Annotated in this window: 54 protein-coding genes, 1 pseudogene and 1 riboswitch (1 of these 56 running past the window's edge); of the genes and pseudogenes, 26 read left to right on the top strand and 29 right to left on the bottom strand. The window is 66.0% G+C overall.

What is annotated here, in order from left to right:
• Positions 1-761, bottom strand: the 5' portion of a protein-coding gene (locus EET03_RS00580; RefSeq protein ID WP_075542184.1) for a cytochrome P450. Its footprint begins 565 nt before the window's first position; only the first 761 of its 1,326 coding nucleotides appear in the window; its start codon is at positions 759-761; its stop codon lies beyond the left edge, outside the window.
• A gap of 146 nt (positions 762-907) precedes the next feature.
• Here EET03_RS00580 and EET03_RS00575 point away from each other — a divergent pair, with 146 nt between their 5' ends.
• From EET03_RS00575 to EET03_RS00565, 3 genes are read left to right on the top strand one after another with little or no spacing between them, the layout of a single operon-like run.
• Entirely contained in the window at positions 908-1,513 is a 606-nt protein-coding gene (locus EET03_RS00575) for a TetR/AcrR family transcriptional regulator (protein WP_075542072.1), read from the top strand.
• A 50-nt stretch (positions 1,514-1,563) separates the two neighbouring features.
• A complete protein-coding gene (locus tag EET03_RS00570) occupies positions 1,564-1,776 on the top strand; it encodes a TOBE domain-containing protein (RefSeq protein WP_063470661.1) in 213 nt (70 codons plus the stop codon).
• An 11-nt stretch (positions 1,777-1,787) separates the two neighbouring features.
• Entirely contained in the window at positions 1,788-2,819 is a 1,032-nt protein-coding gene (locus EET03_RS00565; RefSeq protein WP_075542183.1) for a zinc-binding dehydrogenase, read from the top strand.
• Here the strand turns inward: EET03_RS00565 and EET03_RS00560 are convergent.
• Together EET03_RS00560 and EET03_RS00555 are read right to left on the bottom strand one after the other, a co-directional pair.
• Entirely contained in the window at positions 2,809-3,693 is an 885-nt protein-coding gene (locus EET03_RS00560) for an alpha/beta fold hydrolase (protein WP_075542071.1), read from the bottom strand. The genes EET03_RS00565 and EET03_RS00560 overlap by 11 nt on opposite strands.
• 124 nt (positions 3,694-3,817) lie before the next feature.
• Positions 3,818-5,053, bottom strand: a complete 1,236-nt coding sequence (locus EET03_RS00555) for a sulfotransferase family protein (RefSeq protein WP_099193885.1) — start codon at positions 5,051-5,053, stop codon at positions 3,818-3,820.
• Between the two features lie 28 nt (positions 5,054-5,081).
• On the opposite strand from EET03_RS00555, the gene EET03_RS00550 reads away from it, so the two are divergent.
• The 4 genes from EET03_RS00550 (at position 5,082) to EET03_RS00535 (ending at position 7,894) form a co-directional block, all read left to right on the top strand.
• Positions 5,082-5,672, top strand: coding sequence for a TetR/AcrR family transcriptional regulator (locus EET03_RS00550; protein WP_075542069.1), 591 nt, complete (start codon positions 5,082-5,084; stop codon positions 5,670-5,672).
• Positions 5,669-6,781, top strand: a complete 1,113-nt coding sequence (locus EET03_RS00545) for a DUF1214 domain-containing protein (protein ID WP_075542068.1) — start codon at positions 5,669-5,671, stop codon at positions 6,779-6,781. Before EET03_RS00550 ends, EET03_RS00545 begins: the two co-directional genes overlap by 4 nt.
• A gap of 142 nt (positions 6,782-6,923) precedes the next feature.
• Positions 6,924-7,640 carry a hypothetical protein gene (locus tag EET03_RS00540; RefSeq protein ID WP_075542067.1) on the top strand — a complete coding sequence of 239 codons (717 nt, stop codon included), beginning with the start codon at positions 6,924-6,926 and terminating at the stop codon, positions 7,638-7,640.
• Positions 7,637-7,894 carry a hypothetical protein gene (locus tag EET03_RS00535; RefSeq protein ID WP_075542182.1) on the top strand — a complete coding sequence of 86 codons (258 nt, stop codon included), beginning with the start codon at positions 7,637-7,639 and terminating at the stop codon, positions 7,892-7,894. Before EET03_RS00540 ends, EET03_RS00535 begins: the two co-directional genes overlap by 4 nt.
• 2 nt (positions 7,895-7,896) lie before the next feature.
• Here EET03_RS00535 and EET03_RS00530 read toward each other — a convergent pair whose 3' ends face one another.
• The 4 genes from EET03_RS00530 to EET03_RS00515 form a co-directional block, all read right to left on the bottom strand.
• Positions 7,897-8,937, bottom strand: coding sequence for an LLM class flavin-dependent oxidoreductase (locus EET03_RS00530; protein WP_075542066.1), 1,041 nt, complete (start codon positions 8,935-8,937; stop codon positions 7,897-7,899).
• A complete protein-coding gene (locus EET03_RS00525; protein WP_075542065.1) occupies positions 8,937-9,452 on the bottom strand; it encodes an SRPBCC family protein in 516 nt (171 codons plus the stop codon). The genes EET03_RS00530 and EET03_RS00525 overlap by 1 nt, the downstream gene beginning before the upstream one ends.
• 142 nt (positions 9,453-9,594) lie before the next feature.
• Positions 9,595-10,701 carry a fatty acid desaturase family protein gene (locus EET03_RS00520; protein WP_075542064.1) on the bottom strand — a complete coding sequence of 369 codons (1,107 nt, stop codon included), beginning with the start codon at positions 10,699-10,701 and terminating at the stop codon, positions 9,595-9,597.
• Positions 10,702-10,726: 25 nt separating this feature from the next.
• Positions 10,727-11,809 (bottom strand): ferredoxin reductase, encoded by a 1,083-nt coding sequence (locus tag EET03_RS00515; protein ID WP_075542063.1) that lies wholly within the window; start codon positions 11,807-11,809, stop codon positions 10,727-10,729.
• Positions 11,810-11,878: 69 nt separating this feature from the next.
• Here EET03_RS00515 and EET03_RS00510 point away from each other — a divergent pair, with 69 nt between their 5' ends.
• Positions 11,879-12,553, top strand: coding sequence for a TetR family transcriptional regulator (locus EET03_RS00510; protein WP_075542062.1), 675 nt, complete (start codon positions 11,879-11,881; stop codon positions 12,551-12,553).
• Here the strand turns inward: EET03_RS00510 and EET03_RS00505 are convergent.
• From EET03_RS00505 to EET03_RS00495, 3 genes and pseudogenes are all read right to left on the bottom strand, one after another.
• Positions 12,554-13,980: pseudogene (locus EET03_RS00505) on the bottom strand (catalase); the annotation flags it as partial.
• A 182-nt stretch (positions 13,981-14,162) separates the two neighbouring features.
• On the bottom strand, positions 14,163-14,504 hold the full coding sequence (locus tag EET03_RS00500) for a hypothetical protein (protein WP_075542061.1): 342 nt from the start codon (positions 14,502-14,504) through the stop codon (positions 14,163-14,165).
• A gap of 70 nt (positions 14,505-14,574) precedes the next feature.
• Positions 14,575-15,180 carry a GNAT family N-acetyltransferase gene (locus EET03_RS00495; protein ID WP_075542060.1) on the bottom strand — a complete coding sequence of 202 codons (606 nt, stop codon included), beginning with the start codon at positions 15,178-15,180 and terminating at the stop codon, positions 14,575-14,577.
• Positions 15,181-15,372: 192 nt separating this feature from the next.
• Between EET03_RS00495 and EET03_RS00490 the strand changes: the two genes are divergently transcribed.
• From EET03_RS00490 to EET03_RS00480, 3 genes are all read left to right on the top strand, one after another.
• Entirely contained in the window at positions 15,373-16,470 is a 1,098-nt protein-coding gene (locus tag EET03_RS00490; RefSeq protein ID WP_075542059.1) for a F420-dependent hydroxymycolic acid dehydrogenase, read from the top strand.
• 376 nt (positions 16,471-16,846) lie between these two features.
• The gene (locus tag EET03_RS00485; RefSeq protein ID WP_075542058.1) at positions 16,847-17,068 is read left to right on the top strand and encodes a hypothetical protein; all 222 of its coding nucleotides are present in this window, start codon (positions 16,847-16,849) and stop codon (positions 17,066-17,068) included.
• 164 nt (positions 17,069-17,232) lie between these two features.
• Positions 17,233-18,528 (top strand): acyl-CoA dehydrogenase family protein, encoded by a 1,296-nt coding sequence (locus tag EET03_RS00480; RefSeq protein ID WP_208648969.1) that lies wholly within the window; start codon positions 17,233-17,235, stop codon positions 18,526-18,528.
• A 68-nt stretch (positions 18,529-18,596) separates the two neighbouring features.
• On the opposite strand, the gene EET03_RS00475 is transcribed toward EET03_RS00480, so the two are convergent.
• Both EET03_RS00475 and EET03_RS00470 read right to left on the bottom strand, forming a co-directional pair.
• The gene (locus EET03_RS00475) at positions 18,597-19,052 is read right to left on the bottom strand and encodes a MaoC family dehydratase (RefSeq protein ID WP_075542056.1); all 456 of its coding nucleotides are present in this window, start codon (positions 19,050-19,052) and stop codon (positions 18,597-18,599) included.
• Positions 19,053-19,159: 107 nt separating this feature from the next.
• The gene (locus EET03_RS00470; protein WP_075542055.1) at positions 19,160-19,552 is read right to left on the bottom strand and encodes a cyclic nucleotide-binding domain-containing protein; all 393 of its coding nucleotides are present in this window, start codon (positions 19,550-19,552) and stop codon (positions 19,160-19,162) included.
• Positions 19,553-19,949: 397 nt separating this feature from the next.
• Between EET03_RS00470 and ag85C the strand changes: the two genes are divergently transcribed.
• Positions 19,950-20,945 carry a diacylglycerol acyltransferase/mycolyltransferase Ag85C gene (ag85C, locus tag EET03_RS00460; RefSeq protein WP_099193882.1) on the top strand — a complete coding sequence of 332 codons (996 nt, stop codon included), beginning with the start codon at positions 19,950-19,952 and terminating at the stop codon, positions 20,943-20,945.
• Between the two features lie 99 nt (positions 20,946-21,044).
• Here ag85C and EET03_RS00455 read toward each other — a convergent pair whose 3' ends face one another.
• The 5 genes from EET03_RS00455 to EET03_RS00435 form a co-directional block, all read right to left on the bottom strand.
• Entirely contained in the window at positions 21,045-21,731 is a 687-nt protein-coding gene (locus EET03_RS00455) for a YoaK family protein (RefSeq protein ID WP_075542053.1), read from the bottom strand.
• Between the two features lie 93 nt (positions 21,732-21,824).
• Entirely contained in the window at positions 21,825-23,183 is a 1,359-nt protein-coding gene (locus EET03_RS00450; protein WP_099193881.1) for a maltokinase N-terminal cap-like domain-containing protein, read from the bottom strand.
• 51 nt (positions 23,184-23,234) lie between these two features.
• On the bottom strand, positions 23,235-25,031 hold the full coding sequence (gene treS / locus EET03_RS00445) for a maltose alpha-D-glucosyltransferase (RefSeq protein WP_075542051.1): 1,797 nt from the start codon (positions 25,029-25,031) through the stop codon (positions 23,235-23,237).
• A 109-nt stretch (positions 25,032-25,140) separates the two neighbouring features.
• Entirely contained in the window at positions 25,141-26,214 is a 1,074-nt protein-coding gene (locus EET03_RS00440) for a S1C family serine protease (protein WP_063470683.1), read from the bottom strand.
• A 182-nt stretch (positions 26,215-26,396) separates the two neighbouring features.
• A complete protein-coding gene (locus EET03_RS00435; protein WP_075542050.1) occupies positions 26,397-26,846 on the bottom strand; it encodes a nuclear transport factor 2 family protein in 450 nt (149 codons plus the stop codon).
• Between the two features lie 80 nt (positions 26,847-26,926).
• Here EET03_RS00435 and EET03_RS00430 point away from each other — a divergent pair, with 80 nt between their 5' ends.
• The 3 genes from EET03_RS00430 (at position 26,927) to EET03_RS00420 (ending at position 30,239) form a co-directional block, all read left to right on the top strand.
• Complete coding sequence (locus tag EET03_RS00430) at positions 26,927-27,334, top strand: TIGR03668 family PPOX class F420-dependent oxidoreductase (protein WP_063470685.1); 408 nt, start codon at positions 26,927-26,929, stop codon at positions 27,332-27,334.
• A 281-nt stretch (positions 27,335-27,615) separates the two neighbouring features.
• Positions 27,616-29,763, top strand: coding sequence for an elongation factor G-like protein EF-G2 (locus EET03_RS00425; protein WP_075542049.1), 2,148 nt, complete (start codon positions 27,616-27,618; stop codon positions 29,761-29,763).
• An 8-nt stretch (positions 29,764-29,771) separates the two neighbouring features.
• On the top strand, positions 29,772-30,239 hold the full coding sequence (locus EET03_RS00420) for a DUF2231 domain-containing protein (protein ID WP_075542048.1): 468 nt from the start codon (positions 29,772-29,774) through the stop codon (positions 30,237-30,239).
• A 6-nt stretch (positions 30,240-30,245) separates the two neighbouring features.
• On the opposite strand, the gene EET03_RS00415 is transcribed toward EET03_RS00420, so the two are convergent.
• Positions 30,246-31,844: a FadD7 family fatty acid--CoA ligase gene (locus tag EET03_RS00415; RefSeq protein ID WP_075542181.1), complete on the bottom strand. Its 1,599-nt coding sequence runs from the start codon at positions 31,842-31,844 to the stop codon at positions 30,246-30,248.
• A gap of 278 nt (positions 31,845-32,122) precedes the next feature.
• On the opposite strand from EET03_RS00415, the gene oxc reads away from it, so the two are divergent.
• Positions 32,123-33,883 carry an oxalyl-CoA decarboxylase gene (gene oxc, locus EET03_RS00410; protein ID WP_075542047.1) on the top strand — a complete coding sequence of 587 codons (1,761 nt, stop codon included), beginning with the start codon at positions 32,123-32,125 and terminating at the stop codon, positions 33,881-33,883.
• Here oxc and EET03_RS00405 read toward each other — a convergent pair.
• On the bottom strand, positions 33,867-34,799 hold the full coding sequence (locus EET03_RS00405) for a LysR family transcriptional regulator (protein WP_075542046.1): 933 nt from the start codon (positions 34,797-34,799) through the stop codon (positions 33,867-33,869). The genes oxc and EET03_RS00405 overlap by 17 nt on opposite strands.
• A 364-nt stretch (positions 34,800-35,163) precedes the next feature.
• Here EET03_RS00405 and EET03_RS00400 point away from each other — a divergent pair, with 364 nt between their 5' ends.
• A complete protein-coding gene (locus EET03_RS00400) occupies positions 35,164-35,919 on the top strand; it encodes a L,D-transpeptidase (protein WP_075542180.1) in 756 nt (251 codons plus the stop codon).
• A 230-nt stretch (positions 35,920-36,149) separates the two neighbouring features.
• On the opposite strand, the gene EET03_RS00395 is transcribed toward EET03_RS00400, so the two are convergent.
• Both EET03_RS00395 and EET03_RS00390 read right to left on the bottom strand, forming a co-directional pair.
• The gene (locus EET03_RS00395) at positions 36,150-37,925 is read right to left on the bottom strand and encodes an NRAMP family divalent metal transporter (protein WP_075542045.1); all 1,776 of its coding nucleotides are present in this window, start codon (positions 37,923-37,925) and stop codon (positions 36,150-36,152) included.
• Positions 37,926-38,032: 107 nt separating this feature from the next.
• Positions 38,033-38,224, bottom strand: coding sequence for a hypothetical protein (locus EET03_RS00390; RefSeq protein ID WP_075542044.1), 192 nt, complete (start codon positions 38,222-38,224; stop codon positions 38,033-38,035).
• Between the two features lie 272 nt (positions 38,225-38,496).
• A riboswitch (M-box (ykoK) riboswitch) is annotated at positions 38,497-38,669 on the bottom strand.
• Between the two features lie 110 nt (positions 38,670-38,779).
• On the opposite strand from EET03_RS00390, the gene EET03_RS00385 reads away from it, so the two are divergent.
• Genes EET03_RS00385 through EET03_RS00365 form a run of 5 tightly spaced genes read left to right on the top strand, consistent with a single transcriptional unit; the run spans position 38,780 to position 41,812 of the window.
• Positions 38,780-39,097 (top strand): WXG100 family type VII secretion target, encoded by a 318-nt coding sequence (locus tag EET03_RS00385; protein ID WP_075542043.1) that lies wholly within the window; start codon positions 38,780-38,782, stop codon positions 39,095-39,097.
• A 20-nt stretch (positions 39,098-39,117) separates the two neighbouring features.
• Positions 39,118-39,384 carry a WXG100 family type VII secretion target gene (locus EET03_RS00380; RefSeq protein ID WP_244232188.1) on the top strand — a complete coding sequence of 89 codons (267 nt, stop codon included), beginning with the start codon at positions 39,118-39,120 and terminating at the stop codon, positions 39,382-39,384.
• Complete coding sequence (locus EET03_RS00375; RefSeq protein WP_075542179.1) at positions 39,381-40,805, top strand: GH-E family nuclease; 1,425 nt, start codon at positions 39,381-39,383, stop codon at positions 40,803-40,805. The genes EET03_RS00380 and EET03_RS00375 overlap by 4 nt, the downstream gene beginning before the upstream one ends.
• Positions 40,802-41,287 (top strand): ankyrin repeat domain-containing protein, encoded by a 486-nt coding sequence (locus EET03_RS00370; RefSeq protein WP_075542041.1) that lies wholly within the window; start codon positions 40,802-40,804, stop codon positions 41,285-41,287. The genes EET03_RS00375 and EET03_RS00370 overlap by 4 nt, the downstream gene beginning before the upstream one ends.
• A gap of 39 nt (positions 41,288-41,326) precedes the next feature.
• Positions 41,327-41,812, top strand: a complete 486-nt coding sequence (locus EET03_RS00365) for an ankyrin repeat domain-containing protein (RefSeq protein WP_075542040.1) — start codon at positions 41,327-41,329, stop codon at positions 41,810-41,812.
• A 78-nt stretch (positions 41,813-41,890) separates the two neighbouring features.
• Here the strand turns inward: EET03_RS00365 and EET03_RS00360 are convergent, their stop codons facing one another.
• The 7 genes from EET03_RS00360 to EET03_RS00330 form a co-directional block, all read right to left on the bottom strand.
• Complete coding sequence (locus tag EET03_RS00360) at positions 41,891-43,912, bottom strand: acyltransferase family protein (RefSeq protein WP_099193880.1); 2,022 nt, start codon at positions 43,910-43,912, stop codon at positions 41,891-41,893.
• A 194-nt stretch (positions 43,913-44,106) separates the two neighbouring features.
• Positions 44,107-45,276 (bottom strand): CaiB/BaiF CoA transferase family protein, encoded by a 1,170-nt coding sequence (locus tag EET03_RS00355; protein ID WP_075542038.1) that lies wholly within the window; start codon positions 45,274-45,276, stop codon positions 44,107-44,109.
• Entirely contained in the window at positions 45,269-46,198 is a 930-nt protein-coding gene (locus tag EET03_RS00350; RefSeq protein WP_075542037.1) for an SDR family NAD(P)-dependent oxidoreductase, read from the bottom strand. Before EET03_RS00350 ends, EET03_RS00355 begins: the two co-directional genes overlap by 8 nt.
• On the bottom strand, positions 46,198-48,036 hold the full coding sequence (locus tag EET03_RS00345) for a flavin-containing monooxygenase (RefSeq protein ID WP_075542036.1): 1,839 nt from the start codon (positions 48,034-48,036) through the stop codon (positions 46,198-46,200). The genes EET03_RS00350 and EET03_RS00345 overlap by 1 nt, the downstream gene beginning before the upstream one ends.
• Positions 48,033-49,223 (bottom strand): LLM class flavin-dependent oxidoreductase, encoded by a 1,191-nt coding sequence (locus tag EET03_RS00340; RefSeq protein WP_075542035.1) that lies wholly within the window; start codon positions 49,221-49,223, stop codon positions 48,033-48,035. Before EET03_RS00340 ends, EET03_RS00345 begins: the two co-directional genes overlap by 4 nt.
• Positions 49,220-50,590 (bottom strand): aromatic ring-hydroxylating oxygenase subunit alpha, encoded by a 1,371-nt coding sequence (locus EET03_RS00335; protein ID WP_099194295.1) that lies wholly within the window; start codon positions 50,588-50,590, stop codon positions 49,220-49,222. Before EET03_RS00335 ends, EET03_RS00340 begins: the two co-directional genes overlap by 4 nt.
• 17 nt (positions 50,591-50,607) lie before the next feature.
• A complete protein-coding gene (locus EET03_RS00330; protein WP_099193879.1) occupies positions 50,608-51,474 on the bottom strand; it encodes an SDR family NAD(P)-dependent oxidoreductase in 867 nt (288 codons plus the stop codon).
• 144 nt (positions 51,475-51,618) lie between these two features.
• Here EET03_RS00330 and EET03_RS00325 point away from each other — a divergent pair, with 144 nt between their 5' ends.
• Genes EET03_RS00325 through EET03_RS00310 form a run of 4 tightly spaced genes read left to right on the top strand, consistent with a single transcriptional unit; the run spans position 51,619 to position 56,391 of the window.
• Positions 51,619-53,253 carry an SMP-30/gluconolactonase/LRE family protein gene (locus EET03_RS00325; RefSeq protein ID WP_099193878.1) on the top strand — a complete coding sequence of 545 codons (1,635 nt, stop codon included), beginning with the start codon at positions 51,619-51,621 and terminating at the stop codon, positions 53,251-53,253.
• Between the two features lie 12 nt (positions 53,254-53,265).
• Entirely contained in the window at positions 53,266-54,015 is a 750-nt protein-coding gene (locus tag EET03_RS00320; RefSeq protein ID WP_075542032.1) for a GntR family transcriptional regulator, read from the top strand.
• A gap of 2 nt (positions 54,016-54,017) precedes the next feature.
• On the top strand, positions 54,018-55,616 hold the full coding sequence (locus tag EET03_RS00315) for an AMP-binding protein (protein ID WP_075542031.1): 1,599 nt from the start codon (positions 54,018-54,020) through the stop codon (positions 55,614-55,616).
• A 1-nt stretch (position 55,617) separates the two neighbouring features.
• Positions 55,618-56,391, top strand: a complete 774-nt coding sequence (locus EET03_RS00310) for an SDR family NAD(P)-dependent oxidoreductase (protein ID WP_075542030.1) — start codon at positions 55,618-55,620, stop codon at positions 56,389-56,391.
• A 51-nt stretch (positions 56,392-56,442) separates the two neighbouring features.
• On the opposite strand, the gene EET03_RS00305 is transcribed toward EET03_RS00310, so the two are convergent.
• A partial coding sequence (locus EET03_RS00305; RefSeq protein WP_136625620.1) for an HNH endonuclease signature motif containing protein occupies positions 56,443-57,332 on the bottom strand: 890 nt, incomplete at its 5' end.

Below are 57,332 nucleotides of genomic sequence, written 5' to 3'. Positions count from 1 at the left end.
TTGCGGGACATGACCGAACCGTCGTCGTAGGTGCTGCGCAACATCAACGCGAGCACGTCGGTCCGATCGGCGAAGTTCGGGTCGGACCGCTCGCGGTCGATCAGCTTGTCGAGGACGGCGTCGTACTGCCGCCGATACTCGGCCAGCCGGCCCCACGGGCTGTACCGGCCATGGTTGCGTTTCGGTTTCGGCATCGCCGCCAGCCGCGAGCCCAGCGTGACCCAGGGCGGAATCAGCCGGCGCAGCTCGTCGAGTTCGGCCCCGTCGGCCCCGAACACCGCACGCAGGATGGCGTTGAGGGTGATGTGCATCATCGACGGCAGGGTCGCGAAAGGCTCGCCCTGCGGCCATCGAGCCGTCTCGCGCAGCGTCTCTTCTTCGATGATGGCCTCGTATTTCTTGATGCTCTTGCCGTGAAACGGCGGCGCCAATAGACGTCGCCGCCGGCGGTGGTCGTCGCCGTCGAGCGCGAACACCGAACCGGAGCCGAACAGTCGGCTCAGATTGGGCTGGATGTTGCCCAATTCGTCGGGGCTGGTGGTGAACACCTGCCTTGCCAGCTGCGGATCACCGACCACCACGACCCGCCCGTAGATGGGGATGTTCAGGGTGAAGACATTGCCGTAGCGGCGCGCCAGCCGTCGCATCATGCCGCGGCGCGTGACCGCAAAGACCAGGCCTTGGACCAGGCTCGGAATCCGCGGCGCCGGTGGCAACGTGACTTCGGGTTGTGCTGGCGCATCGGTGATTGCGTGGCTCATCGACATGGGCTCCCAACATCTGCCCCGGATGCTCGGTCGTGAACACGGGGATGGTACCGCGGTGTACCGCAGGCTTATCCTAGGCACGGTACTCTTTGGTACCAAGGCTGACAAGGTCCGCACCGATCCGGCAAGGAGGCGCGTTGGTGACAGCAGTTGCCGGCAATGCCGCGCCGGCCGACATCGATCCCTTTCGGCTTCGCCTGTTCGACGGTCTGGCCGCAGCTATCGGTGAACGCGGCTACCGCGCGACCACCGTCGCCGACGTCGTGCGCCACGCGCGCACCTCGAAACGCACCTTCTACGACCAGTTCGCCAGCAAGGAGCAGTGCTTCCTGGAGCTGCTGCGGGCCGACGTCGAGAAGCTCGGCGAGAAGATCTCGGCCGCGGTCGATCCCGACGCCGACTGGCATCAGCAGATTCGCCAGGCGGTCGAGGCCTACGTCGGGCACATCGAGTCCCGGCCGGCCGTCACCTTGAGCTGGATTCGCGAACTCCCCTCGCTGGGCGCCGTCGCGCGGCCCGTCCAGCGCCGCGGATTGCAGCTGCTGTCCACCCTGCTGATCGACCTCAGTGCCAGCCCGGGGTTCCGGCGGGCCGGCCTACCCCCGCTGACCGTGCCGTTGTCGGTCATCCTGCTGGGCGGACTGCGCGAGCTGACCGCGCTTGCCGTCGAGGACGGACGGCCGGTCCGCGACGTCGTCGAACCGGCGATCGATGCATCGATAGCCCTCCTGGGCCCTCGTTCCTGAGCGGGCCGACTACGCTCGTCGCACACCCGGTGATTTTGGAAAGGACTGCGATGCGGCTATCGACCAGGAACCAGCTCGAGGGCACCATCACCGAGGTCGACCTCGGCAGCGTGATGGCGATCGTCAAGGTCAAACTCGACGGCGGCGACCAGATCGTCACCTCGTCGGTCACCAAGGACGCGGCAGTGGAACTCGGCCTCGCGGTCGGCCAGCCCGCAACGGTGTTCATCAAGTCGACCGAGGTCACGATCGGCGTCGAGTGACCGTGGCCACCATGCGTGCGGAACGCTTCTACGCCGACACCAAAAGGGTTGTGCTGGAAGACGTTCCGATACCCGAGCCCGGTCCGGGCGAGGTCCTGGTCAAGGTTGCCTTCTGCGGGATCTGCCATTCGGACCTGAGCCTGATCAACGGAACGTTCCCGGCCCAGACACCGGTGGTGACCCAGGGCCACGAGGCCTCGGGCACCATCGCGAAACTGGGCCCCGACGTGACCGGCTGGGCGGTGGGGGACCGGGTGGTGGTCGCCGCCGGCCGGCCCTGCCAAAGCTGCCCCAATTGCCGCCGCGGCGATGTGGTCAACTGCCTGAGCATCCAGTTGATGGCTTTCGCCTACGACGGCGCGTGGGCCGAATACACCGTGGCGCAGGCCGCCGGCCTGACCCGGGTGCCGGACAACGTTTCGCTGGAGCAGGCCGCGATCCTGGCCGACGCGGTGTCGACGCCGTTCGGCGCCGTCGTGCGAACCGGAAAGGTGGCGATCGGCGAATCGGTCGGGGTCTGGGGTGTCGGCGGGGTGGGCACCCACATCGTCCAGCTCGCGCGGTTGGTCGGCGCCGCACCGGTGATCGCCCTCGACATCAACCCGGCCGTTCTGGAACGTGCGCTCGAACTCGGGGCCGACTACGCGTTCGACACCCGCGACGACGGGTTGACCGACAAGCTCGCCGAGGTCACCGGCGGGCGATTACTGGACGTGGCGTTCGATGCCGTCGGCCTGAAGGTGACGTTCGAACAGGCCCTGGGCTCGCTGACAGCCGGCGGGCGGCTTGTCGGGGTGGGAATGAGCGCGGAGTCGCCGACCATCGGACCGACCGTGCTGTTCGGGGTGACCCGCAAGCAGGTGCTCGGTCACCTCGGTTACCAGAACGTCGACATCGAGACCCTGGCGAAGCTGGTTTCGCTTGGGCGCCTTGATATTTCGCGGTCGATCAGCGAGGTCGTCACGCTCGAAGACCTCCCGGCGGGCATCGAGAAGCTGGAGCGGCAGCAGGGCAACCCGATCCGCATCCTGGTCAAGCCGTAAGGAAGGCGCGTAACCGGTCCAGCACCAGGTCGGGCCGCTGCCCGACGATCCAATGGCCGACACCGTCGACCAGCTCGACCTCGAAATCGCTTGCGCGATCCTCGTATCCGCGCAGCAGGTGGGGCGTGATCACCGGGTCGCCAGTGCCGTGCAACCAGCGCACCGGCACGTCGACCCGCGTGTCGTCGTATTCACCGCGCAGCCAGCGCAGCATTTCCGTCGTCTGGAAGCTGCGGTACCACCGCGAGCCGGCTTCGGCGTGCCCGGGCTGGCGCATGCAGTCGACGTACATCCGGACGTCCTCGTCGGGCACGCTGTATCCGCCACCGACCCACGACGTCAGCATCCGGAAGTAGCGGGCCTTGGGGTCGGCGATCAGCCGGGGCCCGATGACCGGCAGCGACATCGGGATCTGGTACCAGAACCGCCACATGTGCCGCAGCATCCCGAGATCGCGGCGCACCCACGGAGCCGAGGTGTTCAGCCCGAAGAAGCCGGTCACCTTGCCGGGGTGGCGCAGCATCATGATGAAGGCGACCGGGCCGCCCCAGTCATGGGCCACGAGTTTGACCTTCTCGACACCCAGCCGGTCCAGCACCGCGGCCAGATCGTCGGCCATCTCGCTCTTGAGGTACCGGGAGCGCGGCGCCGAGCTCCAGCCCGCGCCGCGCAGGTCCGGGCACAGCACCCGGTAGCCGTCGGCGGCCAGCGGGCCGATCAGCTCGTGCCACTCCCACCAGTTCTCCGGAAAGCCGTGCACCAGCATGACCGCCGGCCCGTCGGCCGGCCCGGCGTCGGCGACGTGGATGGTGACATCGTCGCCTACATCGACAAACCTGTGTTCGACGCCGTCCAGGGCGGGCATTGTGGTCATGTGTTGAGAAGGTAGCGCTTGCCTCACCCAGCCGGCCACCGAGCCTGTAATTTCGCAGGCCGCTACTCGCACTTCTTCTGCCTATTTACAGGCTCGGCGTCAAGCTCGGTGTCCAGCCGCAGCGCTAGGCCAGAAACCGCTCGACATAGGGCGCGAAGCGGGCGCGCAGGTTCTCCTCTGTCAGCCCGAACATCTCGCAGGACGTTTCGACGTTGCCCAGTCGGCCGCGCCGGTGGCCGGCCAGGTAGCCGGTGATCGCCGTCCGTGCCGGTTCGTCGAACGGCTCGCCGGCCAGGGCGTACACCTGCCCGGCGACACCGAGTTCGTCGGCCATGAAGTCGTCGAATCGAATGTCGATCGAGCGCTGCGGACCGATGGTGTCGCGATCGCACACCAGCGCGGTGAGCATCCGGTCGAGCCGGTCCACCCAATATGCCGCAATCTCTGCCACCGGCACCGGCGAGCGGTGCATCCGGGCGGAATAGGTGATCATCGCCATCATCGACAGCGCTACCGGCACCGGGTCGCGGTGGGTGAACACCACGATGCTGCCGGGAAAAACCCGATCCAGCACCGGCACCTGCTCGAGGTGCTGGGGCGACTTGAGCAGCCACCGCCGCCCGCCGCGCAGGAACTGCATCGCCTTGAGCTGCCTGGCCAGGTATAGGTAGTGGGGCGTTTGGTCGTGGGCCTGGTAGTAGTCGCGCCAGCGGGGCACCTGGGCCAGCGTTTCGAACAGCATCGTCGAGAAGTCATTGGCCAGCAGCTGAATCTCTTCGTGCACATGGTCGGTGGTCATCTCGTGCATCAGCGGGAAGTAGGGCATCACGGTGTTGATCACCGCCACCGCGACGTCCATGCGTGCCCGCCGCGGATCCGGCTCGATTCCGGCCTCGGCGGGCAGTGGGAACGGCTCGACGCTTTCCCAGTACGGCATGGTGCGAAAGGTGGGCGCCGCCGCCAGCATGTTGTGCAGATGCGTGGTGCCGGTACGGGGCAAACCGGCGATGAACACCGGTGGTTGCAGTTCGATGTCGTCGATCTCGGGATGCCTGGTGAGCAGATCGGTCATCAGCAGCCGGTTCTTGAGCAACTGCAGCAGTTGCCCGTAGAAGTTCACCACCCCGGCCGCGTGCAGCCCGTCGATATCGCGCAGCGCGGCCAGAAAGACGCCGAGTCGTTCCCGGTAGTCGTCGTCGCCGAAATCGTGCAGGCCGGTGTCGGCGCTGGCGCGCGCGTGCAGCGCGTCGACATCCAACGGGCATTGCGGAGCCAGCGTGGCCATCATGTCGCGGATCTGCTGGGCCTCGGCGCTGAACCGGGGCTGGGCCAGGTCGTCGAGCCGAACGACATCACTCACGGCGACTTATGTTACTCTGAGTTTCGTAATGGTAGTAGTCGATTTCGGCCGACCCCGTGATCCGCGGATCGACGCGGCGGTGCTTCGCGCGACGGTTGATTTGCTCGCCGAAACGGGCTATGCCGGGCTGCTGGTATCCGCCATCGCCGAACGAGCCGGCACCAGCAAGCCCGCGATCTATCGGCGCTGGCCCAGCAAGGCCCACCTGGTGCACGAGGCGGTGTTTCCGATCGGCGCCCAGACCGCCATTCCGGACACCGGATCGCTGGCGACGGATCTGCGCGAGATGGTACGACGCACGATGGCGGTCTTGGCGAGGCCGGCCGCCCGCGCGGCGCTGCCCGGCCTGGTCGGCGAGATGGCGGCCGACCCGACCCTGCATGCCGCACTGTTGGAGCGGTTTGCCGGCATCATCTCCGGCGGTCTTGCCGGCCGGCTCGAGAACGCCGTGGCCGCAGGCGAAGTCCGGGCCGACGTAACCGCTGATGAACTGGTCGAGGCCATTGCCGGCATCACACTGCTACGCCTGCTGACCCGCGGAGCCGAACTCGACGATGCCTGGGTCGACCGCACCACTACATTGCTCCTGAAGGGAATCCTGAAAGGAATGCCTGAATGACGCACGAGTCGACTACGGCATGGCGGCAACTGCTGGACACCTTGGGCACCCTCGACAGCGGTTTCCTCGAGGGCGACCGTGCGGTTACCGACGACCGGCACCTCGCCGACGGGTACCGCATGCTCGCCGCCACCCTGGGTGTGGCCTTCGACGCCTATCTATTCCCCGAGCCGGGCCGGCCGCAGTTCGTCGCGGTCAACACGCCGTTTCGTCGCGACCGCCGCTGGGGCGGCGACAACACCGACGCCTATTACTTCATGTGCCCGGTCGATCCGACACGGCGCTACCGGATCGGCGGCAACAAGGGTGACAGCGCGTATTTCTCGGTGACCGCCTACAACGAGCCCTCCCCGGGCGCGTGGTCGGACCGGGTCGTCGCGATTGTCCGCGACAGTGATCTCGATATCGATGCCGACGGCAACTTCTCCTTCGAGCTGGGTCCGACGCCCGATGCCGCCGTGCTGATGACCCGTGACTATCAGGCCGACCCGCTGACCGGCCGCCCGGTCACCTGGACTATCGAGGCGCTCGACGCGCCGGACCCGATACGCCACGGCGACGCCGAGACCGCCGCAGGGCTGCGCGCGGCGGCCAGCTGGATGCGCACCATGTTCGCCATCGTGCCGCTGGCCGTCGGCGACCGGGCCCGTGACGCGCATCGACTCGGACACGAAACCGCCCACGTCGCAAACCAATTCGCTGCCCCCTATCAGGTGCCCGACGCCAACTTCGGCTGGTCTGCGCGCGATGCCTGCTACTCCTACGGCAGTTTCGTGCTCGACGACGACGAAGCGCTGGTCATCACCCACCGGCCGCCGCCGTGCCGGTTCTGGAACCTGGTGGTGTGGAACCAGTTCATGGCCACCTACGGCCCCGCCGAGGGCCCCGATGCCCGCTGCTCCATCAACGGTCACAGCGCCGTGGCCAATAGCGACGGCTCGGTGACGATCGTCTTGTCCCGCGGGACGACGGCCCATCCGAATTCGCTGACCACGCTGGGCTATCCGCGGGGCAACCTCGCCTTCCGGTGGTTTCTGGCCGACGAGCTGCCGACCCGGCCCGAGGTGAAACTGGTGCCGGTCGCCGACACGCCGACCGGCGTGCACTAAAAAGGCGCTGGGGGTGATGCGTTGCGGCAACGCACCGGCGCCGACTTGCCCGTTGTAAGTAGCAAAGGCCGACCAGTTACGTCAGGCGGCTGGGATTGCACGTAACGGTGCCAGCGATATTAGCGCGGCGCAGCGTCGGGTGATGTATGCCGTCGAGGACGCCCAAAATGCGAGTTTCAACGTCGGAGAGGACTTATCGGTCACGGATACTCGTACTAGCAGCACACCCGCAGAGAAGGCCGCCCGCCAAGCGCAAGCAGAAGCATTTGCTGGTGATATCCGCTCGCGCGCCGAACAACTTGAGGGCGCAGATCTTAGGGTTGCCGGTGCGCTGACCACCGCCACGGCAGGCTTGGGCAACGTCAGCTTCGCACCGGCTCATAGCGGTAACGGAATCCAGTTGGTCGACTTCAATCAAAATAGTGACCCCGAATCTCCGCCCCCCTTTGCCCCGTGGGACACCCCTGATGGGCCACCGCGGCCGGGCACTGGCCTGAGCCCTAAGCTGCAGCAGATGATCCTCGGTGGTGATCCAGCTAATTTGACCGGCCAGGGTCTTGTGGACAATGTGCAACGGTTCGTGCAGTCGCTTCCCGAAAACGACCCCAGGACCGCGTGGTTGCGCGGCCAGGTTGCGGATCTGCAGGCGCATGTGAAAGACATCGACTACGCCCGCACCCATTGCAGCACCAGCGACTGGATCGACCGGACTAGCCAGTTTGCCAGCGGTTTGGTAGTCACCGGCATCGGCGGGCTGACCGCAGAGACCGGGGCGGGCGTCGCCGTCGCTGTGGCGGGCGGTGTCGGCACGGCCGTAGCGGGCGAGAATCTGCTCAAATGCCTGACCGGGACCAAGTGATGGACGCACTGGTTGGGGCGATCCTGTCTGGCGCGTTTGGGTTGGCGTTGTGGGCCGCCTGGCACCCCCAGTATCGTGTGGCGTCCTACCTCGTGGCCGCTGCTACCGCGGTAGCGCTCGTCGCGGTACTGGTGGTCATCGGTAACACCGACATGGTCATCGTTTCGGCGTGCATGTTGGCGCTGTTCGGCTCGATGGTGATCTTCAATCATCGGCGAGCCCAACGGACACGGTCACGCACGAAGCAGCACTAGAACTAAAGCTCCCGGACCAGCTCGATGGCCCGGCCGAGCGTCGAAAGCTTGGCATCGAGCGTGTCGCCCGCGGGATAGAGCCGCACCGTGTTCACACCGGTGTCGCGCCACACCGCAAGGCGGGACCGGACCATGTCCTCGGTCCCGATCAGCGTGGTGGCCAGCACCATCTCGTCGGTGATCGACGCGACCGCGCCGTCGCGGTCGCCGCGCTGCCAGTGCTCGCGCACCGCGGCGGCGACGTCAGCCCAGCCTTGCCGGCTGTAGGCCCGGTTGTAGTAGTTGGTGCTGGCCGACCCCATGCCGCCCAGGCTGAACGCCAGCTCCTTCTTGCGACCGGCAACCATGCCGCGCAGCTGGTCGTCGTCGGTGGCGAACGCGACCTCGGCGCCCTGACAGATGTCGATGTCGGCCCGGGAGCGACCGGCGGCTGCCAGGCCGCTATCCAGATCCGCGAAGTAGCCGCCGGCGGCGCCTTCCGGCACAAAACTGGTGCCCAGCCAGCCGTCGGCGATCTGTCCCGTCAACCGCAACATCGCCGGCGACAACGCGGCCAAATAGATCGGGATGGCGTGCTCCGGGCGCGTCGACAATCGCATCGGCACCGCCTCGCCACCGAGGCGCGGAATCTGAAACTCGTTGCCGGAGTAGGAGATTTTGCCGCCCGCCAGGGCTTGCCGCACGATGTCGACGGTTTCGCGCATCCGCGCCAGCGGCCGGGCGAACGACACCCCGTGCAGACCCTCGATCACCTGCGGACCCGAGGCGCCCAGGCCGAGCAGGAACCGCCCGCACGACAGGTTGGACAGCGTGATCGCGGTCTGGGCCACCGCAACGGGCGATCGAATGCCGAGTTGCAGTACACCCGAGCCCAGCAGCATCCGGTCGGTGCGCGCGGCGAGGTATCCCAACGCCGACGGCCCATCCGCACCCCATGCCTCGGCGACCCAGCAGACATCCAGCCCCAGCTTTTCCGCCTCGACGACGAACTCCACGGCGCCTCGGCCGGCGCTGGACAGTTCGACCGTCGTGGCGGTGCGCATCAACGGACCCCGTGTTCGGCCAACCTCTTGATCGCGGCCAGCGTCTTGTCGATCGCGGTCTCGAACTCCCGCAACCGCACGAAGACGATCTTCTGTTCCTTGTCGGGCATCGCGTCGATGGCACGCGATAACCCCGAGCGGCCCGGTCCCATCTGCGTCCAGTAGGTCAGCAGGGTGCCTCCGTCCCGGGGTGTCAGGCGGAACCGCCAGGTGGCCGAGGGGTTGTCGGGTTCGCCTACGGCCCACGCGAATTCATGCGGCTCATCACAGCAGACAATTTGTGACGTGGTGCTCCATTCACCGAATGCGTCGTGCTGGTTGTGGCCGACGAACCGGGCGCCGATCCGGGGCCCGGTGGCCCCGTCGACCCATTGCACTGCTTGCAACTCGTTGCTGAGGGTCGGCATCAGCTCGACGTCACAGACCAGGCTCCAGACGCGCTCGGGATCGGCGTCGATCCACGTCGAGGCTTCCACGGTTGGCTTGTCTGCATAGCGCGCGCCGGTCCACTCCACGGGCCCATTGTCCTCCAGTTGGGCTGTTGTGGCCCCGCGCTTACAACCTTGTTTCGCATCGAAACTGCGCCCAGCGCTACCTGCTCGCGGGCAAGCACGCGCTGTGCGCAGGCTCGACGGCGTCACCGCAGGCTCGGCGGCGTCATGCCACTGACAGCGCGACCGCTTCCTGCGCGGTGGCCTTGCGCCGCGCCGGCCAGGACCCCGGGAAGCTCAGCTTCACGATCTTGCGCACCACGGTGGCGAACTGCTTGGGCAGCGGGCCGCTGTTGTAGGGGATGCCGTAGCGCTCACAGATCTCCCGCACCTCCGGGGCGATCTCGGCGTACCGCCGGGCCGGCATGTCGGGGAACAGATGGTGCTCGATCTGGTGCGACAAGTTGCCGGACAACAGATGAAACAGCCTGCCGCCGGTGAGATTTGCCGAACCGAGGACCTGGCGGAAGTACCACTGACCACGGGACTCGTTCTTGGTTTCCTCGGCGGTGAACTCCTGAGTGCCGTCGGGGAAGTGGCCGCAGAAGATGATCATGTACGACCACACGTTGCGCATCAGGTTGGCCGTGAGGTTGCCCGTGAAGACGAACGGCGCGAACGGCCCGGCCAGCAGCGGGAAGGCGACGTAGTCCTTGAGGGTCTGCCGGCGTGTCTTCTTCCAGATCGCCCGCAAGACGTCACGCTTGTCGGCCAGCCGGATCTCACCGGCCCGGATGCGCTCGGATTCCAGCTCGTGCAGTGCGACGCCGTACTGGAACAGCACCATCAACAGGAATGCGTAGACCGGGTTGCCGAGGAAGTAGGGCTCCCAGGGCTGGTCTTCGCTCATCCGCAGGATGCCGTAGCCGATGTCGCGGTCCATTCCCACGATGTTGGTGTGGGTGTGGTGCAGGTAGTTGTGCGAATGCCGCCATTGATCGGCCGGGCAGGCCGTGTCCCACTCGAAGGAACGCCCCGAGATGGCCGGGTCACGCATCCAGTCGTACTGGCCGTGCATGACGTTGTGGCCGATCTCCATGTTGTCGAGGATCTTTGACACCCCGAGCATCGCGGTTCCCAGCAGCCACGCCGGAGGCAGGTACAAAAGTACTCGTCCGCCGACTTCCAGGGCGCGCTGCGCCTTGATGACCCGGCGGATGTAGTCGGCGTCTTCTTCGCCGAGATCCGCGATGACGCGTTCCTTGATGGCGTCGAGTTCGCGGCCGAATGCGTCGGCCTGTTCGGGGGTGAGGGTGATCGTGTTGGGTGTCATTGAGAACTCCTTGAGATGTTGTTGGTTACAGCGCGAGGCCGACGTCGCCGACGGGAACCGAGACACAGATCTGCACGTCCTCGTCGGGACCCGTGGAAACAGCCCCGGTGACCAGGTTGCGCACCGTGCCCGAGGTCTTGCGCCGGGTGCAGGTGTGGCAGATGCCCATCCGGCAGCCGTTCTCGGGCGTCAGGCCGGCCGACTCCGCCTGCTCGAGCAGCGAGCGGCCGTCGTCGACGACGTCGATACCGCTGTCGGCGAACGACACTCGGCCGCCCGAGGGGTTCGCCGGCGCCTCGAACACCGCAGGCACGAAGCTCTCGGTGACGACGTTGTCACAGTGCTCGCGCACCGCTTCGACCAACGGCGTTGGGCCGCAGACGAACACCGCATCCGGCGACGGCATGGCCATGGCCAGGTGGTCCGCGCCGAAGCGGCCCACCAGATCACCGGCGCCGGAGCGAGTGTAGCCGTGCAGCACCCGCACGCCCGGCAGATCTTTGTGGGCGGCCAACTCCTCGCGATAGCACGCCTCCGCAGGCGTGCGCGCGTAGTGCACAAAGGCGATCTCGCCCGGATGGCCTTCGGCGACCAGCGTGCGCAGCATCGCCAAGACGGGGGTGATGCCACTGCCGCCGGAGACGAGCAGCACGCGGCGCGGCCGCTTCGCCGGTAACACGAAGTCGCCGCCGACCCCGGCCAGGCCGACCACCATGCCGCGGCGGGCACGCTCGTACAGGTAGGTCGAGACCAGCCCGCCGTCGTGGTGGCCGATCGTCAACTCGAGGGTCGGGCTGCCTTCGGCATTGGCCGGTGAATAGCAGCGGGTGTGCCGGCGACCGTCGATGTCGACGCTGAGGTTGACGTACTGACCGGCCTTGACGGTGTTAGTGGAGGTGAAGGTGTCGTTGGGAGCGAGGGTGAGGGTGATGCTGCGCGGCGTGTCGCGCCGCACCTCGATGACCTTGGCGCGGGCCTCACCCAGGGTCCACGTCGGCGCCACCAACTCGGTGTAGCGGTCGACACCGTGGGGACCGGTGAGCAGGTCGACCAGGTCGGAACCCAGGACTCGCTTCGCCACGGCTTGGCTAAAAGGTTGAGTGAACATATGTACACGATGCGCTGGGATTTGGCTGTTCGTCAAGTGTTTCCCCAGGTCTGTGGTAGGGTTCACACAGTGAACGACCGTACTCCTAGCTCACGCTCACACCGGTCCGGCCAAGGCCGGGCCCGCGCCACCGTGTCGCGGGAGGAGCGCAAAGAAGCCACCCGTCGCGCCATCGTCGCCGCCGCGCTGAAGCTGCTGCAGGACCGCAGCTTCAGCGGCCTGAGCCTGCGCGAGGTGACCAGGGAGGCCGGGATCGTGCCGGCGGCGTTCTACCGGCACTTCGAGTCGATGGAGGCCCTGGGGCTGGTCCTGATCGACGAGTCGTTTCGCACCCTGCGCGACACGTTGCGCGGGGCGCGCGCCGGCAAGCTGGACCCGAACCGGGTGATCGAGTCGTCCGTGGAGATCTTGGTGGGCAGCGTCGCCGACAAACGCGAACACTGGCGTTTCATCGTCAGGGAGCGCTCCACCGGAATATCGGTGCTGCGCTACGCCATCCGCACCGAGATCCGGCTGATCACCTCCGAGCTGGCCACCGACCTGGCCCGCTTCCCGGGGCTCAACGAATGGAGCACCGAGGACCTCAACGTCCTGGCGACACTGTTCGTCAACGCGATGATCGTGATCGCCGAAGCGATCGAGGACGCCCAGAGCGCCGAAGCGCTGCAGGAGATTCATCGAATCGCCGTCAAGCAGCTGCGGATGATCGCGATCGGTGTCGCCGGCTGGCAGAGCAAGCCCTGATCAGGCGGGCACCGAGTCGGTCTGGCGCTCCCAAACGCGGTGTTTGGCAAGGACTTTGGTGAATGCTTCGACGAAGTCGTCGGACAGGTCGTCGGCCGCCGCCTTGGTCGTGACCACCCCGTTGGCGACGAAGGCGTCGGTGCTCTCGGCGGTTTTCTCGGTTATCCCGGCCTTGGGCAGCAACTTGACGCCCGCACCGAAGGCCCCCACCGCCTTGAGGTGCTTGTAGGTCTCCGTCACGAAATGCACCGTGTAGCCGTCCGCGGACAGGGTCTTGATGGCGTCGGGTCCGCACGGCACCACGACCGCGTCGTAGAGGACCGACGACATCGTGGTGATCGCCCGGTCAACTGGGAGTTCGCCGCCGGATCCGCCGGCCAGCGTGCCACCGGCATTGGGCGCCAGCACTTCTGCGACAGCGCCGCGTTTCCGGATCGCGTCGATGAAGCGTTGGGTTCCCACCACGTCGACGCCGTCGGCGGCCAGCACGGCGATTTTGCGGGTCTCGATGCTGTCGGTGACGGTGTTCAGTTGCGAAAGCGCTGGGGAGGGGGACATGTTCGCGCCCCCATTGTCCGAGAGCGGCTGTTCCTCGGGCGCGGTCAACCCTAGTTTTCCGGCGACCCGCACCGCCAGGTCGTGGTCGACGAGGTTCAGCTGATCCACTACGCGCGAACGAATCTCCGGTTTCTCCACCTTGCCGAGCTCGAAGGCGTACGCGGCGACAATGTGTTTGGCCTCGACGGCAGACATGCTCTTCCAGAACATCCGGGCCTGGCTGTAGTGATCCTGGAAGCTTTCGGCCCGCTGGCGGATCTTGTGACCGTCGACCTTCTGGGTGTAGTGGCGGAATACGTTGTCGTCAGCCAGCGCCGGACAGCCGCCACCCAGGCTGTTCTTGTAGTAGCTGGACCTGCCCTGCGGAACATGATCGTGTGCAGCGTCTCCGGCTGTAGCGACACGAAGTCCCATAGCGTGTCGTGCGCCGACTGCGCCTGCGGAATTTCGTTGTGCGGTTCGGGCTTGACGGCGTGCACAAAATCCGGGAACTTGATGCCGTCCTGGATGAAGAACACCGGGAAGTTGTTGCCGACCAGGTCGTAGTTGCCTTGATCGGTATAGAACTTGGTGGCGAATCCGCGGACATCGCGCACCGTGTCCGCCGATCCGCGTGACCCCGCCACCGTGGAGAACCTGACGAAGACCGGGGTCTGCTTACCGGGTGTGGTGAGGAACTGCGCCACGGTGTAGTCGGCAAGCCAGTCGTCGTAGGGCTCGAAGTATCCGTACGCTCCGGCGCCGCGGGCATGCACCACCCGTTCGGGGATCCGCTCGTGGTCGAAGTGAGTGATCTTTTCCCGGGCATGGAAATCCTCGAGCAGGGTGGGCCCACGTTCCCCCACGGTGAGCGCGTCGTCGGTGTGGTCGACTCGCACGCCCTGCTGAGTGGTCAGGTATCCGCTGCTCCCGTCCACCCGGCAGTCGTCGAGCTGTCGCTGCTTCGGGTTGGGGTCGTTGGCTGCCATTCGTCCTCCAGCGTCAGGAATTCCCGACTTGGGTACCCGGCCGGGGCCGTGGCAAACGACGGGCCCGCACTGCCGCGGAATCGTCACTCGTCATTGACGACCTCGAACAACGAGTCGCCATCCTCGGGCGTACCGTCGATTTGGCCTCGATGGGCGCGCCCGGGGCCGTCCTCTTCCCACGAGCCGTCCAGCCTGTCCGGTTCTTCGGCGGCGAGTCGGTCGTCGAGGGATTGCCCTTCGCGCTCCTCGCGCGCCGTCATGCCGAACCGGTCGGCCTCGCTCCAGTGCTCGGGTGGGTCCACCACGATGTCGCCGTCGTCGTTGCGGAGCTCGTCGGAGTCGGTGGATTCGTTCGGGTTGAGCGTATCGCCGGGACCGCCTTCCTCGGGGAAGTCCGCGGGATCGCTCAGCTCACCGGTAGCCATTGGCAACGGTTGCCCGCAGCGTTCACCCGCTAAACCGGCCCGCCGAGCCGGCTCGGGCCGGCCGGGATGCTCAGCGCGGTTCGCGCCACATCGGCCAAATCGGCGGCCCGCCGTGCGGCAGCATGATCTCGCCGGTGACGGTGAATCCGAAACGTTGGTAATACGGGATGTTCTCGGGTTTCGAGGATTCGAGATAGGCCGGGCAGTACTCGGCGTCGCAGCGGTCCAGCCGGGACCGCATCAAGGCCTGCCCATAACCCCGCCCGCGCACGCCCGGGTCGCTGCCGATGACGGCCAAGTACCAGTGCGGTTCTTCGGGATGCTCGCCCTTCATCGCCTCCTGGACCGCGCGTGCGGTCGCTCCGCGAAAGCCGAACACCCGCAGGAACGCCGGGGTCATGGCCAGCTCCGCCCGGCGTGTCTCCCGCCATTGATTCGGCGGATCCCACAGGGCTGCCGCGCCGACGCCGGCGTCCTCGCACGCCACCTCGACGCCGCCGCGGACCAGATGGTGGTGGCGGGTCATCGTCGCGAACACCCGATTCAGGTGCGCGAGCCGGGACTTGTCGTGGGGAAGCAACCACGTCATCACCGGGTCGCCGTAGAAGGCGCGAGCCAAGGTGCGGGACAGGTTGCGGATGTCGGCCTTGTGCGCTGGGCGCGCCTGGGGGGTCACCAGCCCAAACTAGTGGGTAGCGCCGACGGATCAGCCAATCCACCTTCTGCGTGCCCGATCGGCCATGCTGGTCAGTCGCTTCGGCACAGCTCCGTGCGCAGCCGCGCCCGGTGCGCCGACGACTGTCGCAGCCCGGCCACCGTGAGGCAAGCTCGATGGTGTGACAGGTCGCTTGAGGGGTAGTCGGAGCCGATGAGCGGAATCTCGCGACGGACGTTCGCACGACTGGCCGCCGGGACCGGCGTGCTGGGGACCGGCGCGATATCCGCCGGGTGCGGCACCCGCGGCGAGTCGACCGGCGAGTCGACCGGCCCTACGCCGTCGCCGGCCAGCGGCATTGGAGTCGTGTTATCGCACGAACAATTCCGCACCGATCAGCTGGTGGCGCAAGCCCGGGCCGCCGAAAGTGCCGGGTTTGGGTACGTGTGGGCCAGTGACCACCTTCAGCCGTGGCAGGACAATCAGGGTCACTCGATGTTTCCCTGGCTGACCTTGGCGTTAGTGGGTCAAAGCACCACTCGTATCTCGTTCGGCAGCGGGGTGACCTGCCCTACTTACCGCTACCATCCGGCCACGGTGGCCCAGGCTTTCGCCTCGTTGGCAATGCTGAGTCCGGGAAGGGTGTTCTTGGGTCTCGGTACCGGTGAGCGACTCAACGAACAGGCCGCCACCAACACGTTCGGTTCCTACCGGGAGCGCCACGACCGGCTGGTCGAGGCCATCAGGCTGATCCGCCAGCTGTGGAGCGGTGAGCGAATTTCGTTTGGCGGAGGTTATTTTCAGACGAGCGCTGTAAAACTCTACGACCTGCCCGCCACGCCACCGCCGATCTTCGTGGCCGCCAGCGGTCCCGAAAGCGCGGAGCTGGCCGGCCGGCACGGGGACGGCTGGATTACCCAGGCCGGCGACCTCAAGAATCCGCGGCTGCTCGCCGCGTTCGCCGCGGGCGCACAAGCCGCCGGGCGCGACCCCGCGAATCTCGGCAAGCGTGCCGAGCTGTTCGCTGTCGTCGGTGACCACACCGCGGCCACCCGGGCCGCCGGCCTGTGGCGATTTACCGCCGGGGCCGTCGATCAGCCCAACCCGGTGGAGATCCAGCGTGCCGCCGAGTTGAACCCGATCGAAAAGGTGCTCGCCAACTGGGCCGTGGGCACCGACCCGTCGACCCATATCGGTGCGGTTCAGGCGGTGATCGATGCCGGTGCCATACCGTTTCTGCACTTTCCGCAGGACGACCCCACCTTCGCCATCGAGTTCTACGGCACCAACGTCTTGCCCAAGCTGCGCTAGCGAATCGGCCTTGAGCCGCAATTTTGGACGGGTGCACACCACCCCCCAAGATCCGAGTGCTCTCTCGTGCCCGCATATCCGCGACAATTCTCTTGCGGGCCTTGGCTTGTCGCTCCCAGGCGGGCACAACCAGCAGCGCCTTCCTCAGAGATTCCGGTGGCAGATGTGACTTCCACCCGCTGCGGGCGCCGGCCTCTGCCAGCTCCCCTCGGCCGATCCGAGGCCCACGCCCGAATACCCGCGGCTTTAATTAGCGGGTCTAAGCCGAAGTGCCTATCCGCCAACCGAAATCGTCTCTGGCAGAGCCGTTTGAACATGGCGCGGGTGGGTAGCTCAATGGGTGTCGCAACTGATACCGACGGAGGGAGGACCACCGGTGAGCACCGAAACAGGTCATGTGACCGGCACCCGCGACAAGACTTACAACCTGATCTGGTACACCGAACAGTGCCTGGACAACGCGCTGCGGCTGGAGACCTACATCGAAGACGCCGAGCGTGACGGCGACCGGGAGACGGCTGACTTGTTCCGCAAGGCGCAGGCCGACAGCCGCAAGGGCGCCCAACTGGCCAAACAGCTGCTCGCACAAAGACTCTGATTGTTTGAGTGATTCTCGCCCGGTCCGGGTCGTGACACGAAAACTGTGGCCGCGATCCGGGTCCGCGGATGTTGCGTCCTTGCCAGACCCACCACCGCCCTTACGATGGGGTAGCTCCATCAACGATGCCGGTGCGACGCTGCGCCGGGGAACGGTTGGCGACGGTGTGGGATTTCGAAACAGAGCCGGAATACCAGGCGAAACTCGACTGGGTCGAGAACTTCATGGCCGACGAGGTCGAACCGCTGGATCTGGTCGCACTGGACCCGTATGACAAAAAGAATCCCGAGACGATGGCGGTCCTGCGGCCGTTGCAGCAGCAGGTGAAGGAGCAGGGGCTGTGGGCCGCACACCTGCGGCCGGAACTCGGCGGCCAAGGCTTCGGCCAGGTCAAGCTGGCGCTGCTCAACGAGATCCTCGGGCGCTCGCGGTGGGCGCCGTCGGTGTTCGGCTGCCAGGCGCCGGACTCCGGCAACGCCGAGATCCTCGCACTCTTCGGCACCGAGGAACAGAAGGCGCGCTACCTGCAGCCGCTGCTGGACGGCGAGATCACGTCGTGCTATTCGATGACCGAACCACAGGGCGGCTCGGATCCCGGCCTGTTCGTCACGACCGCGACCCGCGACGGGGACAGCTGGATCATCAACGGCGAGAAGTGGTTTTCCACCAACGCCAAGCACGCGTCGTTCTTGATCGTCATGGCTGTCACCAACCCCGAGGCCCATACCCACGAGAAGATGTCGCTGTTCATCGTTCCTGGCGAGACACCCGGCATCGAGATCGTGCGCAATGTCGGCGTGGGCTCCGAGTCTTCCAGGCATGCCAGCCACGGCTACGTCCGCTACAACGACGTGCGGGTGCCGGCAGATCATGTGCTGGGCGGGGAAGGCCAGGCGTTCATGATCGCGCAAACCCGTCTCGGCGGTGGCCGGATCCACCACGCGATGCGAACAATTGCGTTGGCGCGCAGGGCCTTCGACATGATGTGCGAGCGTGCGGTATCACGCAAGACCAGACATGGGCGATTGGCCGACTTCCAGATGACCCAAGAGAAAATCGCCGACAGCTGGATCCAGATCGAACAGTTCCGGCTGCTGGTGCTGCGAACGGCGTGGCTGATCGACAAACACCACGACTACCAGAAGGTGCGCCGCGACATCGCGGCGGTGAAAGTCGCGATGCCCCAGGTGCTGCATGATGTGGCGCAGCGCGCCATGCACCTGCATGGCGCGCTGGGGGTCTCCGACGAGATGCCGTTCGTCAAGATGATGGTCGGCGCCGAATCACTGGGTATCGCCGATGGCGCCACAGAGCTGCACAAGATGACGGTGGCGCGGCGGACCTTGCGGGAATACGAGCCGGTGACAACACCTTTCCCATCGCAGCACATCCCGACCCGCCGGGCGGCCGCCGAGGCCCGGCTGGCCGAGCGGCTCGAGCACGCGGTGGCCGAATTCTGACGGCGACATGTGCACGAACACGCCACGCTGAAAAGCCCGGCCCTGGTTTATGTCTCGCGCGACAGCGCTCAGGAGATGTAGCGAACGACGCTTTCGGCCACGCATCCGGGCTTGGGCGAACCCGCTATCTCGATCGTGGTCGACACCGTGGCCTGTACGGCGCCGTTACCGAGGTCTTCGACGCCGACCAACGAACTCTGCGCCCGTACCCTGGAGCCGACAGGCACCGGCGCGGGAAAGCGAACCTTGTTGAGTCCGTAATTGATTGCCAACTTGATCCCTTTGACCGTGTACATGTCATGCTGCAGCCGCGGCAGAAGTGACAGCGTCATGAAGCCGTGGACAATGGTCGTGCCGAACGGGCCCTTGGCCGCTCGTTCCGGATCCACGTGGATCCATTGGTGATCCCCCGTAGCATCGGCAAACAGATTGACGTCTTCTTGAGTGATGGTCACCCAGTCGCTCTGCCCGATGGTCTCACCCGCGGCGGCGGCCAGGTCGGCAACGGACTCGAAGGTGCGCATGAATGTCTCCTCTGGTCGGGGGTAAGCATAGATCGGGTCCGGCTGCTGCCGATTGCCGGACGCACCGAGTACCCCAGATCACCCACCCCAGCCGAGGAAGCCACCGGTCACGGCGCTGCGGTGGCGACTGTCGACCCGCTGTAAAGTCGCCGCGACGGAACTCGGCCGGCCGAGGCCAGACCGAATCTGGTAAGCGCCTCGATTTGAGCGGCGACCCGCCGGTTGACCTGAGGCTGATCCCGAAGAATACGCAGGAAGGTCGCTTTCTCGAGCACCGCGAGCCGGCACTCGGCTATTGTCCGCACGGTCACGAGACGGGGTTCCTCGACGATCAAACTTCGGCCGCCGAAAAAGGTGCCTTTCCCCATGGTCCACAGGCTTTGCCTATTGTTGCTCGACTCGACCGCGCCATCGACGACGAAGAAGATTTCGTTGCCGGTCTCTCCCTCGGTCACGACCGGCACACCCGGCGGATACGTTTGCGTGCGCAGTGACAGCACGACCTGATGCTGGAACAGCGCATCGGTGCCATGAAACAGTGGGATCTAGCAGTGCGCGGTCAGGGTTACGGAATCGAATGGCGCCACTGCGGCATTGTGCTCGGCAAGGAACCCCGTCTTGTTCACACCACAAACAGGGTCATTTCGCATGACCTCAAGAGATGGCTCATCGGCCGCCGGTGCGCGGTCCCGTCGGACACGACGCGACGCTCAATCGAGTTGACAGCCAATCGTTAACTGGACGAGCCGATTCCGGGCCGACGCCTAATCGTTAGCCAACCGCGATGTCCTGCTTCGGCGGCGACAGACCCGTCGCGGCGCCCCGCTGTGTTTCACTCGCCCGAGACAGGTTCGACCGCGACCTGCGGCAGACGAGAGTTGGGATGGGTTACAAGCCATGAAGTTCGTTGAAAAGCTGCGTGGCGCAGCGAAAACCATGCCCCGCCGGCTGGGTATCGCGGCAGTGGGGGCCGCCCTGTTATCCGGTGTGGTCGGCGCCGTCGGCGGCTCGGTGCCCGCCGCCGCGTTCTCCAGGCCGGGCCTTCCAGTCGAGTATCTGCAGATCCCGTCGCCGGCGATGGGCCGCAACATCAAGGTCCAATTCCAAGGCGGTGGAGCGCATTCCGTCTACCTGTTGGATGGTCTTCGCGCACAGGACGACTACAGCGGTTGGGACATCAACACCCCCGCGTTCGAGGAGTTCTACCAATCCGGCCTGTCGGTGGTCATGCCCGTCGGCGGCCAGTCCAGTTTCTACAGCGACTGGTACCAGCCTTCGCAGGGCAACGGTCAGAATTACACCTACAAGTGGGAGACCTTCCTCACCAGTGAAATGCCCGCCTGGCTGCAGGCCAACAAGGGCGTTTCACCGGTCAGCAATGCGGCGGTGGGCCTTTCGATGTCGGGCGGTTCGGCGCTGATCATGGCCGCGTACTACCCGCAGCAATTCCCGTACGCGGCGTCGTTGTCGGGATTCCTCAACCCGTCCGAAGGCTGGTGGCCGACGCTGATCGGGCTGGCCATGAACGACTCCGGCGGTTACAACGCCAACAGCATGTGGGGCCCGTCCACCGACCCGGCGTGGAAGCGCAATGACCCGATGATTCAAATTCCACGACTGGTAGCCAACAACACTCGAGTCTGGGTGTACTGCGGCAACGGCACCCCCAGCGACCTCGGTGGCGACAACATGCCGGCCAAGTTCCTCGAAGGCCTGACGCTGCGCACCAACCAAACCTTCCGGGACACCTACCTGGCCTCGGGCGGCCGCAACGGCGTGTTCAACTTCCCGACGAACGGAACGCATTCATGGCCCTACTGGAATCAGCAACTGGTCGCCATGAAGCCGGACATGCTGCAGGTGCTCAACGGGCCCACAGCCCCTGCCACGTGAGAGCCGGCTGAGACACAAGCCAGCATCGGCAGCAGCGCACACGGCCAGCGCTGCTGCCGATGTTCTTGTACTCACCGGGTGCTCACCGGCTGACCCGGGTCAGGACTCCTGCAACAACGCACGCCGGTCGGAGTGGAAGTACGTGTAGCCCGTGGTGACCGCACAGACGATCGTCGCCACCGCCAGCATCTGGGATCCGCTGACCAGCAAGCTGATAACGCCTCCGGCCGCGGCGCCCAGGCTGAAGCTGGCGTACAGCAAGAAGTAGCCGAGCCAGTCCTCCACCTTCCCGCCGGCCAGGTGACGTTCGATGCCCTGACCCATCTTGACCAGGGTGCCCGTCACGTAACTCAACGGCACCGACACCTCGCCATCCTTGACGAAGGATGTGTTCAATGCGCCGATCCCAAACACCACGAAAAGAATCGGGACGAAATCGAGCAGGGTCTGTTCCCATCCACCGAGGAGAATGTCAAGTGCGGTGGCCGCCACCAGACTGAAGGTGGTCAGCACGGTGGGGCCGTGCGGATGATCGATCCAGAAATGGCGCCGGCATATCGAGGCAACCACCACACCGGCGACAAAGCACACGATCAACAACGACGCGGTTATCGACAACCACACATCGTCGCGGAATGCTCCCAGTACAGCTCGCTGCGCATTGCCGGTCATGAAAGTCACGAAGTAACCGGCGGAGTGGGTGAACGCCGTCGCCCCCAACACTCCGGCCAGCCCTGCCAGCACCCAGGACAACCTCGCTTCGCTGTCATAAATCTCTTTCTGCACACGAGCATGCTTCCAGAGACTCTCGGGGTCCGCAGATATCAGCCGGTCACCCCAGCTCACAGACCCACACCGGGCAACCGCGGAAAAGCCGGCTCAGGCGGTCAGCCGGGCGATCGACCGCAACGGAATCGGCAGCCATCCGGGCCGATGCCGCGCCTCGTAGCCCACCTCGTAGACCGCCTTGTCCAGTTCGTAGGCGGCCAACAGTTGCGCCGAATCCCGGGGGTCGGTCCCGGATGCGGCCGCGTAGCCCTCGCAGAACGCGCTGCGATTGCGCTCCACCCATTCCCGGGCGCGGGCCGCCAACTGCTTGTCGGTGGCCTGGTCCACCAACGGCCCGTAGGCGGCGTACTCGAAGGAGCGCAAGACACCCGCCACGTCGCGCAGCGGCGAATCAGGTGCTCGCCGCTCATCGAGCGGCTGACCGGGTTCACCTTCGAAATCGATCAACAGCCAGCTCTCCGGGGTCCGCAACACCTGTCCCAGGTGCAGGTCGCCGTGGATCCGCTGGACGGTGATGGTCTCGCCGGCGAGCTTCTGGATTCGCTCTTCGATCGTCGCCGCGTACCCCTCCAGCTCCCGAACCGCCGCCACGGTCGACGACAGCCGCGCCAGCACGGTGTCCACCGGGAATGGCGCCTGGGCCGTTCCCAGGCAATCGGCCAGGGTGGCGTGCACCGACGCAACCGCCTCGCCGAGCCGGTGAGACTCGCCGGCGAAGTCTCCGCCGACTTCGTGGGCATACAAGTCGCCCTCGGCGAACAGATCTCGGACGCTGGCGGTGGCCATCGCCCAGCCCTCGGCGGCGTTGGAGGCGAATTCGGTCACCATGCCCAGCGGACACGCCTGCTCACCGGCCGACGAACTGCCGGCGTCCGGCCCGGCCATCTCGTAGGTCCCCAGCAACCGTGCTACGTGCGGGTTACCGGCGCGGCCGAGTACCCGGTTCAATTCGATATCGGGGTTGATGCCACTGGAGACCCGCCGAAACACCTTGAAGATCGCGCGCCGATCGAAGATGACGCTCGTGTTGCTCTGCTCGGCGTCAAAGACGTGCGGCGCCGCGTTCAACGGCAATTCGATGTCTGGTTCTTTGGCGAATGTCACTTCCACCCCGGAAGCAACGCGGACGGCTGACGAGTCGATCAACGACAGCAGGAACGGCGGCGCATCGGTGTCGTAGAGGGCGTCGAAGCCCGTCCGGTCTTCCGCGGCGCCGATCGTTGCCACGGTGCTGTACTCGGACACCGGTGCGGCGTCCCAACCGACGATCACCTGGTAGCGCTCCGCCGAACCGTCGGCGTAGTCGGCGTCGACGAGCACCAGGTCGAGATCGTCCTTCAGCGGGACGACCACGCCGACCTCGGCGCGGGACAGCTGGCGGTTGCGTCCGGCGTACCACCGTTGCTGTGGCAGCCACTCAGACCAGGGCAGCTTGGCTGGCAGGCTCATGTGCGCCGCTCCTCTTCGCTTCGCTTCGCTTCGCATCGTCGCCGGCGCGGATCATGCATTCTCCTCGGTTCTGGACAACTGGAACCAGTAGAAGCCGTGGCCCGGCAGGGTCAGCAGGTAGGGCAGGTGGCCGATACGGGGAAATTCCACCTGCCCGGTGAGCTCGATCGGTGTGTAGTTGTTCCATTGCTGCAGGTTCAGTTCGATGGGCTGCGGGAACCGCGAGAGGTTGTTCACGCAAAGCACCACATCACCGTCTCGTCCGTCACTGCCCGGCGTTTCCCGGACGAAAGCCAGGACCGACGGGTTGGACCCGCCCAGTTCCTGGAAGGACCCGACGGCGAACGCCTGGTGGCGCCGCCGCACCGCAAGCATGGTCCGGGTCCAGTTCAGCAGTGATGTCGAGGTGTCGCGCTGCGCCTCGACATTGACCGCCTGGTAGCCGTAAACCGGATCCTGGCTCGGCGGCAGGTAGAGCCGGCCGGGGTTGGCTGTGGAGAATCCGGCGTTACGGTCCGGTGTCCACTGCATCGGGGTCCGCACGCCGTCGCGGTCCCCCAGCCAGATCACGTCCCCCATGCCGATTTCGTCGCCGTAGTACAGCACCGGCGAGCCCGGCAACGAGAGCAGCAGCGCGTTGAACAACTGGATCTGGTTGCGGTCGTTATCCAGCAGCGGCGCCAGCCGGCGGCGGATGCCGACGTTCGCCTTCATCCGCGGGTCTTTGGCGTACTCGGCGTACATGTAGTCGCGCTCTTCGTCGGTGACCATTTCCAGCGTCAACTCATCATGGTTGCGCAGGAAGATGCCCCATTGCGCCATATCGGGTATCGGCGGCGTCTGCGCCAGGATCTCTGAAATCGGGAACCGCGACTCGCGGCGGACGGCCATGAAGATGCGCGGCATCAGCGGGAAGTGAAAGGCCATGTGGCATTCGTCGCCGCCGGTGGTGGCGTCGCCGAAGTACTCGACGACGTCGGCCGGCCACTGGTTGGCCTCGGCCAGCAGCACCCGGCCGGGAAATTCGTCGTCCACCACCTTGCGGACGCGCTTGAGGAAGGCGTGTGTCTCGGGCAGGTTTTCGCAGTTGGTGCCCTCGCGTTCGAAAAGGTAGGGGACCGCGTCCAGCCGGAACCCGTCGATGCCCAGGCCTAGCCAGAAGCGCATGACGTCGATCATCGCCTCTTGAACGGCCGGATTGTCGTAATTGAGGTCCGGCTGGTGGGAGAAGAATCGGTGCCAGTAGAACTGGCGGCGGACCGGGTCGAACGTCCAGTTCGACTCTTCGGTGTCGACGAAGATGATCCGGGCGTCGGTGTACTTCTGGCTGGTGTCGCTCCACACGTAGTAGTCGCCGTACGGTCCGTCGGGGTCGCGGCGGGATTCCTGGAACCACGGGTGGGATTCCGAGGTGTGGTTCATCACCAGGTCGGTGATTACCCGGATTCCGCGGCGGTGGGCGGCATCGACCAGGGCGACAAAGTCGTCGACGGTGCCGAAGTCGGGCAGCACCTTGTAGAAGTCGCGGATGTCGTAGCCGCCGTCACGCAGCGGTGAGTCATAGAACGGGGGCAGCCAGATGCAGTCGATGCCGAGCCACTGCAGGTAGTCCAGCCGGTCCAGGAGTCCACGCAGATCACCCGAGCCGTCAGCACTGGAATCGTAGAAAGCCCGGACCAGTACCTCGTAGAAGACGGCGTGCTTGAACCAGGTCGGGTCGGCGGGAAGCGCGGCGGCATTGCCGAAATCCTTGGCATCGGGGTGCTCGACCACACCTCCTTCGACATGGCTGCCCTCGGCGGGATGGTGCGCAGGATCGTGCCGGGAGGCTTCTCTCGCGTCGTTCATCAACTCCACGATGCCACGGGTACCCGAGGTGGAACTTCGGGAACCATGCGGGCAAACACTGCCGGCGCCAACCGAATTCGCCGTCCGGCAGTGATCATCCCTGCGTAGCTCAGGCCGGCGGCCCTTCCGCCAGCGTCACGTTCTCGGTGCGGGCGACCCCTGATTTGGACAGCCAGCTGATCGAGACGACGTCGCCGGGATGATGCCCATTGAGCACATCAGACAGGGCGGTAGCCGAACTGATCGCGATGCCGTCGACCGCGGTGACCACGTCGCCATTGGAGATCCCGATCGACGCGGCGGGCGCGGTCCCCACCACTCGCTGCACCCTGGCGCCGTTGCCGTTGTTGTCGACGACGCCCAGGCCGAGGAAGGCGGTCGGTCCGATGTGCACCGTGGGCGACCCGCCTCCGGAGCGGATCTGGTTGGCGATCGCCATCGCCTGGCCGATCGGAATGGCAAAGCCCTGCCCGCCCTGGGACAGTTGGAAGTTGTCGGAGGCGGCCGTGTTGATGCCGACAACCTGCCCCTGGTTGTTGACGATCGGCCCGCCCGAGTCGCCGGGTCGGATCGCGGCGTCGACCTGGATCAGCCCGTTGAGCGTTTCTTCGGCACCGGTGAGCGCGTCCGAGGCCTGGACGGTCTGGTTGAGGGCGACCACCCGCCCGGGCACCGCGCGCGGCGTTCCGCCCTGCCCGCCGGTGTTGCCCAGCGCGACGATCGGCTCGCCGATCGACACCCCGCCACCGATCGCGACGGCGGGCAAACCGCCCGCACCCCGCAGCTGCAGCACCGCGATGTCCTGGGTGCGGTCGTAGCCGACCACGTCGACGCCGTAGGTTTGGCCGTTACCGACGTCAAACGCGCTGATGTCGGTGGCGCCCGAAATCACGTGGTTGTTGGTCAGCACGACACCGTTGGGATCGATGACGATGCCGGTGCCGGCTCCTACCGCGTTGTTGTAGCCCAGCTTGGTGTTGATATTGACGATCTGCGGCCCTACCTGGCCGACCAACACCGACGGGTCGAGCGGCACCGACGGGTAATCAGCGAACCGGTCCAGTGCGAATGTGGACGGCGCCGCCGATGCGGGCGCCGGCGGTGCGGCCAGACCCAATCCGAGCACGGCCAATATGGCGACCAGCCATGACCACCTCACCGGGCGGTGGCGATAGTTGCTCATCCCGTAACCTCCTGCGTCGGGGGAAGAAGCTGAATTATCCCAGCCTTAAGGTCCGGGCAGCACAACTTTGTCTACATCTACTTTGTCTACATCTACCGTAGTCCAAATACCCACCTCGGCAGGTCTCAAGACTTCGGGCGGCTAAAATTGCAGATATTGCCTATACCTGTGCTAGGCCTATCTTAGGCCTGCGTAATGCCATACCTCAGATGGTGACTGATATCACCGACCATGTCGATGAGAGTCAGGTCGCGGTAGGAAAAACGCCAGGTGCCCTCGACGCATTCGAAGCGGTCGTGATAGCGGCCCGCAACAATGGCCTGCAGGGGAAAGTCCTCGGTCTGCTGCAGCACCGTGTAGTAACTGCGGCATTGCGCGGTTTTGGCGTGCCCGTCGATCTCGATGATCGGATTGGCGACCACATGCTTGGTTCGGGGTGTCCCGTCGGGATACAAGACGATCAGCGACTTCCAGATCCTCAGCAGCCCTGCCGCATCGATGGTGTCGTGGCCGGCAGCGTCGATCCGGATGCGAGCGTGCTCGAACAGCGCGGCCGCCTCGTCCAATTCGCCGGCGTCGATGCACTCCGCATAGCGGTAGAGGAGATTGGCGATCTGCGTCTCCGCCGGCATGGGGTAACGGTAGCCCGGCGAAGGAGTTTCCGCGGCGATCGGCCCGAGCCGCGCGGCAGCCCGGCCTTTAGGCTGAGCCGGTGGGCGAATTCGACCCGAAGGCCGCCTTCACGCAATCCCCGGTAGCGCGGCTGGCCACGATCACGCCCGCGGGCACGCCACACCTGGTGCCGGTGGTTTTCGCGGTGGACCGAGACCTCATCGTCACCGCCGTCGACGCGAAGCCGAAAACCACCCAGCGGCTGCAGCGCCTCACCAATATCGAGAGCACGCCGCACGTCAGCCTGCTCGTCGATCATTACGACGACGACTGGACGCAGTTGTGGTGGGTCCGGGCCGACGGAGTCGCCGCGATCCATCACGACGGCGCGGCCATGCACACCGCATACCGGCTGCTGCGCACGAAATACCCTCAGTACCAGTCGATTCCGTTGAACGGTCCGGTCGTCACCGTGTCGGTGCGACGTTGGTCCAGCTGGCACGGCTGACCCGACAGCCCACCAGCCCCACCGGTCACACCGGTGCCAGGGAGACATGGCGTGACTTTGAGAAGCGCTAGCGCCTTTCGCGAGGAGGTGGTCGTCGGCGGGTAGCGGCATCGGCCGACCCCTGGGCCGACGCGGCACCTCCGTCGCACCGCATCGGCCGGGCCTTGTGCTGGGCGGCGGTTGGGGGAAAAGTTGCTACTGCGTCCTGTGGGCTGGAACACACCGCTTACGGGAGTGGGCGGGCTTGGATTCCTGATACCCGGAAGAACTGGAGGAAAGTCATGGCCGACAGAGCGAGTGCCTCCCAGGGGGCGGGAGCCGCACCCACCGCGGACGGCCCGGACGCTGTTCGCAACGTGGTTCTGGTGGGGCCATCAGGCGGCGGCAAGACCACCCTCGTCGAGGCCCTGCTGGTCGCGGCCGGAGTGCTGTCCCGGCCGGGATCGGTCACCGACGGCACCACCGTCTGCGACTACGACGACGCGGAGATCCGCCAGCAGCGCTCCGTCGGGCTCGCGGTGGCCTCGCTGTCGCACGACGGCATCAAGGTGAACCTCGTCGACACCCCTGGATACGCCGATTTCGTGGGGGAGCTGCGCGCCGGGTTGCGAGCGGCGGACTGCGCGCTGTTCGTGATCGCGGCAAACGAAGGCGTCGACGAGCCCACCAAGTCGCTCTGGCAGGAATGCAGCCAGGTCGGCATGCCGCGCGCAGTGGTGATCACCAAGCTGGATCACGCCCGGGCGAACTATCCCGAGGCACTGGCCGCCGCCCAGGACGCGTTCGGCGACAAAGTCTTACCGCTGTACCTTCCCGCCGGTGACGGCCTGATCGGATTGCTGTCACAAACTCACTACGAGTACTCCGGCGGCAAGCGCACCGCGCGACCCCCGGACCCGTCGGACGCCGATCGGATCGAGGAGGCCCGCGGCAGCCTGATCGAAGGGATCATCGAGGAGTCCGAGGACGAGTCGTTGATGGAGCGCTACCTCGGCGGCGAGGATATCGACGAATCCATCCTGATCCAGGATCTGGAGAAGGCCGTTGCCCGGGGCTCGTTCTTCCCGGTGATCCCGGTGTGCAGCGGCACCGGCGTCGGCACCCTGGAACTGCTGGAGGTTGCCACCCGAGGCTTCCCGTCTCCGATGGAGCACCCGCTACCGGAGGTGTTCACCCCGCAGGGCGCCGCACACGCCGGGTTGGCCTGCGACGTGAACGCGCCATTGCTCGCCGAGGTGGTGAAGACGACGTCCGACCCCTACGTCGGCCGGGTCAGCCTGGTGCGGGTGTTCTCCGGAACCATCAAACCCGACGCCACGGTTCATGTGTCGGGCCATTTCTCGTCCTTTTTCGGCGACCAGAACGGGTCGGCGAACACCCACCCCGACCACGACGAAGACGAACGCATCGGACCGCTGTCGTTCCCACTCGGAAAGCAGCAACGCCCCGCGACCGCGGCGGTGGCCGGCGACATCTGCGCTATCGGCCGGCTGAGCCGCGCGGAAACCGGCGACACCCTGTCGGACAAGTCCGAGCCTCTGGTGCTGAAACCCTGGGCGATGCCGGAACCGCTGTTACCCATCGCGATTCAGGCGCACGCCAAGACCGACGAGGACAAGTTGTCGGTCGGCTTGGGCCGTCTTGCCGCCGAAGACCCGACACTGCGGATCGAGCAGAACCAGGAGACCCACCAGATCGTGCTGTGGTGCATGGGCGAGGCCCATGCCGGGGTGGTGCTCGACGGGCTGGCCAATCGGTACGGCGTCACCGTGGACACCGTGGAGCTGCGGGTACCGCTGCGGGAAACGTTCGCCGGCAAGGCCAAAGGCCACGGCCGTCACGTCAAACAATCCGGCGGGCACGGCCAGTACGGGGTGTGCGACATCGAGGTGGAGCCGTTGCCGCAGGGCTCCGGTTTCGAGTTCGTCGACAAGGTGGTCGGTGGCGCGGTGCCACGCCAATTCATTCCGAGCGTGGAGAAGGGCGTGCGGGCGCAGATGGAAAAGGGGGTGCTCGCCGGTTACCCGGTGGTGGACCTGCGGGTCACCCTGCTCGACGGTAAGGCCCACAGCGTCGACTCCTCCGACTTCGCCTTCCAGATGGCCGGCGGATTGGCGTTGCGGGATGCGGCCGCGGCGACCAAGGTGATCCTGCTGGAGCCGATCGACGAGATTTCGGTGTTGGTGCCCGACGATTTCGTGGGCGCGGTGATGGGTGATCTGTCCGGGCGCCGCGGCCGCGTGCTGGGTACCGAGACCGCCGCCAACGAACGCACGGTAGTCAAAGCCGAAGTGCCTCAGGTCGAGTTGACCCGGTATGCCATCGACTTGCGCTCGCTCGCCCACGGCGCCGCATCGTTCACCCGCACGTTCGCCCGATACGAACCGATGCCGGAATCCGCTGCGGCCCGGGTGAAGTCAACCGTGTAGCCGGCCTCATGTCGACGGTTGACGGACTGCCGGCCCACATATTGCTCAACCATCTGGTCGTCGTGCTGGGTCCGTTGACGGCGATCCTGGCGATCATGTGCGCACTGTGGCCGGCCGCCCGCCAACGACTGGTCTGGCTGACTCTGGCCCTGGCCGTCATCACGCTCGTCGTGACCCCGTTGACCGCGGACTCGGGCGAGTGGCTGGCCGGCAAGCTCGGCCAGTCGCCGGCGATCGACAGCCACGCGAACCTCGGCCAAACCCTGTCCTACTTCGCGGCTGCGCTGGCGGCGGCGGTGGTCGCGCTGGCGGCCGTCCACCTTCGACGGGCCCGGGGACGCGCGGTGAAACCCGTTGTGCAGCTGGTGGTCACGCTGTTGGTGGTGGCCGCCGCTGCGGCCACGCTGGTCCAGACGTATCGCGTCGGCGACTCCGGCGCGCGAGCGGCGTGGGATTCGGTCGCGTCGTCGCGGTGACCCGGGTTACGCCGGCGCACCGAACTGTTGGGCCACGGCGCGGCGATCGAGCGAACCTTTCGCGGTGTGCGGCAGCTCGCTCGCCAGCTCGAAGGTGGCGGGAATCTCGAAGGCCGCCAAGCGTTCCCGGCAGAACTCGGTGAGTTCTTCGGGCGTCGGTGCGGGTTGACGTGGCACGATCACCGCCGCGACGGCTTCGCCGTAGAGCGGATGCGGAACGCCGAAGACGGCCGGTTCCAACACGTTGGGATGGGCGGCCAGCACGTGCTCGACGCGCTCCGGCGAAATCTTCTCGCCGCCCCGGTTGATCAGCTCTTTGATCCGGCCACGGATGCTCAGGTCACCGTCGGGCGACAATGTCCCCAGATCGCCGGTGCGCAGCCAACCGTCGGTGAAGTTGGCTTCGGTGATCTTCGGGTCGCCGAGGTAGCCACGCACCACGGTGGGACCGCGCAGCCAGACCTCGCCGACCTCGCCGGGGCCGACGGGCACTCCGCCGGACCCGACGATCCGGATCTCGGGCCCGGTCGACTTGCCCACCAGACCGGTTGACACTGCGGGGTTTTCCTCGTCGTCGGGGCTTGTGGTGGCCACCTGGTGGGTGGCCTCGGTCATCCCGAAGGCACACACCACCGGCGCGCTGAACTCTGCGTGCAGCGCCCGCGCCGTCTCCGGGGTGAGTGGGGCGCTGCAGCTGCGGATGAAACGCAGGGCGGCTTTGGTGCCGGACGGTTCAGTCTTGGCACGCTCCAACAGGATCTGGTGAATGGTCGGCACCGCCGTGTACCAGGTGGCCCGCACGGCGTCGATGTCGTCCCAGAAGGTGTGCGCCGAGAACTTCCCGCGCGCCGGCAACAACACCGCTCCCCCGGACGCCAGGGTCGACAACAACGCGGCCATCAAGCCGTGACCGTGGTACAGCGGCATCACCGCGACCGTCGCATCCTGCGGGCCCAGCCGATACCCGGCGATGATCGCCCGGATCGAACTGGCGATGTTTCCGTGGGTCCACGGGACCATTTTGGGCAGGCCCGTCGTCCCGCCGGTGAACATGATCATGGCGTCGTCGGGCCGCAGCCCCTCGGGCGCGGACGTGACCGGCTTCGGTTCCCCGGCAGCCTCCAAGCGGACCGACAGGGCGCCGTCATCGCGGCCAATGTTCACCTCGATGGGCCACCACCGGATCGCCGGATCTTCCCTGTTGTCGGGGCCGTTGCCGTCCACCAGCACCACGCGCGCTCCGGAAGCCTCGGCGCGGGCCCGCTGGTCGCTGACGGGCAACGCCGGATCCAACGGGACCACAACAAGATCGGCTCGCGACGCGGCCAACAGCGCGACGACGAATTCGGCGTTGCTGCCTGAGCGCAGCGCCAACCGGTCGCCCGGCAAGAGACCGGCCCTGGTCAGCTGCCCGGCCAGGTCGTCGGCCAACCGGATCACGTCACGGTAGCTGATCGCGACGCGGCCCGCGGTCACGACGAGCGCGACGGCCTCGGGCCGCGGGGTTGCCGCCACCATCACCAGATCGGCAATCCGCGGACTCGACGATTCGGTGGAACCATCGGCCGCGAACTGTTGCGCCACCGCCTTGGCGATCGATGACATCGCACGCTCCTCTCGGGTGTTGCCGGTGCCGGATCGGCTGCTGATGGCCACCCTGCCGGCGACAACGCTGCTTGTCCAATACCGATCCGCTACCGCTCGATAGCCGGAACCTATCGAATGCGCCCCGGAAGCCGCTGGCGGCCACGGTCGATAGACAACGTAAATCACCGAATAGCGACCCGGTCTTGGACACAGCCCGGGCACTGGAACAAAGTGATGACCGAGACATCCGCGGCCGGCAGCACTCCGGTCCCCCTCAGACACGAGGAGTCGCCACCATGACCACGCAATCGGCATCTCCCGGCGCAGCGGCGGCTGGACCGGCCACCGATCGCCTGACCGACGGCTTTCACCTCATGGTGGATGCCCTCAAGGCCAACGACGTCGACACCATCTACGGCATCGTCGGCATCCCGATCACCGACCTCGCCCGCACCGCCCAGGCCGCTGGGATCCGTTACATCGGCTTCCGTCATGAGGGCTCGGCCGGGAATGCGGCCGCGGCCGCCGGTTTCCTCACGGCGCGTCCCGGCATCTGCCTGACGACGTCGGGCCCCGGCTTTCTCAACGGCCTGCCCGCGCTGGCCAACGCCACCGCAAACTGCTTCCCGATGATCCAGATCTCGGGTTCGAGCCGGCGGTCCATCGTGGACCTGCAGCGCGGCGACTACCAGGAGATCGACCAGCTCAATGCCGCCCGGCCATTCACCAAGGCGGCCTACCGGATCAACCAGGCGAAGGACATCGGGCTCGGGGTCGCGCGCGCCATTCGCACCGCGATTTCGGGCCGGCCGGGCGGTGTCTACCTCGACATCCCCGGCGAGGTGCTCGGTCAGGCACTGGAGGTCTCTGTTGCCGCCGACAGCATCTGGCGGCTGGTCGACCCGGCACCGCGACAACTTCCCGCAGCCGAGGCGGTCCACCGCGCCCTGCAGCTACTCGCCGCGGCCCGGCGGCCGCTGATCGTACTCGGCAAAGGCGCGGCATATGCCCGGGCCGACAACGTGATTCGCGAGTTCATCGAGACCACCGGAATTCCGTTCCTGCCCATGTCGATGGCCAAGGGGCTACTGCCGGACTCGCATCCGCAGTCCGCCGGCGCGGCCCGCTCGCTGGCCATCGCGCGTGCCGACACCGTCGTGCTGGTCGGTGCCCGGCTGAATTGGCTTCTGGGCCACGGCGAGTCGCCGCAGTGGGCGGCCGACGCCAAGTTCATCCAGGTCGATATCGCGGCGTCGGAGTTCGACAGCAACCGGCCGGTGGCGGCTCCGCTGACCGGTGACATCGGCTCGGCGATGTCGGCGCTGCTGGACGGCCTGGCCGGACGTCCCATCGTGGCGCCGCCGGAATGGACCGGCGAGCTGTCGGATCGCAAGGCGCGCAACGACGCCAAGATGCGCGAGCGGCTAGCCGAAGACCCGCACCCGATGCGGTTCTACAACGCGCTCGGCGCTATTCGCGCTGTGCTGCAACGCAATCCCGATGTGTATGTGGTCAACGAAGGCGCCAACGCGCTCGATCTGGCCCGCAACGTCATCGACATGCAATTGCCGCGACACCGGCTCGACACCGGCACCTGGGGGGTGATGGGCATCGGCCTGGGCTACTCGATCGCGGCCGCGGTGGAGACCGGGCGACCGGTCGTCGCGATCGAAGGTGACAGCGCATTCGGCTTTTCGGGCATGGAAGTCGAGACCATCTGCCGGTATCGACTTCCGGTGACCGTGGTCATCCTCAACAACGGCGGCGTCTACCGCGGTGACGAAACGTCGGCGTCCGGCAGCGATCCGGCGCCTACCGTGCTGAACGCTCGCGCGCGTCATGAGCTGATCGCAGAGGCGTTCAGCGGCAAGGGATATCACGTGACCACCCCGTCGGAGCTGACCGCGGCACTGACCGAGGCGCTGGCGTCGGGGGGACCGTCGATCATCGACTGCGAGCTCAGCCCGGCCGCCGGTGTGGAGAGCGGACACCTGGCGAGCCTGAATCCCGCCAGCGCGGCCACCGCCCCGCCGGCACCGGTCAGCGCCGGCGGCTGATTCCCGACATCCGCGCGTCGAAGAACTCGCCCAGGTCCAACTCCTGCGCACCTGCGACGAGCGCGCGGGCGACGGGCGATCCCGGGCCGGCGGAGTTGGTGGCCAAAGCGATCTGGGCTTTGCGAATGGGATCGACCAACGGGACCGGACGAATATCGCCGCCGGTCGGCGTGGTCCATAGCCAGGTGTGCGGAACGATGGACGCCCAGTTGCCGGTGGCCACCTGAGCGATAAGCGAAGCGACGGAGTCCGTCTCGACCTGGGGGCTGACCGTGATGGCATGCTCGGCGAAGGCGGCGTTGATGATCTGGCGGTCCCGCATGTCCGGCGAGAGCAGCGCCAGCGGCAGTTGCGCGGCGTCCGGCCAGCGCAGCGTCGTCGCTCCCGCGGGCACCATGTCGGGCGGCACGAGCAGCACATAGCGCTCCTCGTAGAGCGGCACCACATCGACGTCGCGGCTGTCTTCTGTTGTCGGATGCACGATGATCGCGTCGAGTTCGAAGTCACGCAGCCGGCGGTACAGCTCGGATGAGGCCAGCCGGGAACAGATTTGGGCCTTGACCAACGGGTGCGCCGAACAGAAACCCGACAGCACCAGCGACGCCGTCGTCGACGCGGACGGGACCGTGCCCAGCCGCAACGTCCCGGTGACACCGGAGCGCACCGCGTCCACCTCGGCCTTGAACGCGTCGTGCTCGGCCAGAATCCGCTTGGCCCACACCACCAACCGCTCCCCCTCGGGAGTAAGGCCCTCAAAGCTATGGCCGCGGTTGATCAGGGTGACGTTGAGTTCACGTTCGAGCTTCGCGATCGCCGACGACAGCGCGGGTTGTGAAACGTAGCACTTCTCGGCCGCCCGGGCGAAGTGCCGCTCCTGGGCGACCGCCACGAAGTACTCCAGCTGACGAAAGAGCACTTACACCTCCTCGGCGGTGGAGCACGATTTCGCTGAGGCTAACGTGTCGTCGGCCGGTCAGCCAGTCTCATCAGGCCGAGACCGCGCGCCGGGGGCGCCGGGCCGGCTTCGCGGCACGCGACCCGGCCACCGCCCCCGAACGCTGGCTCGACGGGCCGCGGCGACGCGATCGGCGCCGTGGTGGGAGGGCTGCCGCAGCGGGTGCCAGCCGCGCCGCAACCCGGGCAAGACTGACGACGGACCGTTACCATGACGACCGGAGCAAAGCCGGACCGCAAGTCCGACATGTTTGCTGCAGCACGTAGCGGGTACACAGCCCTAGAATGCCGTTGTGTTGATTGCACCGTCCCGAAGGGTGACCGTCATGCGCCACGCAGTTCGTTATCTGTTCGTTATGGTTGCAATCACGACGATGGCCCTGGCCGGGTCGGGCGCTCTGGCGAGCGCCGCGGTGCCCCTGCCGCAGCCCGTGCCCGGAGTCGCCACGGTGTTGCCCGCCAATGGCGCAGTGGTGGGTGTGGCACACCCGGTGGTGGTGACTTTCACCGCTCCGGTCCTCGATCGCCGCGCCGCCGAACGGACCATTCGTGTCACCTCGCCCAGCAACATGACCGGACATTTCGAGTGGGTCGACAGCTTCGTCGTGCAGTGGATTCCCGACCACTACTGGCCGCCCCATAGCCACATTTCGGTGGGTGTGCAGGAGCTGACGGACGGCTTCGAAACCGGCGACGAGCTGCTCGGGGTGGCCAGCATCGCCGCGCACACGTTCACCGTCAGCCGAAACGGAGAGGTCCTGCGCACCATGCCGGCGTCGATGGGCAAGCCCAGCCGTCCGACGCCGATCGGCAACTTCAGTGCGCTGTCGAAAGAGCGCACCGTGGTTATGGATTCACGCACCATCGGCATTCCGCTGAACTCTTCCGACGGTTATCTGATCACCGCCTCCTACGCGGTTCGGGTCACCTGGAGCGGCGTGTACGTGCACTCGGCGCCGTGGTCGGTCAACTCACAGGGCTACGCCAACGTCAGCCATGGCTGCATCAACCTCAGCCCGGACAACGCCGCCTGGTACTTCAGCACCGTCAACGTCGGCGATCCGATCGAAGTGGTCGCCTAAGCTAGACGGTGCTGATCCAGTCACCGCGCTGGGCGGAGTCCTGGGTCCGGCAATCACATCTTTCACATGAGCCCCAGGCCGATGACTCATGAAAATGCCCGCCTGTCAGCGACAAGCCCAGGGGCGCAACGAGTTTGTCGCTGACAGGCGGGCGAAACGAGACACCCCGAACCCGCGTAGAGTGATGCGGCTGATGGGAAAGCCGAGGTTGCGTGCTGCCACTTGGGGCGCTACCAGCCCAGGCCGGCCTCGACGACCTTGACAATGACCAGCACGACCGCCACCACCAGGTAGCCGCGCAGAGTGAACAGACCCGCACGACGGGCCGGTGACATGGTCGGGCGGGCGATGGTGGCCAGATCGGGGGTACGCCAGTTCGCCCGATCCTGCCGGCGAACAGCACGCCGCTCGGCGCGGGTCAGCAGTGAGGTGTCGTCGAGTTCGTGGACGTCTTGCGGATCCAGGCCGCCACCGAACGTCTGCGAGATCGTCTCCGCTTTGCGCCGGTCGCACTTGCGCCGGCTGGCGATCAGCACGGCGGCGCCGCCGACGATGCCGGTCGTCGCTCCGGCCCCGAGGCCGGCCACCAGGGTGGTGGTGGATAGGTGCGGGAAGAACGTCGCCGCGGTCAACGCGAGCGACAGCAACACCAGACACCACACCGTCGACCAGGCAACGATGTTCTGCCGCAACGTGTTTGTCCATGGCCCCAGAACCGCGCGGTCATTGCACAGCAGGACCAGGAACACGGTCGCCGAGGGCAACAGGATCCCGGCGAGCGCCTGCACGCCCTGGGTCACCAGGCCCAGGACCTGATCAGGACTGAACGCAATTGCGGCCGACACCGCAAGGAGGACGGCGTAGCCGCCGTAGAACAGCGGCGCTTCACTGACTTTCCAGTGCAGCGAGTGCCGCTTGCCCATCGCGTCACCGACGGCATAGGTGGTGGCCAGGCCGATCGCATTCGCCCCGATCAACGACGCGTCGAGCAGGATGATCGCGAACAGCATGCCCACCGTGCCGCTGAAGTGGTTGGCCAGCCCCGTCGCCACCGCCCCCGCGTCGGTGAAGTGCCCGGCATCCGCGGAGCCGGACAATCCGAACGCGGTCACCGCCATCAGCGCTGTCGCGCCGACCATCACGACGACGATGCCGAGCACCAAATCGGCTCGCGCATAAGAAATCCACTGCGTGGTAATGCGCTTGTCGACCACGTTGGACTGCTGGAAGAACAACTGCCATGGCGCGACGGTGGTGCCGACGATCGCGACGATCAGCAACAGCACGGTGGCGTCGAGTCCGCCCGGGAACTGTGGCCGCAATCCCTCGACGGTCCCGGTGAGGGTCGGGTGCACCAGCAGCGCCATCGGGATGATCACCACGTTCACCGCGATTAGCAGGAACATCATCGCTTCCCAGCGGCGGAACGACCCGCCGGCCACGACGGCGAACAACAGCACCGCGGCGGCCGGAACGGCAATGACCTTGGGACAACCCAGGAAGCCGAGTGCCATTGATACGCCGATGAATTCGGTGACGATCGTCAGCGCGTTGAGAATCAGCAGATCACCGACGCTGAATGCCCCCCAGAATTTGCCGAAGCGTTCGAATATCAACCGCGCGTGCCCAACCCGCGCGACGGCACCGAGCCGCAGCACCATCTCCTGGTTTACATACAGCACCGGGATCAGCAGCGTCAGCGTCCACAACAGCTTCATCCCGTAGTCCTGCCCGGCCTGTGCGTAGGTCGCGACACCGCCGGCGTCGTTGTCACCAACCATCACGATCAAGCCAGGGCCACTGATGATCATCAACGTCCGCAGGCGCGTCCAGCGTCGGCGGGTTGCGCCATCGCCGTCGCGAGGAATCCGCCCGAAGGCACCGACGATGTCACCACTATGTGCCGTGTCCGCCACCGCGGTGTCGGCTACGACGGGAGTCGGCGGGGTTTGGGCGGGCGCGCGACCGGGCGGGCCACCGTGGCGCCGGGTGGTGATGGAAGTCATCGGATTACTCGCTATCTGAGTGAGGTTGGCATGGCGGGCGGGCCGATTCGGCCGGCGGGCGCCCGATCGACGCCTGCCCGCTGAATCGGTTAGTGACACGTTGCCGCTTAGTGCGGGTCGGTGATCACCGCAATGGGCATCCGCGCCAGATACGCGTCGGCTCGCTGCTGTGGGGTCATGGTGAAGGACGCGCTCAGCTTGCCCGACAGCCTACGGCCGGCGCGCAGCACCGACCGGCAGCCTTTGGCCATGCGGGTAAACTGTTGTGATGCAATACAATTCGTGGTGATCGTGGTCATTGTTTTCTCCTGCCGGCAGCCCGATCGACTTGCGTCACTTCGCCGTCGATGCGAGCGCCCGGCCAAGCGCCGCGTGAAACGCCTACGCGGCAACGGAAGTCCGGGAAAGCTCAGGCGGCAGAAATGCCGGAGCCGGATCGGGACAAGACGGATTTCGGATACGAACTATCGCCCGGACTACTCATCTCGCCCTCACCTCCTCACGGCCAGGACACACGCGGGTGTCATCAGGGTCACCTGTAAGAGGCAAGAACGCCCGGCGCCAATCGCTGGGCGCACCCCTCTCGTCGGAGCTTTGGCACTGCACAGCGTATCCGGACTACGCCCGGAAGCCACTTGGGCTCAACCCTTAGGCCGGGAAGAGCTGTCCTGACCCGGGGCGTCTTTCGACGTTCGGGGTCAGTGGCCTGTATCCATGCAGACGCCTCACCTACCGAGGTGCTTGCGGGTTTAATGCTTACACCGGTATCGGCGGCTCGTCAAACGGGATGTCGCCGAGGCCGACAAGGTGCGGTTAACTGTCACTCGACGCAATGGAAGGAGGCGGCAGGCCCGGTGAGTTATGAGCTGACGATGAAGCTGGAAGCTATGGCGTCGGCGGCGCATGTCCTGGCAAACCAGGCCGACGAGCTGCAAGAGGAATTGGACAGCATCACCTGCGACTGGCGCGAGCTGTCGTCCACGTGGACCGGTGTTGCGGCGTCGGCTTTCGAACCACCTTGGGAGGAATGGCATGCCGGTGCTGTGAAGTCGGCGGAAATCTTGTCGGAACACTCGCAGCTACTGATGCAGTCGCTGGACCTGATGCTTGACCATGAAAGCACCGCGGTGAAGGCTTTCGAGGCCCTGTATCGGAAGGGGCCAGCGGTTTGAGTCGGCGCTACACGGTCGATTTGGATGCTCTCTCGGCCTTTGCCGATCGGCTGGCAAAGTTCACTGCGCGTGCTGAACAGATCGCTACCGCCGTAGATCAATGTGTGGCCGAGCTGCATGGCAGCTGGCTTGGCCAGGGCGCGGACGCCGAACGCGAATACCACCAAAGGTGGACGGCTGCCGACAAGCAGATGCGTGAAGGTCTCGATGACCTACGAAGAAACGCTGAAGTGGCGCACCGTAATTACATCGGGGTGGTGCAGCTCAACACCACGATGTGGCCATGACTCAAGACGTCGATCCTGAGATCGTCGCCGAGGCCGGACGGGTCTACGGCAAGGTCTACGACGCCGCCGCGGCTGCGGTGCACCACCTATCAGGGGTGCTAAAGGGGTCTGCCGGCATGGGCGGCACCGACAATGCCGGCCACTCTTGGAGTCTCAAGTACGACGCGCTAGTTGGCGGACGTGCTGGTGGAGCCGGACTCATGGAAGCGGCCACCGCCACGATCATGGGTGCAGCCCAATGTTCGGATCTATTGGCCACCACGGCGGTGAACCACCAAAACGCTGATCAGCAGTCGGCGATGAATAACGCTGGTGCACCGGCGTTTCCGCCCACCGCCAAGCCGATGTTCTTGGTGCCGGCGATTCCTTCGGCGGAGGGCGGGCACGATGATGTTCCCGGGTGGTGGCACACCATTCAGGCATACGTGCAGGGTGAAATGTGGCCAAATGGCCACCAGGACAAGCTGCGTGCGGCCGCTGACGCCTGGCATGCGGCCGCCCGTGAATTGCGCTCGGCGGCCGATATCGCCAACGACGGTGTTATCGAGTCGGTGCGGGCGCAAAAGTCACCCGAGTTCCCGGTAGCGGCCACCAACTGCACCCTGGCGCGCGATTCGCTCAAAGCCGTCGCCGAGGGGTTTGATGCCGCGGGCAAGGCGTGTTCGGACTACGCGCAAGCAATCGATGACGCGCACTCGAAGATCCTGCACGAGATGGCGGTGCTCGGGGCGACTGTCGCAGTTACCGAGGTCGTTGCGGCGGTCTTGATTCCGTTTACCGCGGCCATAAGCGAGGGTGTGTCGAAGGTCGTCGATGTAGCACGTTTGACGGCCACCGGAGCACGGATCGCGACGATCATTCGAGAGTTTCGGGTAGCGGCCGAAGCCTCTAGCCTGCCGACCGTGAGCGCCCTCGGCAACGCCGCCCGGGCTGTGGGGGAACTCTCCCCGCTGCTGGCCGCCCGCGCGCAGCTCTTCTTGGCCGAGGGAACGGTCCCCGGACTGTTAGGCACCGAGGGACTGGACCTGCTATCGCGCCCCTACATCAGGGTCGGAACGCGACAAGCTGTCGAGGCAGCAGCCAGGAAGACACCTGACGGCAAGTATTACGTCAGTGCCACCGATGAGAACGTGTTAATCCCGGTTTCCAAACAATACGAGGATGCGATCTTGAACCTACCGAAGAGCGCGGACGGCAAGTATTACCTCGGCACCGACGGCGTCCGCTATCCGGTCGATCCCACCTACCACCTCGGCCACGTCGGCGGTCAGGAGTGGTGGCGCATTCGCGACACGGCAATCCAGCAGCACTGGACACGCCAGCAGCTCATCGAATATTGCAACCGTCCCGAGCTTTATCAACTCGAAGACGCACCAGGAAACCTCAGCCACGCATTCGAACTACCAAGGGAGGCAGGATGAACGCAAACGATCGTGACCGCGCGGGCCGAACCCCGCTGCACTACGCCGTCATTGACGCGCCGGTGGGCCTGGACCATACGACGGCACTCAAGGATCCCGCGTTGAAAACCGAAAACCACCACAAGATAGTGGAATTCATCCTGGCCAACTCTCGCAGGCTGTTAGACGCCGGCGCCGACGTCAACGCCATCGACGAGCAAGGTTGCACACCGCTGCATTTTGCAGCCAAAGGAGAAAGCGACGAAGTAGTCCGGCTCCTGCTGGATGCCGGCGCTGACGTCAACGCCAGAAATGACAAGGACGAGACGCCGCTATACAACGCCGTTCGCAACACCACTCCCGCCGCCCTCGCCATCATGCGACTGCTTCGTGAAAGCGGGGCCGATCCCACCATCGAAACAGCTAACGGATCGACCGCACTTCGATTCGTCAGCCGCTACGGCAAGCCCGAGGAAAAGGAAGTATTCGCCGATCTGCTCTAGGTCTGGATAGCAGCTAGGCCAGGTCGAAGATGCACCAGGATGAACACAAACGATCGTGACCGTGCAGGTCGTACCCCGCTGCACTACGCCGTCATTGACGCGCCGGTCGGGCTAGACCATACGACGGCACTCAAGGATCCCGCGTTGAAATCCGAAAACCACCGCAAGATAGTGGAATTCATCCTGGCCAACTCTCGCAGGCTGTTAGACGCCGGCGCCGACGTCAACGCCATCGACGAGCAGGGTTGCACACCGCTGCATTTTGCAGCCAAAGGAGAAAGCTACGAAGTAGTCCGGCTCCTGCTGGACGCCGGCGCCGACATCAACGCCGGGAGCAACAGGGGTGAAACACCCCTACTCAACGCCGTGACGAACACAACGCCGGCAAAGCTTCCCATCGTTCGGTTGCTTCGCGAACATGGCGCCGACCCGACGGTGATCGCACACGATGGCTTCAGCGCCCTCAAATACGTTCAGCGGTACGGGAAACCTGAACTACGCGAAATATTCGCCGATCTGCTCTAAGCCAATCCGCGGCCGGCCCCCATTCACAGATTGCCGGCCCGACACGTAGAACCTCCGCAACAGCTGCCGCGCACCTGACTACCGCAGCGACTCCTCGAGCCAGGGCAACAGCCACTTCACGCCTTCCGGAGTGAGGTGGACGCCGTCGCTGCGCACCTGGATGGCGTCGACCTTGGCGGTGTAACCGCCGTCGGGACACAGCTTCTTGTTCAGGTCGATGATCCCGACGTTCGGGTGATCGCGAACCGTGTTGCGCAGCATGGTGTTCCATTGGTTGACCCGGTCGGGTTGGTCCTCCGGGTACAGGCGGCCGTCGGGTTTCTCACCGCCTCGGCTGTAGGGGACGGTGGCCACCATCACCCGGACACCGCTGGAGCCGACGATGTCGAGGGCTCGTTGCAGCTCGAAATTGAGGTATGCGTCGAAGGTCGGGTCACCGATGTGGGTCCACTTTCCTTCGTTGACCCGATCCACGGTCTCCCACCGGCCGATGATCAGCAGCGCGACATCGGGTTGGTCCTGGCTGATCTGTGTGGACCACCTGCTGGGCCAGCCGTCGCATTCCGATCTTTGCTCCAGGGTCTGGCCGATGTACCGATACGGCGTGCCGCGCACCAGGCTGCACCCGATGACCGTGTGGTCGAGGAATCGGAATCCGGGTGTGGCTGGCAGGTAATGCATCATGGTCCAGCCGATCGAATCACCGAACACCGAAACGGTGAACGGCCGGTTGGGATCTCGCGGGCCGGTGGTCGGCCCTGGCCGGCTCGGTCCCGGCGGCGACGGGGATACCGCCGCAACCGCCGAAACCCCCGGCGGCAGACCAACTTCGCGCAGACCGGGCCCGGTTGCGACGGGCACGACCAGCATCGTCGCCGCGGCCGCGGTCGCCACGGTTGCCGCGGCCAGCGGCAGCAGCGGAACACCCGCGGGTCGCCAGCGGCGGATGGGTTGTTCGATCAACCACCATGATGCGGCGGCCAGGGCCACGGTCGCGCCACAGCGCACGCCGAGCAGTTGGAATCCGGTCCATCCGGTGTGTTCGCCGTTGAGCGCCAGGAAGATCGGCCAGTGCCACAGATAGACGCCGTACGAAATGGCGCCCAGCCAGACCAACGGCCGCCACGCCAGCAGCCTCGCCACCGCTCCGCGCTGCTCGAGCGCCACCGGGGCGACCACGAAGACGGCGGCCACGGCCACGACGAGCAGCAGACCGTGCCGGAATTCGGCGACGCTGCCGGTCGCGAAATGAGTCAGCGCCGCCAATCCGGCCACGCCGATGACCGGCAGCAGCCGGGCCATTCGCCGCCCCCACCGGCTCCGCACCAGGCACCAGCCGCGGTTCAGCGCGGCCCAATCCCGAACCAGCAGAGCCGATGCCGCAGCACCGATCAACAGGGCCTGGGCGCGCGTGTCGGTGCCGAAATAGATTCGGTCACGCGTCGCCGCGGAGACGAATACGATGGTCGCGACGGCCGAGGCCAGAGCGCCCAGGGTGGCGATCACGAAGGCGGCGAACCGGACGTGGCCCAGCGTGGTCTTGGCAAAGTAGCGTTTGGCCCGGGCCGCCAGCAGCAAGGTCACCGCGATCAGCAACACCGGCCAGGCGATGTAGTACTGCTCCTCCACACCCAGTGACCAGGTGTGCTGCAGCGGTGACGGCGGGGCGCCCTGAGTGAAGTAGTCGGTCTTCTGCGCCACGAACCGCCAGTTGGCCATCCACAGGAAAGCGGCGATCGCGTCGCTGCGCAGACCTGTAAGCGCTTGGTAGGGAAGGAATTCGCGGGCCGCGGTGACGGTGAGCACCATCAAGACCAACGCCGGCAGCAGCCGCCGGGCACGGCGAATCCAGAACGCGGTCAAGCTGATGCGGCCGGTGTGCCGCAGCTCATCGAGCAGCAGCGAGGTGATCAGGAACCCGCTGAGGACGAAGAAGATGTCGACACCGATGAACCCGCCGCCCATGCCGGGAATGCCGCCGTGCCCGGCCAGAACCAAGGCAACCGCGATCGCGCGCAGTCCGTCCAGCGCCGGGATGCCGCCGTGACGCTCAGGCCGATCCGGGCCGGCTCGCCGCCCAGCACGGTGTACCGGGGCCACCCAGCGGGGTCGTGGTGCCGAGCGTGCCGGTACGGAATGCTTCCCGTCCGGCTCAGTGCTCGCTGTTAGCGCGCCCTGACCATGTTGCCGCCCGGCGCCGTCGTTGCTGCCGATACGTCGTTGCCCCTCCTCTTGATCCCAGCCAGCTTAGCTACGGCGGCGCCGAAATCCTTCGAAGACACGCGCGGACGGGCTCATTCAGCGATGTCGGCCTCCACGCCCAGTCCCAGTTCGTCGAGCACCTCGGCGGTATGTGCGCCCAGTTCGGGGGCCGGGCCGGCGACCCGGCCGGGCGTTCGGGAAAACCAGGTCGGCACACCGGGAAAGCGCACCGCGCCATGGGCGGTGGCCACCGTCTCGAAGAAACCCACGGCGTTGAGGTGCGGATCGTCGAACAATGCCGCGGGGCTGGACAACGGCGACGCCGGTATCTCCAGCTTTCGGAACAGCTCGAGCCATTCCCGGGTGGTGCGCTGGGCAATCGTTTCGGCCAGTAGCGCATACACCGTGTCGATCTCGCGCGCCCGTCCCTCCAGCGTGGCGTAACAACCGCTGGCCCAGGCCGGTCGCACCGCGTTGACGAACGCCGCCCAATGCTTGTCGTTGTAGATCAGCGCGGCGATGTAGCCGTCACTGGTTCGGTACGGCCGCCGGTTGGGCGCCACCGTGCGGGGATAGACCGCCGGACCCAACGGCGGATCGAACATGGCGCCGTTGGCGTGCTCCACCAGCATGAAGGAGGCCATCGTTTCGAACATGCCGACCTCCACTTCTTGCCCTTCGCCGGTGCGTTCCCGGTGGAACAGGGCCATCACCGTGGCGTAGAGCGCGGTCAGACCGGCGACCTTGTCGGCCATAATCGTTCCCACATAATTGGCTTCACCGGTCAGCTGCTCCTGGACGAACGGCAAACCGCAGGCCGCCTGGATGGTGTCGTCGTAGGCCGGCAGATCCCGGTTGGGTCCGCGCCGGCCGTATCCATAGCAGTTCGTGTAGACGATGTCCGGATTGATGGCAGCCACCTCGGGGTAGCCGAATCCGAGCCGGGTGATTGCTTTGGACCGCATCGAGTGGATGAAGACGTCGGCCTGTTCGACGAGGGTGCGTAGCGCGGCTTTGCCGGATTCGGACCGCAAGTCCACGGTGATGGCACGCTTGCCCCGGTTGACATTGACGAACACACCGCTCATGCCGCGGGCCGGCCCGACCGAAATGTAGCGGGTGTCATCACCGTCCGGCGGTTCCACCTTGATGACGTCGGCGCCCATGTCGGCCATGATCTGGGTGCAGTAGGGCCCCATCACCATTGCGGTCAGATCGACGACACGCACCCCGACCAGTGGGCCCGCGCTGTTGCTAGGCATCTGGCAGACCTAACCTGCGCGTGGTTATTTCGAAGCTGTACCGGAGATGTTCGCCGTGACCGTCGGGCACCACCGGAAACACCAACGGGTCGGCGAGGTCGCGGATGTCGGCGAGGCACTCGGCCACGGCCTCGATCGACCACGACGGACGGTGCACGCCAGCCGATTCGGCGACCACCGCTCTGGCGATCCGGCCGGCGATGGCGATCAGCATCTCACCGGTGACCGGGCACGATTCGTGAGCCAGCAGCCCGACGACGGGTGCCACCAGGTCCGCACCCATCGGTGGGTACGCCGAAATATCCAGTCCGTCGGCCATTCTCGTCACGGCCGCGGGAACGATCACGTTGCAGAGCACTCCGTCCGGGGCGCCTTCGAGCGCCACGGCATGAGACAGGCCGATCAGGCCCGCTTTGGCGGCAGCGTAGTTGGCCACGCCGTGATTGCCGTAAAGACCGCCGATCGACGACGTCAGCACGATGCGGCCGTAGTGCGCCTCGCACATCGGCGGGAACGCCGGCCGCACCACGTGAAACGCCCCGCGCAAGTGCACGTCGATGACGGAATCGAAGTCCCGGTAACTCATCTCCTTCAACGAGGCTCGCCGCACCGTGCCGGCGTTGTGGATCAGGACGTCGATCCGCCCGTAGCGGTCCAGCGCCGTCCGGATGATCGCCTGGCCGCCGGCGGGGGTGGCCACCGACTCGACAGATGCGACGGCGTCGCCGCCGGCCGCCCGGATTTCGGCCACCACCTGGTGCGCCGGGCCGGGGTCCATACCATCGCCGGTCAGACTGGAACCGGTGTCGTTGACGACGACATTGGCGCCCCGGGAAGCCAGCAGTAAGGCATAGGCGCGGCCCAGGCCGCGGCCGGCCCCCGTGACCACGGCCACTCGGTCGTCGAATCTGAGCTGGCTCATCAGGATTCCAGGGCGAGGCCGTCCAGGCCGCCTTGGTCGCGCCAGCCGGCCAACAGGTCGCTGAACGCGTAAAAGCCCGGCCCATACGGCTCGCCCAGATGCGATCGGATACCTTCGGTGCCGCCACCTTCGTTGTTGTAATAGCCCGGCGTGCATTCCAGGTCGAACGCGCTGTTGTCGATCGCCGTTTCCCTTATGGTCCGACACCAATTGTCTTGTGCCTCTTGGGTCGGCTCCACCGTCGTCGCACCACGCGCTAGGGCTTGCGAGATGATGTAAGCGATGTGCTCGCCCTGCAGTTCGTAGTTGGCGGCGATGTTCGCCGAGATACCGACCTGGGTGAACCCGGTGAAGAACTGGTTGGGGAAGCCGCGGCTGGTGAACCCGTGGAATGTCCGGTAGCCGTCGCGCCAATAGTCGAAAAGTGAACGGCCATCACGGCCTTCGATTGTGTCGATCGAGTAGCGGCGGCTGATCTCGGTGGTGATCTCGAAGCCGCTGGCATAGATGATGCAGTCGAGTTCGTACTCGATGCCATTGGCGACCAAGCCCTTTTCGGTGGCCCGCTGCACGCCTTTGGTCGCCGACACGTCGACCAGCGTCACGTTGGGACGGTTGAAGGTCTGCAGGTATTCGTCGTTGGTGCAGGGCCGCTTGCACAGGAACCGGTAGTACGGTTTGAGCGCTTCGGCGGTTTCGGGGTCTTCGACGATGCTCGAGACCCGGCGCCGCAGCCGCTCCATGACCTTGTAGTCCTCCTCCTCCCGGATCGCCATGAACTGCTCCGTGGTCATCGCCGCCGGGTCCTCGAGCGCGAGCACCCGCGCGGCGGTGTTGCGGCCGAGCTCGGTCCAGAAGTCGCAGACGTAGTCGGGTTGGCCGAGGGCCATTCCTTCGAACGTCCAGGCGTGGAAGTTGCGCTGCCGTTCCTTCTGCCAGCCGGGTTGCAGCGACTTCACCCACCCCGGATCGGTGGGCGCGTTGTTGCGCGGCCCGACCGACGATGGGGTGCGCTGAAAGACATAGAGGTGCTGGGCATACCGGCCCAGGTAAGGGACGATCTGGACGGCGGTTGCTCCGGTGCCCACCACCGCGACCCGCTGGTCGCTCAGCTTGACCAGGCCACCATTGCTGTCTCCGCCGGTGTAGTCGTAGTCCCAGCGGGAACTGTGGAAGCTGTGGCCCTTGAAGTCCTTGATGCCCGGAATGCCGGGGAGTTTGGGCCGGTGGAACGGTCCGGAGGCCATGACCACGAAACGGGCCCGCAGGCCGTCGTCACGGTTGGTGCCGACCCGCCAGCGCTTGATCGACTCGTCCCACCGCAAGGCCCGCACCTGGGTGGAGAAGATCGCCGAATCGTAAAGCCCGTAGTGCTTTCCGATGCGCCGGCAATGCTCGTAGATCTCGGTGCCGTCGGCGAACTTCTTGCTCGGCATGTAGTTGAGCTCTTCGAGCAGCGGTATGTAGCAATAGGATTCGTTGTCGCACTGCAACCCGGGGTAGCGGTTCCAATACCAGACACCGCCGAAGTCACCGCCCAACTCGATGATCCGGACGTCGTCTACGCCGGCCTTCTTCAGATACGCACCGCACAGCAACCCGCCGAAGCCCCCGCCCAGCACGACCACGTCGATGTCCGCCGAGATCGGATCGCGAACCAGCGGCGGCGAATGCGGGTCGGTTTCGTAATACCCCGCGAAGTCGTCGACGAGTTCGATGTACTGCTGGGAACCCTCCGGCCGCAGCCGCTTTTCGCGCTCGTGTCGGTACTTTTCTCGCAGCGCCGGGAGGTCGATATCCTGCGGCGTCTGCGTCGGCGGGCAGTCAGGGGCCGTCATGCCAGGGCGTTTTCGGGCAGCGCCGCCGGATGCAACGGCGCCTCCATCTCGTGGGCCGCGGGCAGCACCTCCGCCGCGAACAGTCGGGTGCTGGCCATCGCCTCCTCGTAGGGCATGGTGCCGAACTGCGGGACGATGGTCAGCTCGCAAAACGAGCACGCCTGTTGCGCGGCACGCAGCCGCTTGAAGATCTCCTCCGGCGTGCCGATCAGCAGGTTGGAGGCGTGATAGCCGGGCGTCTTGGGAACGCTCTTGGCGTCGCTCGGCGAGGGGCCGGTCACCGACGAGGCCAGCACGGCGGTGGCGCTGGCCTCGCGGGCCGCATAGGCTTCATAGCCTTTGACGCCCTTGAAGTTCGCCGCATCGGCGAATCCGTAGTGCACCGTGACATCGCGGTTCGCCGTCCAGATCCACTCCTCGGACTTGGCGGCGTCTTCGGGTTTGGCGGTGCAGTACATGAACATGACGTTTTTGGGCTGGCAGGGCGGCAGACCCTCTTCTTTGCGGAAGATGTTGACCTGCTGGACTTCCCGGCCGGCGTCCCCGATCGGCTTGTTGCCGACGAACAGCGGCACCATGCCGCGGCGGGCCAGGATCTCCAGCGACTCGGCCGTCGACGACGAACTGTAGATCCGGGAGAACAGATCACGGCTTTGCGGCTCGGGGCGCAGCGACATCTCCGGGACCGTGAAGATCTCGCCTTCGTAGCCGAACCGCTCGCCTGACAACGCCAACTGCAGGATGTCGAGGGTTTCGTTGAAACGCTGGCGGCTTTCCTCCCGCGGGACGCCGACGGCGGCGAACTCCCCTTTGGACACCCCGCGCCCGATCCCGATCGTGGTGTAGCGCCCGTTGGAAAGGATGTCGAGATAGGCGATCTGGTGTGCCAGCCGGACCGGATGCCACCAGGGCGCGACGACCACGAAGGTGCCCAGTCCGACACGCTCGGTACGTCCGGCGAAGTAACTGAGCGCCTGAATCGGGTTGGGTGTCATGCCGTAGGGCGTCCCGCAGTGCTCGGGCAGCCAGATGCCGTCGAACCCGAGCGGTTCGGCCAGATCACCGAGCGCGAGCGTGGCCTGGACGCACCGCCAGTCCGGGGTGGTGGGTGGCTGGCCGAAATCTCCGGCCAGCACGCGTTCCCAGTCGTGAGAGTTGTGTGCTCCCAGCCCGATATTGACCTTCATCGCATTATCTCCGTCGTCAATTGGCGTGGCGCACCGGCGCCCATATACATGGCGAGATTGCGGTGCAGGTTGGCGGTGCTGCGTTCCATGTAGGGGTTGGGCTTGGGGCCGGGGAAGCCCAGCGATTTCATGCCCTGCTGAACCGCGGCCATGTTGGAGAAGTCCTGCGGCAGCACACTGCGCCAACTCGGGTCATCGGGCGGCGCGTACACCCATTCGGTGTGCGGCTCTTCGCCTTTCGGGAACAGCTCATAGCAGGCGGCTTCGAAGATGCACTGGTCGGGTTGGTAGCCGTGCGGCCGGGCGCTATAGCACAGCGCGGTGGTGAGGCCCTGCCCGATCTGGAAGTTCGGAAAGATCTGCCAGGCGGTGCCGCTGCCGGCCAGGTGTTGGGGATCGATGGCCGGCCAGATCACGCCGCGGGCGGCGTCGTCACGGCGTGCCGAGGTCAGCCAGTGGTCGAGCACCTGACCGGCGGGCGTGTCCTCGGGCAGCTCGTCGACCAGCCGAAGTGCTGCGTCCACCAACGTCTTGGTGGTGGTCGCGTTGGTCTCATCCAAGGTGTAGCGCTGCATTTCGGCAGTGGACACCCGCGGGTCGGCACCGGTGCCGAGCCGGATCTTGGATTTGGTTTCTTCCAGGCCTTCCGGCGCGTCGTAGCCGATGTTGCTGTGCTTTCCATGCGCCCTGGCCCAGCCGCGGAAGTTGCCGAACTTGTTGAATTGCGGATGGGTGGTCGCTACGTGGTAGGTCTCGTTGAAGGCCTCCATCGCGACCTTCCAATTGCACTGGAAATGCAGCCACTTTCGCCATTTGCAGCGCATGTCCTGCAGGTTGAACGGGTCGAGCATGGTGGCGGCGGGCTCGAGATAGTCCCGTAACGGCTCAGCGGCGGGATCCATGTTGATCCAGATCCAGCCGCCCCAGGTGTCGACGTGCACAGGCGCCAGATGGGTGTTCTCCGGAGTCAGTGCGCCCTGCCAATCCTGTTGTTCGGGAATGTGGATGCAGTTGCCGTCCCGGTCGTAGGTCCAGCCGTGAAACCCGCAGACGAACGACTTCTTCTGCCCGCATGCGCTTTTAGCGCCCGCCGGGATATCCACCAGCCGGCGGCCGCGGTGCATGCAGACGTTGTGGTGTGCTTTGAGGGTGTCGGGTGCGGTGCGCACCACCACGATCGAGTCGTCGAGAATGTCGTAGGTCAGGTAGCTGCCCACCTTCGGCAGGTCTTCGACGCGACCGACTTGCTGCCATACCTTGCGCCACAGCTTGTCCCGTTCGGCGCGGGCGTAGTCTTCGGAAATGTAGGCTTCGACGCCGATCATGACCGGCGCGCTCATCTCGGCATCGGTTCCGGCCGGGTCCATCGAATTCTCCATCCAGCTCAGGCCTCCCAGCGCTTGATCGCCGCGCGAAACGAATCGTCCTTGAGAAACAGCGAGGTGTTGTCGGCGCCCAGATGTCCCCACTTGAGGTTCAGGCCACCGTCGACCAGCAGCGTTTGCCCGGTGATGTAGCTCGACAGGTCGGACAGCAGAAACAGGATGACGCCGGCCACCTCCTCCGGCCGTCCGCGCCGTCCCATCGCAATGGCTTGGCGGTCGCGGTCGGGGTCCTCGTCGGTGTAGGTGCGCGACGCCGGCGTCTCGGTGACCCCGGGTGCCACCGCGTTGACCCGGATAGCGGTTCCGCTTGCGTCGCAAGCAAGTTCGAGGGCCATCGTGCGGGTCGCCGCCACAATCGCGGCTTTGGCGGTGCCATAGGCGATATGGAACGGCGCGGTATTCATTCCGCTGATCGAGGACAGGGAAACGATTGAGCCCGGCCGTTTTCGGCGTTTCAATTCCGCGGCCACCGCCTGGCTCATGAAGAACATCGTCTCCAGATTCCGGGTGAACAGCTCGCGCCAGTCGCTGCGGGTTACCCGGGTCGAGGGCATCCAGGTCGACGGGCCGGCGCCGCCGGCGACATTGACCAGCCCGTGCAGATCGCCGTCGGTGCGCCGGACCGCCTCCATGGTGGTGTCGACACCGTCGTCGGTGGAGACGTCGGCCGCCACCGGCACCACCGGGAGTCCCGCGGCGATCAACGGGTCCAGGGCTTGGTCGAGATTGTCCTGCCCGCGGCTCACCGCGACCACCGTCGCCCCCGCCTGGGCAACCAGGCGCGTCACGGTGGTGCCGATACCGCCACCTGCCGCACCGGCGATCACCACCACCCGTCCGGCCAATCTCAACAGGTCGTCACTCATGTAATTGTCCGGACAAGCATGTAATTGTCTGGACAAGGCAACGGCGTGCATCCACAGAAGAACATGATTCTCGTCAGCAGCGCGGCCCGTCAAGGTCGCCACTGACTGCGGGCGTCATATTGTCTGGACCAGCGATCGATTGCTATGGTCCGAGCAGTGATAGCCGGAACCGGATCGAGACACCACACGGCCCACTCGCAAGGCCGCTACCAAGCCGTGCGGCCGCCACGTGTCGCGGAAGGCTGGAGCCTGACCCGGCTCACCGCACCCAGCCGCCTGTTCGGCGCCAACGGTTTGCGCACGGGTCCGGACGGTCGGGTGTACATCGCGCAGGTGACCGGCAGCCAGATCAGTGCGCTCGACATGGCGACCGGGTGCCTCGACACCATCAGCCCCAAAGGAGGCGAGATCGTCGCACCCGACGACATCGCCTTCGACCCGGACGGCAACCTTTACGCGACCGAGGTGATGGACGGGCGGGTCAGCCTGCGGGACAAGGCCGGCCGCACCCGGGTGCTTCGGGATGACGTGCCGTCCGCGAACGGGATCACCTTTCATCGGGGCCGGTTGTTCGTCGGCGAATGCCGCGAAGCCGGGCGCCTGCTGGAACTCGACCGCAACGGTGGTGAGCCGCGGGTCCTGCTGCAAAACGTGCCGTTACCCAACGCCATGGAGGTCGGGCCGGACGGGTTGTTGTACTTCCCGGTCATGGCCGCCAACGAGATTTGGCGCATCGATCCCGACGGCGGCGTCCCGGAATGCGTGGCCCGTGAACTCGGCGTTCCCGACGCGGTGAAGTTCGATCCCGACGGCTACCTCGTCTCCACCCAGGCGCACACCGGTCAGGTGCTGCGAATCGATCCCCGCAGCGGGGACCGCACGGTGCTGGCGACACTGAATCCCGGTCTGGACAACCTGACTTTCGCCGGTGAGCGGCTGTTCGTCTCGAATTTCACCGGCGAGATCACCGAAATCCGTCCCGACGGAACCACCCGCGCAACACTGGCAGGTGGGTTGAACTGGCCGCTGGATCTGGCGGTCGGCGCCGACGGCAACCTCTACATTGCCGACGGGACCTACTTGTATGTTCTGCACCAAGGGGGACACCTGCGGGTCGCCGGAATGTTGTTCACCCCAGGATATCCCGGCTTCCTGCGAGGTGTGACGGCCGTTGGCCCAGGGGAATTCGTGGTCACCACGTCCAACGGCGAGGTGGCCCGCTACCGGCCGCAAGACAGCGAAAGCGATGTTCTGGCAAACGGTTTCGACCAACTCTACGGTGTGACGGCGGCTCCCTCCGGCGCCGTGGTGGTGGCCGAGCTGGGTACCGGACGGCTGCTGTCGATCGGTCGCGACCGGGTCGAGGTGCTGGCGTCGGGCCTGAGCGAGCCGGTTGGTGTCGCGTTCGCAGCCAGCGGAACCTGCCTGGTCTCCGAAGCCGGCGCCGGACGGGTGCTCGGTCTCGGCGGCACCGGCACACTGCTGGATGGGCTGCAACGTCCCCAGGGCATCCTGGCGCTCGACCGGCACGTCTACGTCGTCGACGCCGGTGCACACGAACTCGTCCGTTTCGACCTTGACAGCGGCGCCCGGCACACCATCGCGTCCGATCTGCCGGTCGGCGCTCCACCGGGGGTCATACCCAAGCCGCTGCACGGGATGCCGCCGTTCTCCGGACCACAGGGTCCGTTCGCCGGCATCGCCGCCGGGCCCGACGGCACCCTGTATGTGTCCGCGGACGCCGACGGCAGCGTACTGGCCTTGCGCCGGGAATCCTGAAGGACGCCAACGTTGTCCGATCCCAAGGCGATCGACCACCGCTATCTGCAGGTGGCACGCACGTTACGCAAAGAGATCGTCGACGGTGTGTATCCGGTGGGCTCGCAGTTGCCGACCGAGCATGAGTTGTGCGAGCGGTTCGCGGTGAGCCGCTACACCGTTCGTGAGGCTTTGCGCCGCCTGCGCGACGACAACCTGGTGTCGTCGCGGCCACGCACCGGAACGCTCGTCATGCCGCGACCGTCGGCGGATTCCTATGTGCAGCATGTCATGTCGATCAACGACCTGCTCGCGTTCGCCACCGGCACCCGGTTCGCGATCGAATCCATCGCCATGGTCACCGTCGACGACGAGTTGGCGGCCCACACCGGCCTCGCCGGCGGCGAGCAGTGGCTGGCCGTCCGCGGATTCCGGCTGAATGACGGCGCCGAGCCGGCCGAGGCCGCGCTGTGCCGCACGGAGTACTACATCAACCGCGCGTTTGCCGCGGTCGGCAGGCTGCTGCAGCGCCACCACGGTCCCATTTTCCCGCTGATCGAAGACCTGTTCGGGCTCAGTATCGTCGAGGTTCATCAAGAGATTGCCGCGGACCTCATTTCACCGGTGTTGGCCCACGGCCTCGACGTCGAACCGGGTACACCTGCCCTGCGGGTGCGGCGTACCTACACCGCGTCGGACGGGCGGGTCGCCCAGGTCACGCTCAACACCCATCCTGCGTCGCGGTTTCGGCATTCGATGACGATGCGGCGGATGCGCGGCTGACCATGGCCGCAGACCGGAAGCTGATCGGCGGCCGATGGATCCGTTGGGATGACGAACGCGCCGCCGAGGCGTACGCACGCGGCTGGTGGGTGGGAGAAACGCTGGCCGACGCGCTGCGCCGGGCCGCGCGGAACGCTCCGCACCGGGTGGCGCTGGTCGACGGCGATCAGCGGCTGGATTGCGAAACCCTGCACCACCGGGCAACGACGCTGGCACACACGCTATACGCGCGGCTGCCGCCGCATAGTGTGGTGTCGTTCATGCTGCCCAACTGGCACGAGGCCGCGGTGATCTATCTGGCCGCGACGCTGGCGGGGATGGTGGCCAACCCGATCCTGCCGTCCCTGCGGGATCGCGAGCTGCGCTTTATCCTCGAAGACTCTGCCAGCCGAATAATCTTTGTTCCTTCGCGTTTCGGCACCCAGGATTACCTTTCGATGGTGCGCCGGGTGATCGCCGGGCTGGCGTCGCCGCCCGATGTCGTCGTGCTGCGCGGGAATTGGGATGCCACTCAGATTCCTTTCCGGTCACTGTTCACCGTTACGGCGCCGGAAACCCCGCTGCCTGAGCTGGATCCCGACGCTGTACGGATGATTCTGTACACCTCGGGAACCACCGGACGCGCGAAAGGCGTCCTGCACACTCATAACTCGATTCACGCGCTGATCCGTCAGATCGGTGAGCACTGGCTGATCGAGCCGGACGACACGTTCCTGGTTCCGTCACCGATCGCCCACATCGGCGGCTCCATCTACGCGTTCGAATGCCCGCTGCTGCTGGGTACGACCGCGGTGCTGATGGACCGGTGGAACGCCGAGCACGCACTGCGGCTGCTGCACGCCGAACGCTGCACCCATATGGCCGGCGCCACCCCGTTTTTGGAGCAACTGCTCGCCGCCGCGCAACCAGCCGATGCCAGGCTGCCCGACCTGAAGCTGTTCGTGTGTGGCGGCGCGTCCGTATCGCCGTCGCTGATCCGCAGGGCGAGCGCGTATTTCGGACCGGCCGTCGTCACCCGGGTGTACGGCTCGACAGAGGTGCCGGTCACCACCGTAGGCTCACCGGATGACCTCGACCACGCCGCTAACACCGACGGCCGGGTCGGCCTCGCCGACGTCAAGCTGGTGTCCGGGGAGATCTTGGTCCGCGGCCCGCAGATGCTGGCCGGCTACCAGCACCCCGACGACGAGGCCGGATCCTTCGACGCCCAAGGCTATTTCCGCACCGGAGACCTCGGACGCTGGGTCGACGACGACTACCTGGTGGTCACCGGGCGGGCCAAGGACGTCATCATCCGCAACGGCGAAAACATCTCCCCGAAGGAGGTCGAGGACATTCTGGCCAACCATCCCGGCATCGCCGAGATCGCGATCGTCGGACTGCCCGACGAGCGCACCGGGGAACGGGCCTGCGCCGTCGTCGTACCCACCCACCCGCCGGGCCCGGATGTCAACGGATTGCGCAGCTTCCTCGAGGCCGCCGGCGTGGCCCGGTTCAAAGTCCCCGAACAGGTGGTGATCTGGGATGTCCTGCCGAAGAACGACGCGGGCAAGGTTCTCAAACACCAGATCAAGGCGGCACTGATGAAAAGCGGGCAGTGAGATGCAGGTAGCCATCGTCACGGGCGCAACCGGTGGAATCGGGTTCGGTTGCGCGACAAGGCTAGCCGAGATGGGTATGGCCGTCATGGCTACGGGACGCAATGCGGACAAGCTCACCGCGCTGGCACACACCATCGGCGATCCGGACCGGGTGACCACTCACGCCGTAGACCTGACCGATGACGACGCCCCCAGGCAGATCACCGGCGTCGCGGTAACCCGCTGGGGCCATATCGATTTCCTGGTCAACGCCGCCGGGGTGGGCAGCCCGAAGCCGCTGCACGAGACCGACGACGAAGCGCTGGACTACTTCCTGAACTTGATGTTGCGGGCGCCCTTTCGCCTCACCCGCGAAGTGTTGCCGCACATGCCCGCGGGCTCCGGGATCGTCAACATCACCTCGACGTTCGCTGTCGTCGGCGGTATGCGCGGCGGGGCCTATTCGGCGGCCAAGGGTGGGCTCGCCGCGCTGACCACCCACATCGCCTGCCAATACGGGGCGCAGGGAATACGGTGCAACGCCGTGGCTCCCGGGGTCATTCAGACACCCATGACCGAGCATCGGCTGCGGGACGAGCGGTTTCGGCGGATCAATGTCGAGATGACGCCGCATACCCGGCTGGGGACCGTCGACGACGTCGCCAGCACCGTGGCGTTCCTGTGCTCCCCGGGCGGGTCCTTCATCAACGGTCAGACGATCGTCGTCGACGGTGGCTGGAGCTCCACGAAATATCTCTCCGAATCGGCGCTGACCACGCGGTGGAAGTCCGAGTAGCAGAGAACTACTCCGAAATGCGGGCTAGCAGTTAGCCCGTGGTTGACGGAGCTACTCCGTTTCGTCGTCGTCGTCGCCGTCGCGGAGCAGCTTTTCGGGGTGATGAAGCGTGTTGGTGCGGGGTTGGCCGCGGTCTTGGTGGGTTGGGGGGAGCCATTCGGTGTCGCCGTGGGTGTTTTTGCGGGTGGTCCAGCCTTGGTCGGCCAGTTTGTGGTGGGGTCCGCAGGCGAAGGTGAGTTGGTTGCTGTCGGTGGTGGCGGATTGGGCGTAGGGAATCACGTGGTGGACTTCACAGTAGTAGCCTTTGACGTCGCAGCCCGGGGCTGAGCAGCCACGCTCCTTGGCATACAAGACAATTCGCTGCCCGGGTGAGGCCAGCCGCTTGCTGTGATACAGCGCCAACGCCTTGCCCTGATCGAAGATGGCCAAATAGTGGTGGGCGTGGCGGGCCAGGCGGATCACATCCGACATCGGCAAGGTGGTGCCGCCGCCGGTCAGTGCGGTGCCGGCGGCGGACTCCAAATCCTTGAGCGTGGTGGACACGATGATGCTGGCCGGCAGCCCGTTGTGTTGGCCCAGGTCGCCGGAGGCCAGCAGCGCGCGCAGCCCGGCGGTGAGCCCGTCATGGTGGCGTTGGGCGGCCGAGCGGGTGTCGGCCTCGATGGCGTCTTGGCTGGGACTGCCCTCGACACAGGGGGTTTGGGATTCGGGGTTGCACATGCCCGGGGCGGCCAGCTTGGCCAGCACCGCTTCCAGGGTGGCGCGCAGCTCGGGGGTGATCAGCCCGCGCAGCTCCGACATGCCGTCGGCTTGCTGGCTGCCCAGGCTCAGGCCGCGCCGCCGCGCCCGATCCTCATCGCGGTAGCTGCCGTCGGGGTTGAGGCAATCGGTGAGGGTGGCGGCCAGCTCGGCGAGCTGTTCGGGGCGAAACTGGCTGGCTT

The organism is Mycobacterium innocens (assembly GCF_900566055.1).
GTDB lineage: Bacteria > Actinomycetota > Actinomycetes > Mycobacteriales > Mycobacteriaceae > Mycobacterium > Mycobacterium innocens.
This window is presented reverse-complemented; position numbering and strand designations above follow the sequence as displayed.

Excerpts from the sequence above, each read along its gene's own strand:
- ag85C (WP_099193882.1), top strand. The coding sequence starts at position 19,950 with ATGAAGTTCGTTGAAAAGCTGCGTGGCGCAGCGAAAACCATGCCCCGC.
- EET03_RS00500 (WP_075542061.1), bottom strand. The coding sequence starts at position 14,504 with ATGGCTACCGGTGAGCTGAGCGATCCCGCGGACTTCCCCGAGGAAGGC.
- EET03_RS00450 (WP_099193881.1), bottom strand. The coding sequence starts at position 23,183 with ATGAGCCTGCCAGCCAAGCTGCCCTGGTCTGAGTGGCTGCCACAGCAA.
- EET03_RS00420 (WP_075542048.1), top strand. The coding sequence starts at position 29,772 with ATGTCGACGGTTGACGGACTGCCGGCCCACATATTGCTCAACCATCTG.
- EET03_RS00365 (WP_075542040.1), top strand. The coding sequence starts at position 41,327 with ATGAACACAAACGATCGTGACCGTGCAGGTCGTACCCCGCTGCACTAC.
- EET03_RS00490 (WP_075542059.1), top strand. The coding sequence starts at position 15,373 with ATGAGCGGAATCTCGCGACGGACGTTCGCACGACTGGCCGCCGGGACC.
- EET03_RS00560 (WP_075542071.1), bottom strand. The coding sequence starts at position 3,693 with ATGACCACAATGCCCGCCCTGGACGGCGTCGAACACAGGTTTGTCGAT.
- EET03_RS00530 (WP_075542066.1), bottom strand. The coding sequence starts at position 8,937 with ATGCGCACCGCCACGACGGTCGAACTGTCCAGCGCCGGCCGAGGCGCC.
- EET03_RS00390 (WP_075542044.1), bottom strand. The coding sequence starts at position 38,224 with ATGACCACGATCACCACGAATTGTATTGCATCACAACAGTTTACCCGC.
- oxc (WP_075542047.1), top strand. The coding sequence starts at position 32,123 with ATGACCACGCAATCGGCATCTCCCGGCGCAGCGGCGGCTGGACCGGCC.
- EET03_RS00345 (WP_075542036.1), bottom strand. The coding sequence starts at position 48,036 with ATGACGGCCCCTGACTGCCCGCCGACGCAGACGCCGCAGGATATCGAC.
- EET03_RS00515 (WP_075542063.1), bottom strand. The coding sequence starts at position 11,809 with ATGTTCACTCAACCTTTTAGCCAAGCCGTGGCGAAGCGAGTCCTGGGT.
- EET03_RS00325 (WP_099193878.1), top strand. The coding sequence starts at position 51,619 with ATGGTCCGAGCAGTGATAGCCGGAACCGGATCGAGACACCACACGGCC.
- EET03_RS00545 (WP_075542068.1), top strand. The coding sequence starts at position 5,669 with ATGACGCACGAGTCGACTACGGCATGGCGGCAACTGCTGGACACCTTG.
- treS (WP_075542051.1), bottom strand. The coding sequence starts at position 25,031 with ATGAACGACGCGAGAGAAGCCTCCCGGCACGATCCTGCGCACCATCCC.
- EET03_RS00375 (WP_075542179.1), top strand. The coding sequence starts at position 39,381 with ATGACTCAAGACGTCGATCCTGAGATCGTCGCCGAGGCCGGACGGGTC.
- EET03_RS00475 (WP_075542056.1), bottom strand. The coding sequence starts at position 19,052 with ATGCGCACCTTCGAGTCCGTTGCCGACCTGGCCGCCGCCGCGGGTGAG.
- EET03_RS00340 (WP_075542035.1), bottom strand. The coding sequence starts at position 49,223 with ATGAAGGTCAATATCGGGCTGGGAGCACACAACTCTCACGACTGGGAA.
- EET03_RS00355 (WP_075542038.1), bottom strand. The coding sequence starts at position 45,276 with ATGCCTAGCAACAGCGCGGGCCCACTGGTCGGGGTGCGTGTCGTCGAT.
- EET03_RS00520 (WP_075542064.1), bottom strand. The coding sequence starts at position 10,701 with ATGACACCCAACACGATCACCCTCACCCCCGAACAGGCCGACGCATTC.
- EET03_RS00425 (WP_075542049.1), top strand. The coding sequence starts at position 27,616 with ATGGCCGACAGAGCGAGTGCCTCCCAGGGGGCGGGAGCCGCACCCACC.
- EET03_RS00370 (WP_075542041.1), top strand. The coding sequence starts at position 40,802 with ATGAACGCAAACGATCGTGACCGCGCGGGCCGAACCCCGCTGCACTAC.
- EET03_RS00330 (WP_099193879.1), bottom strand. The coding sequence starts at position 51,474 with ATGAGTGACGACCTGTTGAGATTGGCCGGACGGGTGGTGGTGATCGCC.
- EET03_RS00395 (WP_075542045.1), bottom strand. The coding sequence starts at position 37,925 with ATGACTTCCATCACCACCCGGCGCCACGGTGGCCCGCCCGGTCGCGCG.
- EET03_RS00435 (WP_075542050.1), bottom strand. The coding sequence starts at position 26,846 with ATGCCGGCGGAGACGCAGATCGCCAATCTCCTCTACCGCTATGCGGAG.
- EET03_RS00570 (WP_063470661.1), top strand. The coding sequence starts at position 1,564 with ATGCGGCTATCGACCAGGAACCAGCTCGAGGGCACCATCACCGAGGTC.
- EET03_RS00310 (WP_075542030.1), top strand. The coding sequence starts at position 55,618 with ATGCAGGTAGCCATCGTCACGGGCGCAACCGGTGGAATCGGGTTCGGT.
- EET03_RS00440 (WP_063470683.1), bottom strand. The coding sequence starts at position 26,214 with ATGAGCAACTATCGCCACCGCCCGGTGAGGTGGTCATGGCTGGTCGCC.
- EET03_RS00565 (WP_075542183.1), top strand. The coding sequence starts at position 1,788 with ATGCGTGCGGAACGCTTCTACGCCGACACCAAAAGGGTTGTGCTGGAA.
- EET03_RS00350 (WP_075542037.1), bottom strand. The coding sequence starts at position 46,198 with ATGAGCCAGCTCAGATTCGACGACCGAGTGGCCGTGGTCACGGGGGCC.
- EET03_RS00550 (WP_075542069.1), top strand. The coding sequence starts at position 5,082 with ATGGTAGTAGTCGATTTCGGCCGACCCCGTGATCCGCGGATCGACGCG.
- EET03_RS00540 (WP_075542067.1), top strand. The coding sequence starts at position 6,924 with ATGTATGCCGTCGAGGACGCCCAAAATGCGAGTTTCAACGTCGGAGAG.
- EET03_RS00400 (WP_075542180.1), top strand. The coding sequence starts at position 35,164 with ATGCGCCACGCAGTTCGTTATCTGTTCGTTATGGTTGCAATCACGACG.
- EET03_RS00315 (WP_075542031.1), top strand. The coding sequence starts at position 54,018 with ATGGCCGCAGACCGGAAGCTGATCGGCGGCCGATGGATCCGTTGGGAT.
- EET03_RS00415 (WP_075542181.1), bottom strand. The coding sequence starts at position 31,844 with ATGTCATCGATCGCCAAGGCGGTGGCGCAACAGTTCGCGGCCGATGGT.
- EET03_RS00335 (WP_099194295.1), bottom strand. The coding sequence starts at position 50,590 with ATGGACCCGGCCGGAACCGATGCCGAGATGAGCGCGCCGGTCATGATC.